At 43.8% G+C, this 57,671-nt stretch carries 58 protein-coding genes; 45 read left to right on the top strand and 13 right to left on the bottom strand.

The window, feature by feature from the left end; genetic code table 11:
* Positions 1-532 precede the first annotated feature (532 nt).
* The 11 genes from M3610_RS12700 (at position 533) to nuoN (ending at position 11,172) form a co-directional block, all read left to right on the top strand.
* Entirely contained in the window at positions 533-907 is a 375-nt protein-coding gene (locus tag M3610_RS12700) for an NADH-quinone oxidoreductase subunit A (protein WP_098571517.1), read from the top strand.
* On the top strand, positions 898-1,410 hold the full coding sequence (locus tag M3610_RS12695; protein WP_088090195.1) for a NuoB/complex I 20 kDa subunit family protein: 513 nt from the start codon (positions 898-900) through the stop codon (positions 1,408-1,410). The genes M3610_RS12700 and M3610_RS12695 overlap by 10 nt, the downstream gene beginning before the upstream one ends.
* A 3-nt stretch (positions 1,411-1,413) precedes the next feature.
* On the top strand, positions 1,414-2,736 hold the full coding sequence (locus M3610_RS12690) for an NADH-quinone oxidoreductase subunit C (protein ID WP_251459521.1): 1,323 nt from the start codon (positions 1,414-1,416) through the stop codon (positions 2,734-2,736).
* Between the two features lie 3 nt (positions 2,737-2,739).
* Positions 2,740-3,840, top strand: a complete 1,101-nt coding sequence (locus tag M3610_RS12685; protein WP_098571515.1) for an NADH-quinone oxidoreductase subunit D — start codon at positions 2,740-2,742, stop codon at positions 3,838-3,840.
* Complete coding sequence (nuoH, locus tag M3610_RS12680; RefSeq protein WP_251459519.1) at positions 3,840-4,844, top strand: NADH-quinone oxidoreductase subunit NuoH; 1,005 nt, start codon at positions 3,840-3,842, stop codon at positions 4,842-4,844. The genes M3610_RS12685 and nuoH overlap by 1 nt, the downstream gene beginning before the upstream one ends.
* A 115-nt stretch (positions 4,845-4,959) precedes the next feature.
* Positions 4,960-5,379: an NADH-quinone oxidoreductase subunit NuoI gene (gene nuoI, locus M3610_RS12675; protein WP_251459517.1), complete on the top strand. Its 420-nt coding sequence runs from the start codon at positions 4,960-4,962 to the stop codon at positions 5,377-5,379.
* A complete protein-coding gene (locus M3610_RS12670) occupies positions 5,376-5,894 on the top strand; it encodes an NADH-quinone oxidoreductase subunit J (RefSeq protein ID WP_098571512.1) in 519 nt (172 codons plus the stop codon). Before nuoI ends, M3610_RS12670 begins: the two co-directional genes overlap by 4 nt.
* The gene (gene nuoK / locus M3610_RS12665; RefSeq protein ID WP_026568243.1) at positions 5,891-6,205 is read left to right on the top strand and encodes an NADH-quinone oxidoreductase subunit NuoK; all 315 of its coding nucleotides are present in this window, start codon (positions 5,891-5,893) and stop codon (positions 6,203-6,205) included. The genes M3610_RS12670 and nuoK overlap by 4 nt, the downstream gene beginning before the upstream one ends.
* A 69-nt stretch (positions 6,206-6,274) precedes the next feature.
* Positions 6,275-8,146 carry an NADH-quinone oxidoreductase subunit L gene (nuoL, locus tag M3610_RS12660; protein WP_251459515.1) on the top strand — a complete coding sequence of 624 codons (1,872 nt, stop codon included), beginning with the start codon at positions 6,275-6,277 and terminating at the stop codon, positions 8,144-8,146.
* Entirely contained in the window at positions 8,143-9,651 is a 1,509-nt protein-coding gene (locus M3610_RS12655; RefSeq protein WP_098571510.1) for an NADH-quinone oxidoreductase subunit M, read from the top strand. The genes nuoL and M3610_RS12655 overlap by 4 nt, the downstream gene beginning before the upstream one ends.
* Before the next feature lie 6 nt (positions 9,652-9,657).
* The gene (nuoN, locus tag M3610_RS12650) at positions 9,658-11,172 is read left to right on the top strand and encodes an NADH-quinone oxidoreductase subunit NuoN (RefSeq protein ID WP_251459513.1); all 1,515 of its coding nucleotides are present in this window, start codon (positions 9,658-9,660) and stop codon (positions 11,170-11,172) included.
* Between the two features lie 330 nt (positions 11,173-11,502).
* On the opposite strand, the gene M3610_RS12645 is transcribed toward nuoN, so the two are convergent.
* The 3 genes from M3610_RS12645 to M3610_RS12635 are packed head-to-tail and all read right to left on the bottom strand — an operon-like array spanning position 11,503 to position 12,577.
* The gene (locus tag M3610_RS12645) at positions 11,503-12,063 is read right to left on the bottom strand and encodes a general stress protein (protein WP_098571508.1); all 561 of its coding nucleotides are present in this window, start codon (positions 12,061-12,063) and stop codon (positions 11,503-11,505) included.
* Positions 12,064-12,100: 37 nt separating this feature from the next.
* Complete coding sequence (locus tag M3610_RS12640; protein WP_251459511.1) at positions 12,101-12,271, bottom strand: CsbD family protein; 171 nt, start codon at positions 12,269-12,271, stop codon at positions 12,101-12,103.
* Positions 12,272-12,298: 27 nt separating this feature from the next.
* Entirely contained in the window at positions 12,299-12,577 is a 279-nt protein-coding gene (locus M3610_RS12635) for a hypothetical protein (RefSeq protein ID WP_251459509.1), read from the bottom strand.
* A 252-nt stretch (positions 12,578-12,829) separates the two neighbouring features.
* On the opposite strand from M3610_RS12635, the gene M3610_RS12630 reads away from it, so the two are divergent.
* Positions 12,830-14,335, top strand: a complete 1,506-nt coding sequence (locus M3610_RS12630; RefSeq protein WP_251459508.1) for a mechanosensitive ion channel — start codon at positions 12,830-12,832, stop codon at positions 14,333-14,335.
* Between the two features lie 68 nt (positions 14,336-14,403).
* The gene (locus tag M3610_RS12625; protein ID WP_251459506.1) at positions 14,404-15,699 is read left to right on the top strand and encodes a hemolysin family protein; all 1,296 of its coding nucleotides are present in this window, start codon (positions 14,404-14,406) and stop codon (positions 15,697-15,699) included.
* A 211-nt stretch (positions 15,700-15,910) separates the two neighbouring features.
* Here M3610_RS12625 and M3610_RS12620 read toward each other — a convergent pair whose 3' ends face one another.
* Together M3610_RS12620 and M3610_RS12615 are read right to left on the bottom strand one after the other, a co-directional pair.
* A complete protein-coding gene (locus M3610_RS12620; protein WP_251459504.1) occupies positions 15,911-16,636 on the bottom strand; it encodes a TrkA C-terminal domain-containing protein in 726 nt (241 codons plus the stop codon).
* A gap of 55 nt (positions 16,637-16,691) precedes the next feature.
* Positions 16,692-16,964 (bottom strand): hypothetical protein, encoded by a 273-nt coding sequence (locus M3610_RS12615; protein ID WP_098571503.1) that lies wholly within the window; start codon positions 16,962-16,964, stop codon positions 16,692-16,694.
* A gap of 159 nt (positions 16,965-17,123) precedes the next feature.
* Between M3610_RS12615 and M3610_RS12610 the strand changes: the two genes are divergently transcribed.
* Positions 17,124-18,053: a magnesium transporter CorA family protein gene (locus tag M3610_RS12610; protein ID WP_251459502.1), complete on the top strand. Its 930-nt coding sequence runs from the start codon at positions 17,124-17,126 to the stop codon at positions 18,051-18,053.
* A gap of 81 nt (positions 18,054-18,134) precedes the next feature.
* Here the strand turns inward: M3610_RS12610 and M3610_RS12605 are convergent, their stop codons facing one another.
* A complete protein-coding gene (locus M3610_RS12605; RefSeq protein WP_180229968.1) occupies positions 18,135-18,302 on the bottom strand; it encodes a hypothetical protein in 168 nt (55 codons plus the stop codon).
* 263 nt (positions 18,303-18,565) lie between these two features.
* On the opposite strand from M3610_RS12605, the gene M3610_RS12600 reads away from it, so the two are divergent.
* From M3610_RS12600 to M3610_RS12585, 4 genes are all read left to right on the top strand, one after another.
* The gene (locus tag M3610_RS12600; RefSeq protein ID WP_251459500.1) at positions 18,566-18,898 is read left to right on the top strand and encodes an anti-sigma factor antagonist; all 333 of its coding nucleotides are present in this window, start codon (positions 18,566-18,568) and stop codon (positions 18,896-18,898) included.
* Positions 18,895-19,377, top strand: coding sequence for an anti-sigma B factor RsbW (rsbW, locus tag M3610_RS12595; RefSeq protein ID WP_098571500.1), 483 nt, complete (start codon positions 18,895-18,897; stop codon positions 19,375-19,377). The genes M3610_RS12600 and rsbW overlap by 4 nt, the downstream gene beginning before the upstream one ends.
* Positions 19,343-20,137, top strand: a complete 795-nt coding sequence (gene sigB, locus M3610_RS12590) for an RNA polymerase sigma factor SigB (RefSeq protein ID WP_251459498.1) — start codon at positions 19,343-19,345, stop codon at positions 20,135-20,137. Before rsbW ends, sigB begins: the two co-directional genes overlap by 35 nt.
* A gap of 95 nt (positions 20,138-20,232) precedes the next feature.
* Entirely contained in the window at positions 20,233-21,375 is a 1,143-nt protein-coding gene (locus M3610_RS12585; protein WP_396953647.1) for a PP2C family protein-serine/threonine phosphatase, read from the top strand.
* A gap of 447 nt (positions 21,376-21,822) precedes the next feature.
* Here the strand turns inward: M3610_RS12585 and M3610_RS12580 are convergent, their stop codons facing one another.
* The gene (locus M3610_RS12580; protein WP_251459494.1) at positions 21,823-22,281 is read right to left on the bottom strand and encodes a Dps family protein; all 459 of its coding nucleotides are present in this window, start codon (positions 22,279-22,281) and stop codon (positions 21,823-21,825) included.
* Positions 22,282-22,570: 289 nt separating this feature from the next.
* Here M3610_RS12580 and M3610_RS12575 point away from each other — a divergent pair, with 289 nt between their 5' ends.
* The 4 genes from M3610_RS12575 (at position 22,571) to M3610_RS12560 (ending at position 29,406) form a co-directional block, all read left to right on the top strand.
* Entirely contained in the window at positions 22,571-25,279 is a 2,709-nt protein-coding gene (locus M3610_RS12575; RefSeq protein ID WP_251459735.1) for a CHASE3 domain-containing protein, read from the top strand.
* Positions 25,280-25,413: 134 nt separating this feature from the next.
* Positions 25,414-26,289: a CheR family methyltransferase gene (locus M3610_RS12570; RefSeq protein WP_285851150.1), complete on the top strand. Its 876-nt coding sequence runs from the start codon at positions 25,414-25,416 to the stop codon at positions 26,287-26,289.
* 123 nt (positions 26,290-26,412) lie between these two features.
* Positions 26,413-27,912, top strand: a complete 1,500-nt coding sequence (gene cls, locus M3610_RS12565; protein ID WP_251459493.1) for a cardiolipin synthase — start codon at positions 26,413-26,415, stop codon at positions 27,910-27,912.
* 27 nt (positions 27,913-27,939) lie between these two features.
* The gene (locus M3610_RS12560; RefSeq protein WP_251459492.1) at positions 27,940-29,406 is read left to right on the top strand and encodes an alpha-amylase; all 1,467 of its coding nucleotides are present in this window, start codon (positions 27,940-27,942) and stop codon (positions 29,404-29,406) included.
* A 347-nt stretch (positions 29,407-29,753) separates the two neighbouring features.
* Here the strand turns inward: M3610_RS12560 and M3610_RS12555 are convergent, their stop codons facing one another.
* A complete protein-coding gene (locus tag M3610_RS12555) occupies positions 29,754-30,008 on the bottom strand; it encodes a GlsB/YeaQ/YmgE family stress response membrane protein (protein ID WP_098571494.1) in 255 nt (84 codons plus the stop codon).
* Positions 30,009-30,204: 196 nt separating this feature from the next.
* Between M3610_RS12555 and M3610_RS12550 the strand changes: the two genes are divergently transcribed.
* From M3610_RS12550 to spoIID, 6 genes are all read left to right on the top strand, one after another.
* Positions 30,205-30,525: a YflT domain-containing protein gene (locus M3610_RS12550; RefSeq protein WP_251459491.1), complete on the top strand. Its 321-nt coding sequence runs from the start codon at positions 30,205-30,207 to the stop codon at positions 30,523-30,525.
* Between the two features lie 78 nt (positions 30,526-30,603).
* Positions 30,604-30,786: a hypothetical protein gene (locus M3610_RS12545; RefSeq protein ID WP_251459490.1), complete on the top strand. Its 183-nt coding sequence runs from the start codon at positions 30,604-30,606 to the stop codon at positions 30,784-30,786.
* Positions 30,787-30,947: 161 nt separating this feature from the next.
* Positions 30,948-31,190 (top strand): DUF1146 family protein, encoded by a 243-nt coding sequence (locus M3610_RS12540; protein ID WP_026568263.1) that lies wholly within the window; start codon positions 30,948-30,950, stop codon positions 31,188-31,190.
* 174 nt (positions 31,191-31,364) lie between these two features.
* Positions 31,365-32,144 carry a YwmB family TATA-box binding protein gene (locus tag M3610_RS12535; RefSeq protein ID WP_251459489.1) on the top strand — a complete coding sequence of 260 codons (780 nt, stop codon included), beginning with the start codon at positions 31,365-31,367 and terminating at the stop codon, positions 32,142-32,144.
* Positions 32,145-32,176: 32 nt separating this feature from the next.
* Positions 32,177-33,487: a UDP-N-acetylglucosamine 1-carboxyvinyltransferase gene (murA, locus tag M3610_RS12530; RefSeq protein ID WP_251459488.1), complete on the top strand. Its 1,311-nt coding sequence runs from the start codon at positions 32,177-32,179 to the stop codon at positions 33,485-33,487.
* A gap of 387 nt (positions 33,488-33,874) precedes the next feature.
* Positions 33,875-34,912: a stage II sporulation protein D gene (gene spoIID, locus M3610_RS12525; protein ID WP_251459487.1), complete on the top strand. Its 1,038-nt coding sequence runs from the start codon at positions 33,875-33,877 to the stop codon at positions 34,910-34,912.
* A gap of 339 nt (positions 34,913-35,251) precedes the next feature.
* Here spoIID and M3610_RS12520 read toward each other — a convergent pair whose 3' ends face one another.
* Positions 35,252-35,668 (bottom strand): VanZ family protein, encoded by a 417-nt coding sequence (locus tag M3610_RS12520; RefSeq protein WP_098571488.1) that lies wholly within the window; start codon positions 35,666-35,668, stop codon positions 35,252-35,254.
* A 149-nt stretch (positions 35,669-35,817) separates the two neighbouring features.
* On the opposite strand from M3610_RS12520, the gene spoIIQ reads away from it, so the two are divergent.
* The 3 genes from spoIIQ (at position 35,818) to M3610_RS12505 (ending at position 42,029) form a co-directional block, all read left to right on the top strand.
* Positions 35,818-36,675 (top strand): stage II sporulation protein SpoIIQ, encoded by an 858-nt coding sequence (spoIIQ, locus tag M3610_RS12515; protein ID WP_251459486.1) that lies wholly within the window; start codon positions 35,818-35,820, stop codon positions 36,673-36,675.
* A 303-nt stretch (positions 36,676-36,978) separates the two neighbouring features.
* The gene (locus M3610_RS12510) at positions 36,979-38,976 is read left to right on the top strand and encodes a penicillin-binding transpeptidase domain-containing protein (protein ID WP_251459485.1); all 1,998 of its coding nucleotides are present in this window, start codon (positions 36,979-36,981) and stop codon (positions 38,974-38,976) included.
* Positions 38,977-39,188: 212 nt separating this feature from the next.
* Entirely contained in the window at positions 39,189-42,029 is a 2,841-nt protein-coding gene (locus M3610_RS12505; protein WP_251459484.1) for an Ig-like domain-containing protein, read from the top strand.
* Between the two features lie 53 nt (positions 42,030-42,082).
* Here the strand turns inward: M3610_RS12505 and M3610_RS12500 are convergent, their stop codons facing one another.
* Positions 42,083-42,403 (bottom strand): MGMT family protein, encoded by a 321-nt coding sequence (locus M3610_RS12500; protein ID WP_251459483.1) that lies wholly within the window; start codon positions 42,401-42,403, stop codon positions 42,083-42,085.
* A gap of 647 nt (positions 42,404-43,050) precedes the next feature.
* On the opposite strand from M3610_RS12500, the gene spoIIID reads away from it, so the two are divergent.
* The 5 genes from spoIIID (at position 43,051) to M3610_RS12475 (ending at position 46,620) form a co-directional block, all read left to right on the top strand.
* Positions 43,051-43,323 (top strand): sporulation transcriptional regulator SpoIIID, encoded by a 273-nt coding sequence (gene spoIIID, locus M3610_RS12495; protein WP_088090148.1) that lies wholly within the window; start codon positions 43,051-43,053, stop codon positions 43,321-43,323.
* A 186-nt stretch (positions 43,324-43,509) separates the two neighbouring features.
* Complete coding sequence (gene mreB, locus M3610_RS12490; protein ID WP_098571483.1) at positions 43,510-44,511, top strand: rod shape-determining protein; 1,002 nt, start codon at positions 43,510-43,512, stop codon at positions 44,509-44,511.
* A gap of 418 nt (positions 44,512-44,929) precedes the next feature.
* Complete coding sequence (locus tag M3610_RS12485; RefSeq protein ID WP_251459482.1) at positions 44,930-45,628, top strand: DNA-directed RNA polymerase subunit beta; 699 nt, start codon at positions 44,930-44,932, stop codon at positions 45,626-45,628.
* 74 nt (positions 45,629-45,702) lie between these two features.
* Positions 45,703-46,137, top strand: a complete 435-nt coding sequence (fabZ, locus tag M3610_RS12480) for a 3-hydroxyacyl-ACP dehydratase FabZ (protein ID WP_098571481.1) — start codon at positions 45,703-45,705, stop codon at positions 46,135-46,137.
* Positions 46,138-46,281: 144 nt separating this feature from the next.
* Positions 46,282-46,620 (top strand): hypothetical protein, encoded by a 339-nt coding sequence (locus tag M3610_RS12475; RefSeq protein WP_251459481.1) that lies wholly within the window; start codon positions 46,282-46,284, stop codon positions 46,618-46,620.
* A gap of 53 nt (positions 46,621-46,673) precedes the next feature.
* Here the strand turns inward: M3610_RS12475 and M3610_RS12470 are convergent, their stop codons facing one another.
* On the bottom strand, positions 46,674-47,111 hold the full coding sequence (locus tag M3610_RS12470; protein WP_306460575.1) for a YwpF family protein: 438 nt from the start codon (positions 47,109-47,111) through the stop codon (positions 46,674-46,676).
* A 243-nt stretch (positions 47,112-47,354) separates the two neighbouring features.
* Between M3610_RS12470 and ssb the strand changes: the two genes are divergently transcribed.
* The 5 genes from ssb (at position 47,355) to M3610_RS12445 (ending at position 52,060) form a co-directional block, all read left to right on the top strand.
* The gene (gene ssb / locus M3610_RS12465) at positions 47,355-47,732 is read left to right on the top strand and encodes a single-stranded DNA-binding protein (RefSeq protein WP_098571478.1); all 378 of its coding nucleotides are present in this window, start codon (positions 47,355-47,357) and stop codon (positions 47,730-47,732) included.
* Positions 47,725-47,949: a hypothetical protein gene (locus M3610_RS12460; protein WP_142332953.1), complete on the top strand. Its 225-nt coding sequence runs from the start codon at positions 47,725-47,727 to the stop codon at positions 47,947-47,949. The genes ssb and M3610_RS12460 overlap by 8 nt, the downstream gene beginning before the upstream one ends.
* Positions 47,950-48,303: 354 nt before the next feature.
* A complete protein-coding gene (locus tag M3610_RS12455) occupies positions 48,304-48,702 on the top strand; it encodes a hypothetical protein (protein ID WP_098571476.1) in 399 nt (132 codons plus the stop codon).
* Between the two features lie 159 nt (positions 48,703-48,861).
* Positions 48,862-50,001 (top strand): 3D domain-containing protein, encoded by a 1,140-nt coding sequence (locus M3610_RS12450; RefSeq protein WP_098571475.1) that lies wholly within the window; start codon positions 48,862-48,864, stop codon positions 49,999-50,001.
* Between the two features lie 373 nt (positions 50,002-50,374).
* Positions 50,375-52,060: a hypothetical protein gene (locus M3610_RS12445; protein ID WP_251459480.1), complete on the top strand. Its 1,686-nt coding sequence runs from the start codon at positions 50,375-50,377 to the stop codon at positions 52,058-52,060.
* A 158-nt stretch (positions 52,061-52,218) separates the two neighbouring features.
* Here the strand turns inward: M3610_RS12445 and M3610_RS12440 are convergent, their stop codons facing one another.
* Positions 52,219-52,590: a winged helix-turn-helix transcriptional regulator gene (locus M3610_RS12440; protein ID WP_098571473.1), complete on the bottom strand. Its 372-nt coding sequence runs from the start codon at positions 52,588-52,590 to the stop codon at positions 52,219-52,221.
* A 196-nt stretch (positions 52,591-52,786) separates the two neighbouring features.
* Between M3610_RS12440 and M3610_RS12435 the strand changes: the two genes are divergently transcribed.
* The 4 genes from M3610_RS12435 (at position 52,787) to M3610_RS12420 (ending at position 57,153) form a co-directional block, all read left to right on the top strand.
* On the top strand, positions 52,787-54,055 hold the full coding sequence (locus tag M3610_RS12435; protein WP_251459479.1) for an MFS transporter: 1,269 nt from the start codon (positions 52,787-52,789) through the stop codon (positions 54,053-54,055).
* Positions 54,056-54,102: 47 nt separating this feature from the next.
* Positions 54,103-54,933, top strand: coding sequence for an aldo/keto reductase (locus M3610_RS12430; protein WP_251459478.1), 831 nt, complete (start codon positions 54,103-54,105; stop codon positions 54,931-54,933).
* Positions 54,934-55,205: 272 nt separating this feature from the next.
* Positions 55,206-55,970 carry a class I SAM-dependent methyltransferase gene (locus M3610_RS12425; RefSeq protein WP_251459477.1) on the top strand — a complete coding sequence of 255 codons (765 nt, stop codon included), beginning with the start codon at positions 55,206-55,208 and terminating at the stop codon, positions 55,968-55,970.
* A gap of 130 nt (positions 55,971-56,100) precedes the next feature.
* Positions 56,101-57,153, top strand: coding sequence for a hypothetical protein (locus M3610_RS12420; protein WP_251459476.1), 1,053 nt, complete (start codon positions 56,101-56,103; stop codon positions 57,151-57,153).
* A 333-nt stretch (positions 57,154-57,486) separates the two neighbouring features.
* On the opposite strand, the gene M3610_RS12415 is transcribed toward M3610_RS12420, so the two are convergent.
* The gene (locus M3610_RS12415; protein WP_180229965.1) at positions 57,487-57,633 is read right to left on the bottom strand and encodes a hypothetical protein; all 147 of its coding nucleotides are present in this window, start codon (positions 57,631-57,633) and stop codon (positions 57,487-57,489) included.
* Positions 57,634-57,671: the final 38 nt, after the last annotated feature.

Below are 57,671 nucleotides of genomic sequence, written 5' to 3'. Positions count from 1 at the left end.
GGGAGTCTTTCTAAAAATAGGGATTTTAAAAGGTATTTCCCGGAAATTTGAATAGTCCATTGACCGTCTTTTTCAGCCGGACTGATGCTCGATATTGGAATATTTGCATGAAATGGAAGCTTGTGAATATGATGGTAAAGGGACATGTTACTTGTTTTAGAAAAATTGCTTTTTTAGAAGAATAAAAGGGAATTTTGAAAAAGAGAGATGAGATATACGCTTTATGACAAATCTCACTGACATTGTTCACATTTTGTTGTTAAATAGATGTTGTTGTCGAATTTATTAGGTGTTTGACTGGGGACATCTAGTTGGCACGTCATCTTCTGCTCAAACTGCACTTGCAAAATTCCCGCTTGAAGGTCTCTTTTGGCAGCGGCCACTCAAGAGCCTTTCAACCGGGAATTTCGCGGCGGATAGAATCCCAATTTTTATGAAGGCGGCTTGTCGACATGGGTTTGTAACAATGCTATAATGAATTCGGTTACAATATTTACTAGTATGAAAATTTACAACATTGGAGGGGATAGACATGGAACTTCTAAATGTATATCAGAATAATTATCTGATTGTTTTTGCATTTCTGTGTCTTGGGGTGCTGCTGCCTGTGGTGGCGTTATATTTAGGTAAGCTTCTGCGTCCTCATAAACCGAGTGAGGCGAAGTATACCACATATGAGAGCGGTATTGATCCATTTCACGATTCCCGTGTACAGTTCAATGTCCGCTATTATATTTTTGCCCTAATGTTTGTTATTTTTGATGTAGAAACTGTGTTTTTATATCCTTGGGCGGTGGCCTATGATAGATTAGGGATTTTTGCGCTAATCGAGATGTTAATTTTTGTTATTATGTTATTAATTGGCCTTGTGTATGCCTGGAAAAAGAAGGTGCTACGATGGAATTAAAACTAGATGGCATTTCACAACAAGAAATGGCAGAGTTACAGCGAAATGTATTTATGACTACGCTAGAGCAAATTAAAGCTTGGGCCCGGAGCAGTTCGATCTACCCAGTGACATTTGGTCTGGCTTGTTGTGCGATTGAAATGATGGGTGTGGGTGGAGCAAACTATGATTTGGACCGTTCAGGTTCATTTTTCCGGACGTCGCCGCGTCAGTCGGATTGTATGATTGTGTCGGGCACCGTGACAAAGAAGATGGCGCCAATTTTACGGCGATTATATGACCAAATGCCCGAGCCGAAATGGGTCATTGCGATGGGTTCTTGTGCAACAGCAGGTGGGCCGTATGTAAAATCTTATTCAGTCGTTAAGGGAGTCGATCAAATCGTTCCTGTCGATGTATACATACCTGGATGCCCTCCAAACCCAGCCGCTTTAATTTATGGAATCAATAAATTAAAGGAAAAGATTCGCTATGAAGCGAAGACTGGGAAGAAGGTGATCTAACCAATGAGTGGGGAAAAAGATCTTGAACAGTTAAAGAAGGAAGCGGTTGCGAAGGCAAAGGCAGCGGCGGCAGCGAAACGAGCAGCGAAGGCTGCTGGGGAAGCGGCACCAGCTCCAAAGCAAGAAGAAAAGCCGGCCGAACCAGTTAAAGCTGAAGCTCCAGCTCCAGCAAATGACGCAGATGATCTTGCGAAGAAAAAGGCAGAGGCTGTTGCGAAGGCGAAGGCGGCGGCTGCAGCGAAACGGAAGGCGATGGAGCAAGGCGGCACTTCAGCTCTAGCGGAAGATACCACGCCAGCAGAACCATCAGAACCAGCAGCGGACGATAGCGATGATCTCGCGAAGAAAAAGGCGGCAGCGGTGGCAAAAGCGAAGGCTGCGGCCGCAGCGAAGCGTAAAGCGCTGGAGCTTGCCGGTGGAGAAGCTCCAGCCGAAGAAACGGCTCCAGCGGAACCAGCAGCAGAAGATGGCGACGATCTTGCGAAGAAAAAAGCAGCAGCCGTAGCGAAAGCGAAGGCCGCGGCGGCAGCAAAGAAAAAAGCGATGGAACTTGCCGGTGGAGCCCCAGCCGAAGAAACCGATGCTCCAGCTGGTGACGATGCCAAGGCGAAAGCGGCAGCAGCGGCCAAGGCGAAAGCAGCGGCAGCAGCCAAAGCAAAGGCAGCGGCGGCTGCAAAAGCCAAAGCAAGCGGTGCAGGTGCAGACGCAGCGGGTGGCGATGACGAGAAAGCAAAAGCGATCGCGGCCGCAAAAGCGAAGGCGAAAGCAGCGGCAGCAGCCAAGGCAAAAGCCGCAGGTGCAGGAAAAACGGATGACACGGCAGCACCAGCAGCTGCAGAGCAGCCATCACCAAACCAGCCATACCTAGACAAGTATGTGAGGGTCATAACTGAGCACCTAGGTGCAAATGTTTTAGAAGATTCTTATATTAATAAACTTTCTAAGGATGTTCCCACCCTTGTGGTGAAGCCTGATACCTATTTCAAAGTAGCTCAATTTTTAAAGTACAATGAGCAGTTAGGGTTTGATTATTTATCAGAACTTCATGGGACAGACTTTGTGACACATATGGAAGTATATGTTCACTTATACTCATACAAAAATCGTCAATCGGTTGCTTTTAAAGTGAAGATTGACCGCAGCGAACCAACAATCGAGTCCTTGCAGCCGCTTTGGGCCGGGGCAGAATGGCCTGAGTGCGAAGCCTATGATTTACTTGGAATTAAGTTTCCAGGACATCCGGACTTACGTCGTATCCTGCTTGGCGAAGATTGGGTTGGCCATCCACTGCGCAAAGATTACGAGCCGTACGACGTGGAGGTGTAACCAATGATCAGAACAGAAGAAATGATATTAAACGTCGGTCCTCAGCATCCAAGTACGCACGGAGTGTTCCGTCTCGTCGTTAAAATTGATGGGGAAATTATTACCGAAGCAACGCCTGTCATCGGTTACTTACACCGTGGGACAGAAAAATTAGCTGAAGATCTGCAATATACGCAGATTATTCCATATACAGACCGGATGGACTATTTGTCCTCCATGACCAATAACTATGTCATCTGTCATGCCGTCGAAACGATGATGGGGATTGAAGTGCCTGAGCGAGCTGATTTCTTGCGCGTGATTGCGATGGAATTGAACCGGATTGCCAGCCACCTTGTTGCCTGGGGAACTTATATCCTCGACCTTGGTGCAACCAGCCCGTTCATTTATGCCTTCCGTGACCGTGAAATGATTATCAATATGCTGAATGAATTATCAGGGGCACGTTTGACCTTCAACTATATGCGCGTTGGCGGTGTGAAGTGGGATGCACCTGAAGGCTGGATTGAAAAAGTAGGCAGCTTTGTTCCTTACCTGCGCGGACAGCTGAAAGGCTATCACGAACTGGTGTCCGGCAATGAAATCTTCCTTGACCGGGTAAAGGGAATTGGGAAGTACACGAAGGAAGAGGCGCTCCAGTATTCCTTGAGCGGACCGAATCTTCGCAGTACCGGCGTGAAATGGGATCTCCGTAAAGATGAACCCTATTCTGTCTATAATCGTTTTGAATTTGATGTGCCAACTTCAGAAGAAGGCGATTGCTTGGCCCGCTACCATTTGCGCCTGGCTGAGATTGAACAATCCTTGAATATCCTTGAACAGGCCGTGGAACAATTCCCAGCCGAAGGACCAATTTTAGCGAAAGTGCCGAAAATCATAAAGGCACCTAAGGGAGAGGCATTTGTCCGAATTGAATCACCGCGCGGAGAGATTGGCTGCTATATTTATAGCGACGGTAAAAAAGAGCCGTACCGCTTAAAGTTTAGAAGACCGTCCTTCTATAACCTGCAAATTCTCCCGAAACTATTAAAGGGTGAAAATATTGCAAACATGATCGCTATTTTAGGGGCAGTGGATATTGTCCTTGGGGAGGTTGACGGCTAATGATAGAAGAATTGCTCCAGTCAAGTCCGGGTTGGGCTAACTTTGGAATTTTCTTTTTACTCGGCGCTGTCTTGCTTTTAATTGTATTAGGATTCGTTACCTACGGAATTTTAGCAGAGCGGAAAGTCTTGGGTTACATGCAGCTGCGTCATGGTCCAAACCAGGTCGGCGGTAAATGGGGACTCTTGCAAACCGTTGCTGACGTTCTTAAGCTGTTACTAAAAGAGGACATCATTCCGAAAGCAGCTGATAAACCATTATTTATCATTGCGCCGGTCATTGCCTTCGCACCTTCGTTTATGGTGCTGGCCACGATGCCGTTCACGGATGCCTTTCAGTTCGCTGATATCGGTGTTGGATTACTTTACTATATCGCAGTGAGCGGATTAACCACCTTCGGCATGCTGCTTGGCGGCTGGGCCTCGAATAACAAGTACGCTCTCTTAGGAGGCATGCGTGCATCAGCTCAGATGATTTCCTACGAAATCCCGTTAGTTATGTCGGTACTAGGTGTCATCCTTTTAACAGGAAGCTTAAATCTAAATGATATGGTCGAAGCACAAAAGCATGGCTGGTTTATACTCTTACAGCCAATCGGCTTTATTATCTTTTTCATCGCCTCGATTGCCGAGTTAAACCGGACACCATTTGACTTGCCGGAATCGGAAAACGAGCTTGTTGCTGGATACCACGTCGAGTATACTGGATTCCGCTGGGCCTTCTTTATGCTCGCAGAATATGTGTATTTATTCGCAATGTCTGCCTTGATTACCGTCGTCTTCCTTGGCGGCTGGCTGGCGCCATTCAGTTTCTTGGACTTTATCCCAGGTGCAGTCTGGTTCGCGGTTAAATTCAGCGTCGTTGTCTTTGTTTATATTTGGCTGCGGGCCACCTTACCGCGTTTCCGCGCCGACAAACTCATGGAATTCGGCTGGAAAGTCCTCCTGCCAATCGCACTAGCGAATATATTCTTAACTGCATTAATTAAGTCACTATTCTTTTAATGGGCTTTACTGGTGCCTGACACCAAGCAAGGTGTAGACAGTAGAAATGATGGCAACACCATAAATGGTGCCTGACACCAATAACAATCTTTAAAATGTAAAAGGGGTGAAAAACGTGCTTGGATTAGCAAAAGGCTTGAAATATACCCTTAAGAACTTGACGCGCGAAAAGGTTACTTATGATTATCCAAATAAGCCGATTCCACTGCCAGACCGGTTCCGCGGGATTCAAAAGTTTTATCCGGAGAAGTGTATTGTGTGTAATCAGTGCATGAATATCTGCCCGACGGATTGTATTAATTTAACGGGTAAAAAGCATCCGGACCCTGCGAAAAAAGGGAAAATCATTGATACCTATGATATCAACTTTGAAATTTGCATCCTTTGTGACCTTTGTACGGAGGTATGCCCGACAGAAGCAATCATCATGACCAATAACTTCGAGCTCGCTGAATACAGCCGTGACATGTTATTTAAAAACCTAGAATGGTTAGATGAAAACGATGAAAACATACGGCAGGTGAATAAACCATGACCATTTCGGGGGAATTCCTCGCATTTATGGGGCTCGCACTTGTTGCCATTATCGGCGGTGTGCTGCTTTTAAACCTTACCAAGGTTGTGCATATGGTCGTTTCACTGATCTTCACCTTTGTAGCAATCGCTGGTATTTACGTAGTCCTGTCCGCTGAATTTGTGGCCGCAGTGCAAATCTTAATCTATTCCGGTGCCATTACAATTATTATGCTATTTGGAATCATGTTAACGAAGCATAATGATGAACATGAACCGAAAACAGGGAAATGGAGAAAAATCCTTGTTTTCTTAGGGATTGTCGGCTTTGCGTTTGCCGTTTATCTTGGGATTTACGATTTCAATATCGAACAGGTTCCGACCACATTGCATGAAAATAACACGATGCAAATTGGTAAAGCACTTTACTCAAAATACATCATTCCATTTGAGTTAACGTCTGTTTTACTATTAGTCGCCCTAGTTGGTTCGATTATCTTAGCGAAAAACGAGAAGAAGGAGGCGGATGATAAATGAGTTCCGTTCCCGCTTCAGCCTTCCTGGCACTAGCACTCATTTTGTTTTGCATCGGTTTATACGGTGCACTGACAAAAAGAAATACCGTAATCGTCCTGATCTCGATTGAATTAATGCTGAATGCCGTGAATATTAATCTCGTTACCTTCAGCAAATATGGAATGGCGCCGTCGATCACGGGCCAAATCTTCGCTCTGTTCGCCATCAGCGTGGCAGCGGCCGAAGCAGCCGTTGGTCTAGCGATCTTAATCTCGCTCTACCGCGCTAGAAAAACTGTTAACATCGATGAAATGGACACAATGAAAAACTAGACACAAGAAATTGTCTTTCAACAAAATTCGAATGGTGATGTTTGTATCATTCGAAAGGGGATAGTGATAATGATGGAGAATGCATGGCTCATACCGCTTTTCCCGCTATTATCGTTTTTGATCCTTCTTCTTTTCGGGAAGCGACTGAAGGAAGCAAGTGCCTATGTGGGGATTCTTCTCACGCTGGCATCACTTGTCTACTCGATTTTGGTTTTATTCGAGCGCTTCAAAGAGCCGACCTATGTCACGAAATTCGACTGGCTCACGATAGGAGATATGCATCTAACAGCGGGCTTTGAAGTGAATCAATTAAATGCATTAATGCTGTTTATCGTATCGCTCGTAAGTTTCTTGGTACATACCTACTCCAAAGGTTATATGCAAGGAGACGAGCGGTTTCCGGTATTCTATGCCTATTTAGGATTATTTACGTTTGCGATGCTTGGCCTAGTTATATCGCCTAACCTGCTGCAAACCTACATTTTCTGGGAACTTGTCGGTGTCGGTTCCTTCCTATTAATCGGTTTTTATTTTTACAAAGACGAAGCCAAAGCTGCGGCTAAAAAGGCATTCATCATGACCCGGATCGGGGATGTGGGCTTATTTATCGGCATGATTCTGCTATTCTGGGAAACCAAAAGCTTTGAATATAGCGAAATTTTCGCGGCGGTTGATGCCGGTGCGGTGTCAGGCACCATGATTACCTTAACCGCGATCCTAATTTTCATTGGAGCGGTTGGTAAGTCAGGTCAGTTCCCGCTCCACACGTGGCTTCCGGATGCGATGGAAGGTCCGACGCCAGTGTCGGCGTTAATCCACGCGGCGACGATGGTTGCGGCTGGGGTTTACTTGGTTGCGGCACTATTTCCATTGTTTGAGGCGAGCCATACGGCGCTCCTTACGATCGCTGTGATCGGTGCATTTACGGCAATTTTCGCCGCAAGCATTGGTCTTGTACAAACCGATATCAAACGGGTACTCGCGTATTCAACGGTTTCACAGCTTGGCTACATGATGCTGGCCTTAGGGTCTGCGGGCTATGTGGCGGGGGTATTCCACTTGATGACACATGCCTTCTTCAAGGCTCTTCTGTTCTTGGCAGCTGGTTCTGTCATTCACGCGGTACATACTCAGAACATCGAAGAAATGGGCGGACTTTGGAAAAAGCTCAAGCTTACTGGACCGCTATTCTTAATTGGAACACTGGCAATCAGTGGTGTCCCAGGGCTTTCCGGATTCTTCTCAAAAGATGAAATTTTAGTAGCGGCCTGGGAAGGCGGACATCCTGTTCTCTTTTTCTTAGCCCTTGCGGCGGCCTTCATGACAGCATTCTATATGTTCCGCTTGTTCTTCCTAGTCTTTACGGGTAAAGCACGCGGCAACCAACAGCATGTCCATGAATCGCCATCCAATATGACCTTACCAATGGTCGTTCTTGGCGTTCTAGCCATAATCGCTGGTTATGTCAATACACCGTGGTTCGGAACATTCCTTGGCGATTGGCTCGTTGATGGCAACGAAGCGTTGGCACACCAAGGCCACGTGGAAGGACCGGCTTGGATTATGATTGCTGCAACGGTCGTTTCCCTAGCAGGAATTTTCCTTGCCTACTTGATGTACAACAAACGTTCCATCGCCCGCGACTGGTTAAGCGGATCGGGCGATACGCTGCATACGATTTTATTAAACAAGTATTACGTTGATGAGTTTTATCAACTGACAGTGGTAGCCTTCACAAAAGGTGTCAGCTACTTCTTACGTTTCATTGATGTGTTCCTTGTTGAAGGGCTCGTCAAAGGCGTGGTCGGAATTGTTCAAGGACTTGGCGCCGCAGGGTCGAAACTGCAATCCGGACAGGTTCAAACGTACGGTGCGGTGGCCTTTGTCGGACTCGCGGTTCTCGTCGTCATCTTTGCATTAACAGGGGGGTACTTACGATGAATTTAACATCTGTTCTTTCACTCCTAGTATTCTCCCCTTTACTAGGTATCGTGCTTTTAGCGTTTATGCCGAAAACGGCAGAAAAACCAATCAAAGCGGTCGGCTTTCTAGGGACCTTGCCGGCCTTGCTGCTTGCCCTGGCTGCTTACCTTCATTTTCAATTTGGTAAGGATCTAGCCGACTTTGCGGTTACAGCCAAATGGATCCAATTCCATGGGATCAATGCACCTGAACCATATTTTTCCGTTTACTATGAACTTGGCTTAAGCGGTTTTCAGCTTCTGCTCGTTGTCCTGACAGCGGTAGTTGCGACGCTATCGGCGATTGCCGCAGCAAAGTTTGTGAAGAAAGAATGGAAGGGCTATTTTATGCTGTTCCTGCTCCTAGAGATAGGAATGCTTGGCGTGTTTACGGCCGAAAACTTAATTCTGTTCTTCATCTTCTTTGAAATCACGCTCATTCCGACCTTCTTCTTAATCGGAAAATGGGGTTATTTTGAAAAAGAAAAAGCAGCCTACAGTTTCTTAATTTATAATGGACTAGGTTCTGCGATTCTATTAATTGTGATTATGATTCTTTTTGCAAAAACAGGATCAACCAATATTAACTATTTAACCGAATTAATGGCGAATCCAAAAGCACCGCTTTCTAGCGATCTGAAAATGGGCTTATTCATTGGCTTCTTGCTAGCGTTTGGCGTCAAATTGCCGATATTCCCATTACACAGCTGGATGTTAAAAGTCCACGTTCAAGCACCGCCATCCGTGGTTATGATTCACTCAGGGATTCTTTTGAAAATAGGTGCGTACGGATTAATTCGTTTTGGAATGGGCATTTTTCCCGGGCAATTCGGGACTCTTGCGACGCTGATTGCCATCCTAGGAGTGATTAATCTTCTCTACGGGGCGTATCTAGCGTTCATTCAAACAGATTTTAAAATGGTTTTAGCTTATTCATCGATTTCCCATATGGGAATTGTGCTAATCGGACTGGCTGCCATGAATGAGGCCGGGATTCAAGGGGCGATTTTCCAAGTGATTTCGCACGGATTGATTTCCGCGCTGTTATTCTTCTTGGTCGGCGTCCTGTACGAACGCACCGATACGTCACTTATCGAAAATCTCGGCGGAATGGCGAAGGGCATGCCGATTGCAGCTGGCTTCTTGTTGGCTGGCGGGATGGCGTCGCTTGGCTTGCCAGGGATGTCTGGATTTATCAGTGAGTTTATGGCCTTCCTCGGTCTATTCAAAGAAATGCCGGTGATTGCAGCGGTAGGTACGCTCGGCATTATTATGACGGCGGCTTACTTGCTTCGCGCGGTTTTAGGAATCACATACGGCAAGGCGCACCGTGAATTTACAGGCATCCTTGATTTGAAAGGCGTCGAATTCGTGCCTGTGCTGGTACTTATGCTGTTAATCGTAGTAATTGGTGTTTACCCAAGTGTCCTAAGCGCGCCATTAAAAACTACACTTGAAACCATCATGCTAGGGATAGGAGGGTGATGAAGGATGAGTCTTGATACCTTGCAGCAATTTCATTGGAGTGCCATGACACCAGAGTTCATCATCCTTGGTGTATCCGCACTTCTTACACTTTTAGATTTATTTATGCCGAAAAATCAAGACCGAAGAGTTCTCGGCTGGATCGGAATTGTTGCGATTATCGCTGCAACCGTGTCCGTGCTTAGTTTAGTGGGCGGACCTGTGAGGTCGATTTTGGACGATTCGTTCCGCTTAGATAGTTTTGCGATGGGCTTTAAATTATTACTGCTAGTAGGGGCAGGTCTGGTAATGCTTTTGGCCGTCAGCTACCCAGCGAAGGATGGTTTAGAGGAATATCGCGGCGAGTTTTATTATTTGTTCTTATCTGCCTTGCTCGGCGGCATGATTATGACATCGAGCGGCGATTTAATTACGCTGTTCATCGGCTTGGAATTGTTAACTGTTTCTTCTTATATTTTAGCGGGGATACGCAAGTATCATTTAGAGTCGAACGAATCTGCGATGAAATACGTCATCAATGGCGGAATTTCCACAGCGATCACGTTGTTTGGGATGAGCTATATCTATGGATTAACCGGCTCAACCAACTTAGTGAAGATTGCCACTAGCTTGACACAGGTGGCAGACGGTCAACAGGCTTACCTATTAACATTGGCATTTTTAATGGTATTTGTGGGGTTAGCGTTTAAATTGGGGGCAGCTCCATTCCATATGTGGGCACCTGACGTCTACCAGGGTGCGCCAACACCGGTGACGGCTTTTCTAAGTGTTGTTTCAAAAACAGCCGGTTTTGTGATTGTACTTCGGATTTTATTAACCGTCTTTCTCGCCGCCGCATCGGTCGAAGGTCCAGAAAAGCCAATCCTGATTCAAATGCAGGATTACTTGGCCTTGATCGCGGGAGTAACGATGATTATCGGGAACGTCGTGGCATTGAAGCAGTCGAACATTAAACGGATGTTTGCGTATTCTAGTATCGCACATGCGGGGTATATCCTCGTGGCGTTGACGACGTTGAACTCAAACATCTTTTACTCGATTTGGTTCTATCTGCTCGCTTACTTACTCATGAACATGGGTGCGTTTGCCATCATCCAGGTCGTTACCGAAAAATCAGGTTCAGCGAAGATTGCTGATTTTGCTGGCTTGTACCGCCGTTCACCTGTGCTTGCGGTCGTTATGGGGATCTTGCTTGTATCGCTGGCAGGTTTCCCGGGCACTGCCGGTTTCATTGGAAAATTAAACATTTTTATCGGTGCATTTGCTGGTCAGACACCACATTATGTGCTCGCTTCAGTGATGATTGCGACGACGGTGGTTTCGTACTTCTATTACTTTGGTGTGATGACACAAATGTTTTTCCGTCCGGCGAGTGACGACAGCAAGTTTAAGATTCCAGCGGGGATTTTAATCGTGTTGTGGGTTGCAGTTGTCGGTTCCATACTGTTTGGTGTAATGCCGAATTTTGCGCTAGACTTTATGCAAAATAACCTGAATAACCTTTCGGACTTTTTCAGTTAGGTTAGGCGCGGTCGGAAAAGCAGGATGCTTTGGGGGAAGCATCCTGTTAAATTAAAGGGGTATTCATACATGAAAAAGGAGAGGCTGGGGGAGCCTCTTCTTTTTTTATTGGCTTTTAAAAGGTGCATATTACATCATTTTGAGAACTAATAACATATTTTGGGAGACTTATTACATCATTTTGAGAACTAATAACCTATTTCTGGACACTTATGACACATTTTGCGAAACTTACGACATTTGCTGGATATAAATTGGAAAACCCTAGATTGCAGTACCCACTAATGCCAAAAAGCTGCAAACAACATAATCGTTGCTGCAGCTTGTGTATTAGAACTTGGTATTCAAGGCTGGATTTCGATCTCGAATGGTGTCATATCGTGATTCTTCTTTATCAGGTGTCGGTTCCACATCTATTGGAGCCTCTTGCACCATATCCTTATCAGAGTGGTCTCGTTTATTAACTAGGACGAGAATTTTTCCTTCTTCAACCGACTCTTGATAATATTTGGCGTCATCGTCTGGAATTCCAAGGCCGATGAGTGCGCCTGCTAGTCCGCCTACACCAGCTCCTGTTATAGCACCCAAGATGCTTGACGCGATAGGACCTGCGGCGACAATCGGGCCAATACCTGGGATGGCCAGAGCGCCAAGTCCTGCTAATAATCCGGTTGCACCACCGATTGCACCACCTGTTAGCGCGCCAGTCGCAGCCGTATCTTCAACAGCAGTGCCTGTTTCTTCGGTGATCGTATCCAAATGATTATGATCCTTACCGATTACGCTGATTTCCGACTTATCGTATCCCCATTTTATCAGGTCCTCTATGGCGGCAATCGCCTCTTGTTCTGATTGATACACACCTACAATATTCTTCCCGTGCTTGTCCATTTTTTCTCCTCCTCTAATTTAATAGGTTGGATAAATGCTATTTTGATAGTTTATCTTTCACTTCGCCTACGCCTTCTTTTACTTTACCTTTGGCTTTATCGACTTTGCCTTCTACCACCTTTGAATCATCATCTGTTAAGCGGCCCCATTGCTCTTTCGCTTCACCTTTCACTTGGTCAACACTTCCTGAAAATTTATCTTTATTCATATTATTTAGCCTCCTAATATTAGTTATCTAATTCTTTTCGCCATCGCTAACGCCATTATCTTGATCTACTCCATCACCAACACCGTCCTCTTTTAATTTTTCCTCCACATTATTCACTGCTTCTTCAATATTCTGCTTTGCATCGTCCATTGTTGCGTTGGCTTCCTTTTTCGTATCAGTGTCTACTGCATCTTTTTGTTGTCCATCACTGATCCCGTTATCCTGGTCAACCCCATCACCACATCCAGCTAACCCGCCGAATGTCAGCGATAAGCCAATCCGCCAACTAGTAATCGTTTCTTCCAATTCATTTGCATTGGTAGCTCCTCCTTCTAATTGAACTGTTTAGAAGTGCAAGTCTGCCTTGCATATTGGTTATATTCCCGCTGCAAAGAACTTGAAACCTCATTTTTTCCTAAGAGGGCCTTCTGTTGTGTTCCTACTATTAAATGCTTTTTTTGAAAAAATATTATTTTTAAAAACTAGGTTTCGATTCAAAAATACAGGTTATATATCCTATAGAAAAACTGAAAAATCACGAAAAAGGAGTTTGATAGGATGGAGATGGATCACATGATGACTGGCTGGTACTCATATTTTCAACAGCTGCCTACCTTGCTGTTTGCTCTATTGGTATTATTGGTTGGCTGGCTCATCGCTAAGTTTATTGGAAAAGGTGTAGAGTCCCTTTTAAAGAAAACGAGCTTTGATGACCGGCTGTTTTCCAACCTAGGAAAGAGGAAATACTCATCTGAAGTGATAATCGGAAAAATCGTGTATTATATTTTACTCGTGTTTGTCTGGATTATCTTTTTCAATATGCTGAACTTAAGCTTCATTGCCACACCGCTTGTGGAAATGTTATCGGCGATTACAGCCGCGGTTCCTAATGTTCTAAAAGCGGCTCTGATTTTATTGCTTGCATGGGGAGTTGCCTCGCTGCTGCGCCTCTTGTTTAAAAAAGGGACAGCCATGATTCATGGAGAACGTCTCTTAGTAAAATGGAAGATGGCAACTAATGAAGCGGAGGCCGTACGTAAGGTTAACAGTATCGGCAAAGTGCTTTTCTACTTTGTGTTCTTACTATTTTTACCGGGGGTATTGGATGCACTGCAAATAGAAGGCGTATCAGAACCTTTCGCTAACACCCTATCAACCTTGCTAACCTTTATCCCTAAGTTATTTGCTGCGGCCCTGATTGTGTTTGTCGGCTGGCTGATTGCAAAAATGGTCCGCGATATTCTAACAAACTTTTTAAGCAGCGTCGGTACGGAGCGGCTTGGTCAACGTTTCGGTCTAAACACGGCAGGAGAGGGAACCAGTCTTTCGAGTATGATTGGGAACATTGCGTTTATCTTAATCTTAATTCCTACGATTATTACAGCGCTAGAAAAGCTTGATCTAAAAGGAATTTCTGACCCAGCCATTTCGATGCTTCATCATGTGCTCGCGCTCATTCCAAACATCGCCGTCGCGGTCATCTTAATCTTAGCGGGCTTATGGCTTGGTAGATGGGTTGAAAAATTGGTGTCGCAAATGCTGTGGCGATTACGATTTAACAACATCTTTCACCATATGGGGATTGGGTCGTTAAATCCCGAGCAATCCAAGTATAATCTTTCACAAATCGTTGGTATGATTGCAAAAATTGTAATTGTCCTATTATTTACAGTGGAAGCATTACAAATTGTTCACCTAGAGTTCTTAGTCACTCTAGCAACAGGCGTGATTGCCTATTTACCGATGTTACTGGCTGCACTTGTGATTTTAGGAATTGGTTTGTATGTAGGTCACTTAGTCGAGCGTATTTTACAAAATGTGTTAAAGAACAGCTACTCCCGGACACTAGCCGCTGTAGGGAAATATGCGGTCTTCGCGATCACCGTCTTTATGGCATTAGACCAGCTTGGAGTTGCCCATTCGATTGTTAATGCTGCCTTTATTCTCGTCTTAGGGGGAGCAGCCTTAGCATTTGGACTGGCATTTGGTCTCGGTGGAAAGGAATTCGCCAGCAAATATCTTGATAAGTTAGATAATAAGTTAGACAAGAAAATAATCGAATAAAAGATGATAACAATCCGAAATTTTTCGGATTGTTATTTTTTAAAAAAAGAGAGGGAGTGAAGCTTCTCTTGACGATCATCCATTTACTCTTAATTGCGGTATTAATCGCACTAACCGGATTTTTCGTTGCGGTCGAATTTGCGATGGTTAAAGTCCGTCCATCGAGAATAGATCAGTTAATTGCGGAAGGGAAGAAGGGGGCTGTTTCGGCGAAAAGGGTGGTCACCCATCTGGATGAATATTTATCTGCCTGTCAACTAGGGATAACCGTGACCGCACTGGGCCTGGGTTGGTTGGGTGAACCGACCGTAGAAAAACTATTGCACCCATTCCTAGCGGCACTAGACCTCAATCAATCCGTGACACATATTTTATCGGTTAGTTTGGCCTTTGTGTTGGTTACCTTTTTCCATGTAGTGGCAGGGGAATTGGCACCGAAAACGGTAGCGATTCAAAAAGCTGAGGCGATTACGCTTTTCTTCGCTGTACCAATTATCTGGTTTAACAAAATCATGTTTCCCTTTATTTGGCTCTTAAATGGTTCAGCCCGGCTGCTAACGGGGATGTTTGGCGTAAAGCATTCATCGGAACACGAAGGAGCTCATTCTGAAGAAGAGCTGCGAATTCTCTTGTCAGAAAGCTATAAAAGTGGTGAGATCAATCAGAATGAATTACGCTATGTGAACAATATTTTTGAATTTGATGAGAGAGTGGCAAAGGAAATTATGGTGCCGCGGCCCGAGATAAGCAGCCTGCCGATGGACGCGACGGTGGATGAGTTCTTAAAAAGGGTGAGGGATGAAAATTTTACCCGCTATCCGGTTATGGACGGGGATAAGGATCACATAATCGGCATTATTAACGTGAAATCGCTGTTAACGTCGTTTATGTTGCATACAGATAATCTGGATGAGTTGCAGGTAAGTTCCTTTATCAGTCCCGTGATTCATGTGATGGAAACCACTCCCATACATGACTTACTGGTGAAAATGCAAATTGAACGGACACATATGGCCATTCTTATGGATGAATACGGCGGGACCTCGGGTTTGGTTACGGTGGAGGACATTATTGAGGAAATCGTTGGAGAAGTGCGTGATGAGTTCGATGCCGATGAAGTGGCCGAGATTCAAAAGATCAAGGAGAACCATTATATTGTCGATGGGAAATTATTAATTGAGGACGTAAACGATTTACTAGGGGTCAACCTAGTCGACCCGGGTATTGATACCATCGGCGGCTGGTACCTGACGCAAAACTCTGATGCGCCAATCGGCAGTAAAGTGGAATCAGAAGGGTACGTGTTCCAGGCCATTGCCAGTAAGGGGTATCACATTTTGAATGTGGAAGTGAAGAAGATTTAGACGTGAAGAAGCCTCGAGACTCGAGGCTTTTTTAGTGGTTTTGGCTACTTCGCCAGTAAAAAGTGGTTATGTGCCAGTAAATTTGTGCTATCCGCCAGTAAGTGGCGGTTATGCGCCAGAAAACGGTGGTTATGCGCCAGAAACTGGCCGCTCCGCCAGTAAACGGCGGCCATGAGCCAGTAATCGACCGCCATCCGCCAGTAACTGACCATCATCCGCCAGTAAATGCAGTCGGTGGTTGCTGATTCTTCAGCTTTTTCTTCATGATTCGAATATCATGTTGAAAGAGCTTGTTTATGGCCTCTTTATCTCCATATAAAAGCAGCTGATCCCCTTCCTGTAATTTTTCGTTGTAGATATTGCACCGTATTTTCGATTGACCTCTTTTAATAAAAAGCACGATAAACTCTGGCCGCTCTTGGTCATTAAACAGCTGGTTAATTGTTTTATAGACAAGCAAAGAGTCGGTATAGATATGCAGATTGAGCAGAAAATCGTTCTTTTCCGTTAAAAACACGTCCCGAATCGGCAAATCGCCGAGTTCCATCTGCTGCTTCATCTCTCTATGAAATAATTTTGATAACAGGTTTTGAATGCAGGCGAGTTTTAATACGCCAAAAACAAGCATGACGCCGCCTGCAATGTAAAAAATATGAATCATCCGTAGGTCGCCCGAAAGGAAATTACTGATTGTTGAAATAATGACGGCAAGGGAGAAGGCCCCAAACAAGATCAGGAATGTAGCGAGTTTCCGGCGAATCGGGTGGCCTAAAATAAGCTCCGATTCCTCCGTTGTAAAGCCCGTGCCGGTCATTAACGAAATTACCTGAAACCTTGACACCTTTAAATTGAGCCCCGTTAATCGAAATAAAACAACGTAAATTTCGATAACCGCTGTAATGATGATGAAATAGACGAGTAAAAAAAGTAAATTCATCCAACCAGCCACCTCAAAAAATTAGTTGGGGTAGTCACCTGCCCCAACTGTTTTATCACTGCATCTTCTCATTATAAAATTGAACGGAATACATGGCCCCTTCACTGACCATGTTATTATCCTCTAAATCACGCGGGTGTGGATGTCCTCCTTTTTCTATCGGGAGTTCTTCACTTTTATCAAACGGGGTAGGTTTAATCTTTCGTTTCCAGTCTCTCAGTACACTTTCCGCTTTTAATCGGTTCGGTTTAGATGATAGCCACATTGCGGCCGAAGCTCCCATTCCAGCGGCGACAATAATCGATGTAACAGGTACCATACGTTTCATATTAAAACCTCCTATTAGATTCTCTTAAAATAGCACTTTTAAAAAAGTTCTATTTCTAGTTGTAATACCCGCTTCCGTTTCTCTCAAACCATATTTCCGAAGTTTCATTAGTTCCGGATTGGGGGATATAGGTAGAAAACCTTTGTGAAAGGAGATCCGATGGCTATCGATTGGAAATGGTATCAAGTTAAGAAAGATGAGGATGAGCGCATCCAACCAATTTTCAAACAAAATCGTTCTAGATGTAACGAATGGCTGAATCAAGTGCGCAAGAATAAAACTAATTCCCTAAGGATTAAGCTTCTTGATTCAGGGGAAAAGGTAGTGACGGGTTCGCTTATTTATAAGCAAAATTTTGAAGAGGAAGGGGACTACAAAATTTTCCATTATTATGTAACAGAGGAGCAGCTGATTACGGTTGATCTTAATTTTTCCAACTTAAAGCATATCCGTCCTGAACCGCTTTTTAAGCAAATAAAGAAAGCTGAAAACGCGGTTGATGGATTTTTTATGCTCCTAGGCGAACTGATGCATGAAATGTTAGTTGAAATCGATCAATTCGAAGAAGCGCTGAAAACACTGATCTGGAGTATCCGAAAGCGGAATGGAACGAGCATTCTTGAAGAAATTTATATGCGAAGGCATGAGCTGCTGGTCTGGAAGAGTCTATTGATTCCGATTAACGAGTTAAAAATAGGAATTGAGGAAGTGAAACTGAATGAAGTAAGCAGAGAGGAGATTTTTACGCTTCTTGTTAAACGGATTGAACGAATGACCGCCCTGCTCAACGAGTACGAGCATGAGCTGGATTCGATTATCAATTTAGAAGAGGTCATTTCTTCCCATCGCGGCAATGAAATTATGAAAACCTTAACAGTGATCACGATCCTGTTTACCCCGATTATGGCATTTGGGGCTTTATGGGGAATGAATTTCAAGCAGATGCCTGAACTCGAATGGCGGTACGGCTATCCTCTTTCGGCCATTATTATCGTGATCTCGACGCTCCTGCTCTATGGCTATTTAAAGTTTAAAGGCTGGACAGGCGATCTGTTAAAAGGAAAAAAGAAAGATTCCTATTTTAAGTAATGATTCGGCTTGCCCAAGGGCAGCCGGTTCTTTTCATAAAAATAACGACCCTGTGAAAGGGCCGTTGCGTCTTATGGGCCGCTATTGCTGCGGATCGGGTGTTTGCTTTTCTTCCTTCTTCAGCTCCGTACCGGTTTTCTCCTCCTCCATTTCCTTGCCGAGCTTCTTTATTTCCTCTAGATTCTGTGCCATCGAACTATTGTTGGACTTCTCGACTTTCTCCTTTAATTCTCTTTTTTTAGTCTCCATGTGAACACCTCTCCTTTGTAATCCTGTCATACCCCATTATTTAAAAAATGAAACCTAACAGGTAGATAGGTCGATTCGTCTAATTTGAATATTTTGGTATAATATTGGGACTAGAACTGGTGTCAGGCACCATGTGAATTCTTCACATGGTGCCTGACACCACCACAAACAGCCTAGTTTAATAGAATTTTTTTATAAAGAAAGGTTTAGACTTTGAAAATAGGGGTATATACACTATAAATCTTTCAGGGGTGATGATGAGAATGAATATAACCATAGATAAACAACAACGTGATGAGGAAATCGTAGTGCTTGTGGCGGGAGAAATTGATGCGTACACGGCACCAAAACTTAGAGAGGAATTATTGGCGCTGGCAGAAGAGGGAAATAAGTCGATTACCGTTAATCTACAGGATGTGTCCTATTTAGATAGTACCGGTCTGGGGGTGTTTGTAGGTTTATTCAAACAGCTAAAGGAAAAGGGCGGCGAATTAAAGCTGATTCAATTATCGGATCGACTAAAGCGGCTGTTTGAAATTACTGGCCTAAGTAAGGTCATGAACATTTCTGCTACGACTGAGGAGGGGAGACGATGAGCCAAGTGATGGATTATATCGAGATGAAAATTCCTGCCAAGCCGGAGTATGTGGGCGTGATTCGTTTGACATTATCGGGAATTGCCAGCCGGATGGGTTTTACATATGAGGAAATTGAAGATCTTAAGATCGCGGTAAGTGAAGCTTGTACGAATGCTGTCCATCACGCCTATCCCAAAGACGAAGGCGGAGAGGTAATTATCGGGTTTGGGATTTATGAGGACAAGTTAGAAACGATGGTATCTGATAGTGGAAAGAGCTTTAATTTTACCCAGAAGAAAAATGAATTAGGCCCCTACACGGAAGCAAGTACAGTGGAGCAGCTGGCAGAGGGAGGGTTAGGACTATATTTAATTGAAACGCTGATGGATGAAGTGAGTGTGGCGAATCATTCCGGGGTAACGGTCTTCATGGTGAAGTATCTAAGTGGGGAGCGTGAAAATCATGACACAACCATCTCAACCCAAGAAACGAACTAGAGATGAAATTGATGCCCTGATCGTCGAGTTTCAGCAGAACGAATGCCCGCTTTCGCAAACCATTTTAGTCGAACATTACTCGGCCCTGATCGGGAGTCTTGCACGAAAATATTCAAAGGGGAAATCGTTCCATGAGGACCTTATGCAAGTAGGGATGATTGGGTTATTGGCGGCAATCAGAAGATTTGACCCAGACATGGGCAAACCTTTCGAGTCGTATTTAATTCCAACCGTTATTGGCGAAATTAAGCGATTTCTCAGGGATAAAACCTGGAGTGTCCATGTGCCGAGACGGATCAAAGATTTATGGCCAAAGATTAAAACGGTAGCGGACGAGCTGACCAATCAATATCAGCGTTCACCGAAGGTCGAGGAAATCGCGGATTATTTAGAGATCTCCGAAGAGGAAGTATTGGAAGCGATGGAGATGGGGAAAAGTTATCAAACAGCGTCTGTCGATCAAACGATTGAAACGGGTTCAGATGGAAGCACGTCGACGACCCTGGACATTATCGGATCCGACGATGAGGGCTTCGAAAAGGTTGACCAAAAGCTCCTGCTCGAGAGTGCGATGCATGTTCTTTCGGAGCGAGAAAAGGAAATCATCCAATTCACGTTTGTCGCGAATAAAAGTCAGAGGGAAACCGGAGAGCTTTTGGGGATTTCGCAGATGCACGTGTCCCGTCTACAAAAAAAGGCGATCGAGAAGTTACGAAAGGCACTCTTGTGTGACGCCTATCAAGGAGTCAACGATGCTTGATAGGATACCTGGTGCCTGACACCGCAAAGTAGGTAACTGGTGTCAGGCACCAGGTAAACGAACTGAGCTTGGGAAAGGGGGGAATCGCTATGGCCATGAAAATTGCGGTGGTTGACGATAATCAAACTAATCTGATGATTATCGAGAAAATTCTGCGGAAGGCTGGTTATAATCGGTTGGTTCTGCTGACATCTGCCAAGGAGTTATATCAATGTTTGCAGCTGGATGAGGTAAATGCCGAGGAGGTTCCGTTCGATTTAATTCTAATGGACTTGATGATGCCGGAAATAGACGGAATGGAAGCATGCAGAAAGGTTCTTGCGGATGAGAGGTATGCTGACCTGCCAATCATCTTCGTTACAGCCATGGGAGATTCCAACAAAATGGCTGAGGCGATGGATGCAGGTGCCCTTGATTATGTCCTGAAACCCATTAATAAAGTGGAGCTGCTGGCGCGGATGCGTTCCGTCCTTCGATTAAAGCAAGAGAAGGACTTACGGAAGGAACGGGATAAACGGCTCCAATATGAGTTGGACCTGGCGAAGCAGGTGCAAGGAAGCATCCTAAGTGATCCGATCGAAGAAGAGGATGTAACGATTTCGGCTATCTATAAGCCTTCCTTTGAGCTGGCAGGGGACTTGTATGCCTGGTACCCAATCAGCGAACATCGGTATGGCGTGATTTTGCTTGATATGATGGGGCATGGAATTTCATCCTCACTCGTATGTATGTACATATATTCAGCATTGAAGGATACGATTACGGGGATGTGTGATCCAGAGCGGGTCATGAGAGAACTGAATCGGCGCATGTATCAGCTGAAGATGCCTGATCATTTGATTAACTATTATTTCACCGCGATTTACCTAGTACTCGACACTGAAACGCAAACGATCGAGTACGTCAATGCCGGTCATCCAGCGGGAATCGCCATCGTGGATGATGAGGTGAAACTATTAACGGACGGGTGCTGTGCTCTTGGTTTTTTTGAAGAAATCGATGTAACCAAAGGCGTCATTCCTTACAAGCGTGGTGCGCGGACGCTGCTCTTTACCGATGGCCTGTCCGAATGGCTGGAGGAGGATTATGAGGATGCGATCGCGAAGCTCATCAGCACCCTACAAGCGAAAGACATCGACACTCCAGATGCGTTCCTTCACCAGCTGCAGCCAAGTCTGGAACCGCACAATGCCCCGAAGGACGACCTTTGCTTGGTGATGATTTCGACGAATGGTTAAAAAATACAAGGGTGTCAGCGGAAGAGCTGGCACCCTGTTTACTAATTGGTGGGTCGGGTTTTGCTGGAAAAATGGTTGCTGAGGAAAAGGCAGCGTGCTGGTTGTGAAGGGGGCGTTCTAATCGTGCCTGTGAGCCTGTTTTTTAGGAGGTGACGGGGACAAATAGGTACTAATGGTGCCCGCGAGCCCTTTTTTTAGGAGGAGATGGGAACAAATAAGTACCAATCGTGCCCGCGAGCCCTTCTTTTTGAAGGTGATGGGAACAAATAGGTACTAATGGTGACTGCTCGCCTATTTTTTTGAAGGAGACGGGAACAAATAGGTACTAATCGTGCCCATCCGCCTGTTTTTAGAAGGAGAAGGGAACAATTAGCTATTAATTGTGCTGCCCATCCAATTCGCTTTTTAAAAGAGGACGGGAACACTTCCCCGTCCCCCCGTCAAATTCTACTCTGCCAAATACGCTTCGAGCATCCATCTATGCTTTTCCAAGGATGTGCGAACGGCGATGAACAGATCTGCTGTCGGTTGGTCCTCGTTGTCCTCGGCTAGGCTGATTCCTTCCGTCAGTTCGGTGCAGACGGTGTTAAAATCCTCAGCGAGTGTCTTGATCATTCCCTCCGCATTTTCGTCGCCCTCGCCTTCCTTGATGGAAGAGATTTGTAATTGCTCCTTCAGTGTCGCCGTTGGCAATGCTCCAAGCGACAACATTCGTTCCGCGATGGTATCAAGATGCAGCGCCGCTTCCTTATACAATTCTTCAAATTTTGGGTGCAGCGTGAAGAAATTCTCTCCTTTAACATACCAGTGGTAGTGGTGCAGTTTCATATAAAGCACGGAAAAATTAGCGACCTGTGTATTAAGAGTCTCTGTTACTAAGTTGTTCTTCTCTTTTACTTTTGCCATGTTTATTACCTCCGTTTGTTGGAATAGTGTTGATATTTATTCCTTACCCTGGACTTTATCGGTTGAAACCTTGGAAAAAATTTTTTTCCAAAGAGGTTTCAAGAATAATAGATTCGGGTAATAAAAAGTATTTAGGTAGAAATTTTCATCTCAAACAAATATAGTGCTATGGTAGAATAAGGATATTTTAATAGACCACTTTTGCCAGGAGGGGATTACAATAAAAGGCTTCAACTACAACATTCGTGCGAAAATTATTACCGGATACTTCTCCATCTTGATTTGCTTGGTGATATCCTTGCTCATCGTGATTAATCGAATGGCCGATTTACAGAACGAGGTGGACTTCATATCGGGACATGATATTGAGGTACACGATCTGACGAACCAAATTCAAAAAAATGTTCTCGACATGGAAACCGGAATGAGAGGGTATGCGCTCACTGGAGATGAGGAATACCTGGAGCCTTATAATCTAGGGAGTAGGAACTGGCTGGATAACTACAATAAACTTCATTCCTTGTTAGAGGATAACAACAGGCAGCAGCGCAGTTTAGAAGAAATAAAACCGCTGATTAGGAGTTGGATGACTAATTCCGGGGAATATGTCATCAATGCTAAAAAGTCCAATAATCAATCGGCCTTAGACCAGCATTTTAAGAAAAGTACAGGAAAAAGAATAACCGACCAGCTCCGCACCCAGTTTGATTCATTTCTGGCCAGTGAAAAGAAACTGATGGCAGGTCGGATTAGTCAACTCAAGCAAAATAACCAAAATTTAAAAGTGACGTTGTACACGCTGATTGGTTTGGTAACACTCATTACCATCGCGGCGGCGCTGTTACAGTCTAATTCCATCGTTCGAACCATCAATCAAGTGGTAAAAACGATTAAAGGAATTACCGATTCTAATTCGGATGTCGACCTGACGACACGGATGAAAGTGAATACGCGTGACGAAACCCGGGAGCTTGCGGAGGCCATGAACAGTCTCCTCAGCAGTCTGGAGAAACAGAGTTGGATTCAGAAAAGTATGGCGGATATCTCAACATTGTATCAAGGGATTACGGATATTAGCGAATTGACGCAATCGTTTATTTCCAGACTGGCTCCATTACTTCAAGCTTCTTTTGGTGTGGTATATCTTCGCAAAAATGAAGGGGGCGAAGTCTATTACGTCAAAGCGGCAGGATATGCCACGGTTGCCGATGAAGGCGCTGCCCGGGCGAGTTTCCGATTGGGGGAAGGGCTGATCGGCCAAGCTGCAGTCGATAAACGGATCTTTCTGATTGACCAACTGCCCGAGGAACATATCAAAGTCACCTCTGGCTTAGGTGCTTCCTCACCACGAAATCTATTAATTGCTCCAATTTTAGTAGATGGCAGGGTAGAGGCCGTGATTGAGCTTGCTGCGCTTCAGCCGTTTCTCTCACAGCACCTTACCTTAGTCGACCTGCTCCAAGACAAGTTCGGTTCGGCGATTACCAATGTGACAGGAAGAATGGAAGTCGAAAGGCTGCTAGGAGAATCGCAAGTTTTAACAGAAGAACTTCAGGCGCAATCGGAAGAACTCCAAGCGCAATCGGAAGAATTGCAAATGCAGCAAGATCAGCTTCAAATGGCCAATGGGTATTTGGAACAGGAGAAGCAATATGCCGAGCAACGAGCGCTGGAACTCAAAAAGGCGAAGGATGAATTGGAAGACTATTCTCGAAAACTCCAGATGAGTTCACAATACAAGACGGACTTTCTTGCCAATATGTCGCATGAGCTGCGCACGCCATTGAATAGCATTCTGATTCTGTCGCAAATGCTGATGGAGAATAATGATGAGTTAACCATGTCAGAAGTAGAAGAATACGCAGGTGTTGTCCATACGGCTGGCGGAGATTTGCTGCGGCTGATTGATGATATTCTCGATTTATCGAAAATTGAAGCAGGAAAAATTGAAATTTTGACAGACGAAGTCAACGTAACGGAGATTCCACAGACGCTCAGGAATCTGTTTGAGCCAGTGGCGCGAAAAAAGAATTTAACCTTTGATGTGATCACACATCCAGATGTGCCTCCGGTCATTTCGACGGATGGACAAAGATTGCAGCAAATTTTGAAAAATTTATTATCCAATGCCTTTAAATTTACGGAACAGGGCGGCGTTACGGTACGAATTGAATTTGCTCCGCTTGAAAAAGTCGCGGAATTGCCTGACCTGCAAGAGGATGCTGTCGTGCTGGCCATCGCTATCACTGATACAGGAATTGGCATTCCATTAGATAAACAGCAAATTATATTCGATGCCTTCCAACAGGTCGATGGGACCACGAACAGGCAATATGGCGGGACGGGGCTGGGGTTATCGATTTGCCGGGAATTTACCCGTTTGCTTGGCGGGCTGCTTGAAGTCGAAAGCGAGCAAGATAAGGGAAGTACGTTCACCTTATATATACCGAGCCGTCTTGCGCCTGTCAGCCATGATTTGTTCGAAGTCTTGGCGCTGGAGGAAGTGGCGGCAAGTGCCAGTGAGCTGACCGAGGAACAAGAATTTATAGAAGAATCAGAACCGCCGCGCGTTGATCGAACGGAGGCTGAAACTTCGGATGAACGCTTGTTTAAAGGGAAAAAAGTGCTTCTTGTTGAGGATGATGGCCGGAATGTATATGCGCTTGTGACAACGCTTGAGAAAAAAGGAGTGGTGGTCCAAGTGGCTGAGAACGGAAAGCGCGCCATTGAAATTTTACAAGAACAAGCCGACTTTGACTTGGTGTTCATGGATATCATGATGCCGGTGATGGGAGGCTATGAGGCCATGAAGGCGATCCGTCATGACCTGCAGATGGAGCGTCTGCCCATTATTGCGCTGACTGCTAAAGCCATGAAAGGAGAACGTGATAAGTGTATGGAGGCAGGTGCGTCTGATTATATTATGAAGCCATTAAAAATCGACCAGCTATTCTCATTGATGCGGGTGTGGTTGACAGAGCAGGTGGATCAGGATTGACGAGCATGAAAAAATCGGTGAACCCGGTGAACCTGACCAGCCCGATACAACCAGTGCCCCCGGTAAACCAAGTGAACCCAGTGAATCCAGTAAACCCAGTAAACCCGATGAACCCGGTGAACCCAGTAAACCCGATGAACCCAGTAAACCCGGTAGCCCCGCAAGATTCCAATGTACTCACAGAAACAATAGTGCCAACGGAGTTGCAGAATATCGAAATCAATTTGCTGCTTGAGGGTTTATATCAGATGTACGGATATGACTTCAGGGGGTATGTCCGTGCCTCTTTAACGAGAAGGGTCTTGAATCGGATGAAAGCGGAGCGGCTTCCGTCGATCACGGCTTTATTGGAAAAAGTCCTTCACGATCAAGCGTATTTGGAGCGATTATTGAATGATCTCTCGATTCGGATGACGGAAATGTACCGAGATCCTACTTTTTTCGCTGCCTTTCGTAACCAGGTCGTTCCATTATTGCGCGAGCTTCCAGAGATTCGGATTTGGCATGCTGGCTGCGCGACGGGGGAAGAGGTCTATTCGATGGCCATTTTGATGCTGGAAGAAGGGCTCGCGAAAAAAACAACCATCTACGCAACTGATATTAATGAAAAAGCCCTTTCTGCTGCTCAAAAAGGAGCGTTTCCTCTCAAGAAGATGCAGCAATATACGAAGAACTATTTAAAGTCAGGTGGAAAAAAGGCCTTTTCCGAGTACTATACGACGGATCACCAGTTTGCTTATTTTTCTCCTAAATTAGAAGAAAACCTTATCTTTGCTCAGCATAATCTGGTGGCCGACCGTTCGTTTAATGAATTTCATGTGATTTTATGCCGTAATGTCATGATCTATTTTGACAATGATTTGCAGCAGAAAGTCCATGGCCTATTTTACGACAGTCTTGCTGAAGGTGGATTCATCGGCCTTGGCAGTAAAGAATCCATCCTGTTTATGCCAAAGGGCAAGCAATACATGGAATTTAATCCACATGAACGAATATACAGAAAAGCATAGGTGCCGATACCCACATTGGGTGTCAGGCACCTTTTTTTTTTAATATCAGTATGATTAATATCCGGATAAATTGGGTATTAACCCATAAGGGGATCTAGATAAATTTGGGGGGAGAACGATGTGATGAAAAAACGGAGAATGGAATGGGTCTTTATCATTTTTATGGTTGCGCTAGCCTATATAGTGTTTTTTACCGACGTTCCGTTCCTGTCGAAAGTGATTTCCATCGCGCTCTATGGGGGAATGATCTTGATTACTGTATTATCATTAATGCTTGAAAATCGGACCGCACAAAACACGCTTTTATGGATTTATATTTTAGTGTTTCTGCCTATCCTTGGCTATATCATTTATGTCTATTCAGGACAATTATTATTAAAAGGCTATCTTTTTAAAAGTAAGCGAATCAAGGATCGTGAAGTGTTTGAAAGAATGAGTCATAAACACAAGAAGATCGATTTTTCCCAGTTAAATTATCACCAGCACCATTTTACACACTATTTGGATCGGGCAACTTCCACACCTACGAATTCCCATACTCACACCACAATTTTAAAAAATGGCGAGGAAACGTTCCGTGAAATCAAAAACGCACTGGGCAATGCTAAGGACTTTATCCACCTAGAATATTACATCTTCCGAGATGACCGGCTAGGGAATGAGATCATCGACATCTTAACGGATAAAGCACAAGAAGGGGTAGAAGTGCGTTTGATGTACGATGCGGTGGGAAGTATCACACTTTCAAGCGGCGCAATAAATAGAATGAAGGATGCAGGAATCAAGGTCCAGCCTTTTTTGCCGTTGAAAAGCGGTCTGATTAATCAAAAGTTTAACTTTCGGAATCATCGTAAAATCATTGTCATTGACGGGAAAGTCGGATTTGTGGGCGGACTGAACGTTGGAGTCGAATATCTAGGTGAAGACGAGAATATTGGATTCTGGTGTGATACCCATGTCCTTCTTGAAGGGGAAGCAGTCCAAACCTTGCATGCCGTGTTTTTATTAGATTGGCGCTATGTGATCGGGGAAATGCTGGTGACGGATGAACGCTATATGAAACCAAACCCTGCCCCCAGCGATGGTCTCGTCCATGTCGTCGCGACCGGCCCGGAAACAAAACGGATGAGTGACCACTATTATGCGATGATCTCCTGCGCCACAAAATCCATTTGGATAGCGTCACCGTACTTCGTCCCCAATCCAGCCATTCGAACCGCACTGCGGATTGCCGCCCATAAAGGGATTCAAATACGAATCATGGTGCCTGACACCAATGATGGTTTTCTCACCCAATATGCGACGCGTTCTTATTTACCGGAATTGTTGCGTGCGGGTGTTGAGGTTTATGCGTACCAAAAGGGGTTTCTTCATAAGAAGGTGATGATTGTGGATGGCGATCTCGCCACGATTGGCACAGCCAATATGGATATGCGCAGCTTTCGTCTCAACTTTGAGGTGAATTTATTTTTAATCGGGGCGAAATCCATCCAAGACCTAGTGGCGCATTATGAAGAAGACTTGAAGGAGTGTCTGAGAATCCGCCCAGTGGAATTTTACAAAAGAGGACTGACTGAAAGGGTAAAGGAATCCTTTGCCCGCCTATTTTCCGGTGTTTTATAAAATGGCCAAGATAAAGGGGGAAAAAACATGAAACGAAACCCGACGATGATGCAATTTTTTGAGTGGCATATTGAAGCCGATGGGACCCATTGGAAACGCCTGAAAAAGATCGCTCCTGAGCTAAAGAGGATAGGAATCGATTCGGTGTGGATTCCACCCGTAACGAAAGGTCAATCGCCAGAAGATACGGGCTATGGGGTATACGATCTTTATGATTTGGGTGAATTCGATCAAAAAGGGACAGTCCGGACGAAATATGGAACGAAGAAAGAATTACTAGACGCGATTGCCGCATTGTCTGCGCATGGGATTCATGTCTATGCAGATGTGGTCATGAATCATAAAGGCGGGGCGGATAAGACCGAGAGATTTCAAGTCGTTGAGGTGAGCAAGGAGGACCGAACCGAAGAGATTTCAGAGCCGTTTGAAATAGAGGGGTATACCAAATTCACGTTCCCGAATCGGAAGGATAAGTATTCAGCGTTCAAATGGGGAGTTGAACATTTTAACGGTATCGACTATGATGCAAAATCGAAGAAAACCGGAATTTTTCGGATGGTCGGCGAGGATAAAAAGTGGAATGACCATGTCGATAAGGAATTTGGTAATTACGACTATTTAATGTATGCCAATATTGATTACCATCAACCAGATGTACAGGCAGAAATGATCCAGTGGGGAATCTGGCTTGCCGATACTTTACAATGCAGCGGTTACCGCTTAGACGCAATTAAACATATGGATTCTCGTTTTATTAAAAAATTTATCGATGCTGTTCGGAAGCAGCAAGGAGAAGACTTTTATTTTCTAGGAGAATTTTGGGTCGCGGAGCTTTCTGCCTGCCAAACGTTTTTGAAAAATGTTGAGCACAAGCTCCAGTTATTTGACGTTCCCCTTCATTATAAATTTCATGAAGCAGCAATGGCCGGGGCTGATTTTGATTTGACGACCATTTTCGATGATACGTTGGTTCAAACGAATCCGGAACATGCAGTCACTTTTGTGGATAATCATGACACCCAGCCAAACGAGGCCCTGGAATCCTGGGTGGAGGATTGGTTTAAGCAGTCTGCATATGCGCTGATTCTGCTCCGCAAAGATGGCCATCCATGTATTTTTTACGGAGATTATTTTGGCATTGGGGGAGAAGAGCCTATTGAAGGAAAGAGGGTGGCGATCGATCCGCTGCTATATGCTCGTTTTCATAAAGCTTATGGTGAACAAGAAGATTATTTCGACGACGCCAATTTGATTGGCTGGGTCCGTCGCGGCCAGGCGGAACTGGAGCGTTCAGGCTGCGCGGTCCTCATTTCAAATCAGGATGATGGTGAAAAGAGAATGTTCGTCGGTGAAGACCGGGCAGGGGAAGTGTGGGTGGACCTCACAGGATCACGCGACGAGCCTATTCAAATAGAAGAAGATGGATTTGCGACGTTCCTTGTTAACGGCGGCAGTGTGTCAGTGTGGGCACTACCAGAAGAGGAGTTATTTTAAAATAGAGTCAAACCAGAAGCACCTTGTTTGTTGAGGTGTTTTTCTCATTTGAAAAAATAAGTTGTTTTCGTAAATAACGGGTGTAGCAAATCACAAAAAATGGAATTTTGTGTAAAATTACACTTCGACCATTGAACACTCAAGATTAATTAAATGATTTTCTTTTCAATGAGCGAATTTTAGAGCTTTATGAGCGAATATCGGGTTTCAATGAGCGAATACCGGTCTTTTATGAGCGAATTCAATGATTCAATGAGCGAATCAAAAAAGCAACTATTTTTTCCGAAAAGAGTGAAAGCCATAAAAAGAGACTGCGTGGCGGCAGTCTCTCTGAGTGAACCAATTATTTAAGCTTCCCGCCTCATGCCTTTCATAAGGAAGCCGACGATTAATGTGAGTAGAATCGCGCCCAAGATGGCTGGAATCAGATAAAATCCTCCGACTTCCGGACCCCAATCTCCTAATATCAAGGATCCTAGAAAAGCCCCAATGAATCCGGCGATGATATTTCCAATGACACCTCCTGGAATATCACGTCCAATGACGAGACCTCCTAACCACCCGATAATTCCTCCGATAATTAAAGACCAAATAAATCCCATGAAAACTCATCCCTTTCTAATAAGTAATGTGGAACTTAATCATGTAATACCCGCTCCTGCAATGGCCAAACATTTTTTGATAAAAAAATCATTTTTTCAGCATAAAGGTTTCAATTTTTAAAAAAGGGTTATACACCCAGTTAACATCAAGCAGCATTTCAACTTACTAACGAAATTTATTTAGGAGGTAGTTAGAATGAGACAGGTCAAACTAGTGGAAAATGGTCTTCAAGCCAAACAGGAAATTGAACAATTATTAAATCAAGGGTTCAGTAAAGATGAAGTTTACTTGTTGGCTCACAGCAAAGAACGTTCCGAGGATTTGGCGGAGGAGCTGGATACTAATGAGATTGGGGTAAACGAACAAGGATTCTTGGATTCCATCGCAAATGTGTTTCGTTCCCGCGGGGACGAGCTTCGTTCAAAAATGGAATCATTAGGATTATCCGATACTGAAGCGCAGCAATTTGAAAAGGAATTAGACAAAGGTCGAGTCGTAGTTGTAGCAGCCAAATAAAATTCAAGCTTCAGGCGGGGAACAAAAGGATCTCCTTTTGTTCCTCTTACATACAACAAATGGAAAGGAGTTAAGGTGATGAAAATTTCAAAAGTGAACTTGGCTGATTTTTTTGGAGGGAACGTTCGAGCACGCCGCAAAGTGCGAAAGGAACACTGTCCTGATACGAACTTTGCAAATCCAATCGTGCACAAGCAAATACACGGCGACAAGGTATATGTCCCATTAAATATCGGCAGGGTTTGGAATCAGGTTAATTAGGTAAATATGTGGGTCGTGTCAGCCTAAAATTCGCCTTCTAATAGTGCAGTGGAAGGCGAATTTTTTATTAAAAAGTATTTTTAAAAAAATGGATAGAAAAGGAAACTATTAAGGTGAAGTTTGTGATAGAATAAACATTGTGTGAAAAAGGAGGGTGTAGGGTGATAAATGATTTTGGACAAATGGCATTGTTAAGTATTGTTTCACATTTAATTTTCATAGCGATTTCCTGGTGGGCCCTGCAAGCGATTCGGTTGGATCAATTGCTGAAAGCGGGTCATGTTTTTCAGGCGCGGTTACTTTACATATTATTAGCCATCATCATTGGTTCATCTGTTAGTAACTTTTTCCTTGATTATCTCCAATGGTCTAGACAACTGCCTTTGATCATGCAAAATAGTTAATTGGAAAAATTTTAGTTCTTCGTACATGTTCCTATTTGTCTAGAAATTGAGTACAATCGTCATTGTGTGGAAAAAATAACATCAATAAAGCATGGAACTTTGTCTAAAAGTGACGACATTTCCCAAGTATGCTACTCCTCTACCTGGTAACAATGGTAGTAAGGGGGAGTAGAGATGAAGAGAAAGAGTCAAATCCTTTTGAGCGTAGTTATCATACTTAGTGTAATTTTGGTTGTTATGGGGAACCAAACAAGTGAAGCAAATAGCGGCGGAACTAGTTCTTTTTTTGAAAAAGAAATGGACTTAATTAAAATCGGCTCGATGTTACAAGCCGAAAATATTTTGCTCGATGAATGGACTTTTTATGCAAGAGAGCATTTGGATGGCATGGAAAGTTTGCAGGAAGTAAAGGACTACGCTAAAGAGCTTCAAGCTAAGTTTCCTGATTGGGAATGGTCTGTTAAAAATACCAGCCAAAAATGGGAATTAACAGCAGTATCTCCAACATCTAAACACCACAACGAAATGCTTCAAATTATGGCAACCCACACAAAACAACCTGTTAATGCGTATATAGTATATAGTATCTCGGGTAAGGAGTGGAATTCGGCGACAAAGGCCTTTTTCACTACTAGTCAATTTAAAACTAGGCTAACTGACATATTTCGAGGAAATCCAACAGTTTTCTCTTGTATGAAAGGTACAGTCGGTGATAAGATTGATAAGTCTTTACCTAAGACAATGAATCAAATGATGTCAAGATTTAAAGCAAAAGAAATCGAAGCGTTAAAAGAGGAGACTTTCATGTCTGTTTCGGCAAATTCGCCGATGTTTACAGGCTCCATAGAGAATCAGCGAGAGAACATGAATTTACAAATTGGTATACGCTCCGAAGGATTGGGCGCTAAAACTACCATCGTAGTTGGCACACCAATCATTACGATTGAATATTAATATAGAGAAAATGGACGCGGAGGGGAATACTCTTGGAAAAGATCATCGTCCGCGGCGGAAAAAGGCTTGATGGAACGGTTAAAGTTGAAGGCGCAAAAAATGCCGTTCTGCCTGTACTCGCTGCAACATTATTAGCAAGTGACGGAAAAAGTGTATTACGTGATGTACCTACACTCTCCGATGTATACACAATTAATGAAGTTTTACGCAACCTAAATGCTGAAGTGTCGTTTGAAAACAATACTGTCGAAGTAGATGCATCCAAAGCGTTAAAAGATGAGGCGCCATTCGAATACGTTCGAAAAATGCGCGCGTCTGTGCTTGTCATGGGATCATTACTCGCTCGTAATGGCCGTGCTCGTGTGGCCTTACCGGGTGGCTGTGCCATTGGATCCCGTCCTATCGATCAGCATCTCAAGGGCTTTGAAGCCATGGGAGCAACGGTTAAGGTAGGAAACGGTTTTATTGAAGCGGAAGTAAACGGCCGCTTACAAGGTGCAAAGATTTATTTAGACTTCCCAAGTGTTGGGGCCACTGAGAATATCATGATGGCTGCCACTCTTGCGGAAGGTACGACAATTATTGAGAATGTGGCAAAAGAACCGGAAATCGTTGACCTTGCCAATTTCTTGAACAAAATGGGCGCTAAAGTTCGCGGCGCCGGCACTGGAACTCTTCGTATTGAAGGGGTAGACGTGTTATTTGGTGCAGACCACAATATTATTCCTGACCGAATCGAAGCTGGTACCTTTATGGTAGCTGCAGCGATTACGGGTGGTAATGTATTGGTAAAAGGCGCTGTTCCTGAACATTTATCATCTTTGATTGCAAAAATGGTAGAAATGGGTATCACGATTCGTGAGGAAGAAGATGGCGTCCGTGTCATCGGAACCGATCGTATGAAGGCTGTTGACATCAAGACGATGCCGCACCCTGGTTTCCCTACAGATATGCAATCACAAATGATGGCATTGCTGCTTCGTGCGAATGGTACTTCGATGATAACTGAAACGGTCTTCGAAAACCGTTTTATGCATGTCGAGGAATTCCGCCGTATGAACGCAGACATCAAGATTGAAGGCCGTTCTGTTATTTTAAATGGTTCTTCAAACTTACAAGGTGCAGAAGTATCAGCAACAGATCTTCGTGCCGCCGCTGCATTAATTTTAACTGGTTTAGTTTCTGAAGGCATGACTCGCGTGACTGAGTTGAAACACTTAGACCGCGGCTATGTAGACTTCCACGGCAAACTAGCAAGACTAGGCGCTGACATCGAACGAATCAACGAAGCTGACGAAACGTTCACGGAAGTTCAGAACCTTGTATCGGATATGAATGCGTAAATGATTTCAGATCTGATTGGTTTCCCAATCAGGAAAGTCTTGAAATCCACGTAACAACGTGCAATCGCAAAACAACGGGCCCTGATGTAGAATTGGGCCTTTTTTGCGTTTAGTGGCTTTTTTTGTGGTGACTGGTGTGTAGTTTTGATGGTGTCAGGCACTAGTAAAAGACATTTGTCTATGGATTGGTGGTGTCAGGCACCACAAAAAGACATTTAACCATGATTTGTCCACGGGCGGTGCCTGACACCACGTTTACTACCCTGTTCAGTTTTCTGCAAAAATCCGTAATAAATGCTTGTCCGCCTCCATATGTATTAATTGAGACGCAACCCGCCTTTGTTATGATTTGGTGTGGCTGTGAATTTGCAAACTGGAGGCACTATCATGATAAAAATCAAACCATTCGTCGTAGCAGCAGCAGTCCTTATTGCCTTGACACTGATTATTCCCGCAGTCCTTGTTTTACCGTTTTCTGATGAACATCAAGCGAGCGGAAAGTTAGGGGAGGATTTAACGAAGACCCCCGCAAAAGAAGCAAAAGTGGTTCCTGCTTCCTCTGACCCTGATGTGGATGTCGCCGTCTTCCGGACTGCAAGATCAACCATTGAAAGTGTCCAATTAGAAGATTACCTCGTTGGCGTGGTAGCAGCTGAAATGCCCGTTGATTTCAAAGAGGAAGCACTCAAGGCCCAGGCATTAACAGCGAGAACGTATATCGTTAACCGATTAATTAATAAAGATACGTTGGGCGTTCCCAAAGGTGCTCAGGTGACGGACACCGTTATCCACCAAGTTTATATGAATGACGCAGAGCAGAGGCGGGACTGGGGCGCAAATTATGAATGGAAAAAGAAGAAGATCGTAGATGCTGTTCGGGCTACTGCGGGTCAAATATTGACCTATGACGGCAAGCCAATCGATGCCTTGTTCTTCTCGACAGGCAATGGCTATACGGAAAATTCGGAAGATGTCTGGGAAGGGAAATTTCCTTATTTAAGAAGTGTATCCAGTCCGTGGGATAAAAAATCTCCGAAATATAACAGTCAAAAGGTGATGTCCGTCCATGAGTTTGAAAGACGGCTTGGTGTGAACCTTGGCTCTGGATCAACAATTGGCAAGATTGTGGACCGGACGGCTGGCAAGCGTGTGGGTAAGGTCGATTTCAACGGGAAAGTCCTATCAGGGATACAAATTCGTGAAAAACTGGAACTGCGCTCGTCTGATTTCTCGTGGAAGCGCAAGGGCGACAATATTGTGATTACGACGAAGGGATTTGGCCATGGCGTCGGAATGAGCCAATATGGGGCGAATGGGATGGCTAAAGAAGGAAAGAACTATCAGGAGATTGTGAAGCATTACTACAAGGGCGTGAAGATTACAGCGGCGGATCATATGCTTGATACGGTTACGGCGAAGAAATAGTAGTTGTTGAATGGACCAGGCTGAGATGCCTGGTTTTTTTGTATTTTGGGAGGATACAATAATGATCTCCTCCCAGGTGTGCCTTGTCCAGCATGTAACTGTTTAGCGGCATGAAATATGTATACGGAACATGGGTGTGCCCGAATTGCGAGTGCAAATCAAAAACAGCCCATATCCAAGCCATCAACTATTATTTTCTTGTAATCAAGCTCTCGATTACAAACTCAGAATTGAGACGTTATCTGGGGATTGAATCCCCTAAAAGTGCCAATCAAATTCTTAAATCTATGAACTTAACCTTTACGGGGACCTTAAAGGGAAGAATTTATTTTCCTAAAACTATACACGGCCTAGTACCTTCCCAAGTCCCTTAAATTTCCCCTTAAACAATGCCCCTCGGATAAAGTAAAAACAAACCAAGATCCCGGTGAAGTCTTTGACTAAGTCGAACCAGGACGCCGAGCGGTAGGCGTAGAAGGACTGATGGATTTCGTCGCTGATTCCATAGAGGCCAGCGATAACAGCGCAGGTTATGTTTAAGGCAGGCGTGAACGCCCCTCGGCGGGTTAACATCGCTAGCACGAGCAATACATACAAAATGGCAAACTCTATTAAATGTAACGATTCCTTAATGGTGTGGTCGATTTTGGAATCAGGCAGTTTCACAAAATGGTCCGCAGGCAAGCTCGACATAATAAAAATGGCCGCCATATAGGCAAACGGGAGCACCCGCAATACCCACTTAAAAATTTTCATATAAATTCCTCCCAATATGCTCGAAAAAATTTTTTCCAACTTCATGCATAAAAATTAAATCATTGTTGAAAAATAAGTTCAAAAAAATTTTTTTCACTAGTGTATATAATTCTACTTATCTGTTCAGAATGATTGCTGAGGTGATGAAAATGAGAGAGGAAGAAAACAAACGATCTTCTCAAAGTTCCAGCGTAAAACGCTTTTTCAAAAAGCGTTGGGTATTTCCAGCCATCTATATTGCAAGTGCAGCAATCATTTTGACCGCGGTACTATGGTATCAAACAAGCAACAACGCAACAGACAAGTACGATTACAAATCCACGGATATTGCTGGTAAAAAGGGTCAAGAACCAGCTGTTGAAGTTAGCAAAACATTTGAAGACTTCAAGATGCCAGTGGAAAATGCGGATGCAGCTGTTGTAAAAACGAAATTCTATGATTTCAATGGAAAAACGGAAGACCAGGAAGCGGCTTTGGTATTCTATAACAATACCTACCAACCAAATACTGGTATCGATGTGACCGTGAAAGACGGCGAATCGTTTGATGTTGTTGCATCACTAAGCGGTACTGTCACACGTGTTGAAGAAGATGCAGTCCTTGGGAATGTCATTGAAGTGGAACACGACAAAGGTATTGTAACACAATATCAATCCGTTAAAGACATAAAGATCAAGGTTGGCGACGAGGTAAAACAGGGACAAGTGATTGCCAAGGCTGGACAAAGCTTGTTCAATGAAAAAGCTGGAACACATGTACATTTTGAAATTCGTAAAGATGGTATTGCTGTAAACCCTAGTGACTATTTTAACAAATCGTTAAGCACTTTACAGGAAGCAAAACTATCGAATGAAAATGCAAGCGAATCAGTAGAAACTCCGCAAATGAAGGAAAAAGAGCAAATGATTGAGGATCCAGACAATTCCCTTGATCAAGAAAAATCTTCTGACGAAGATAAAAATGCGGATGACAATTCTACTAACTCAACAGAAAAAGCAAACTCATAATTATAACGTTACAAAGGGGAAGGGGAATTCTTTCCTCTTTTTTTTGTACTCATTTCACATTAATTCGCACAAGCTCGAACTAATTCACACTTTATTTTACTCATAATAAATGGGCACAACACCATTTTTTGTATATTCACGGTATAATAATAAATATTGGTTATTGGTGCCTGACACCAGAAGTAATTAACAGTGGTGTCCGCCACTGGTGTACAAAATGGAGAAAGTGTCTTTGGGTGGTGCCTGACACCGTAAACCAAACACCAAACACCGTAAACCAAACTTTTTAAGGGAGGGATTTTGTTGAGGAAGTTAGTAGGGGCCATGCTGGTGATGCTGCTGATGATGGCGGTTTTGGCTGGCTGCAGTAAGGAGCCGACGCCGCAGGATCGTTTGGCGAAGTACATAGCGTTATGGAATGGGCAGAAGTTTGACCAGATGTATGATTATCTTTCTACTAATGCGAAGAAGAAAATCACCAAAGAGGAATTTACAAGCCGCTATCAAAAAATCTACAAAGATCTTCAGATAACAGACCTCAAGATTGACTTTAAAAAACCAAAAGAAGATAAACAGGGGGAAAAAGAACAAGCCCAATATTCATTTAAGGCAAGCATGAATAGCTTGGCGGGTCCGATTCAATTCACCCACAAAGCTAACTTAAAGAAAGAGGAGCGAGCCGACAAGAAGAATTGGTATATAGACTGGAATACAGGGTACATTTTTCCGAAATTGCAAGAAGGCGATAAAATTGGCATTAATACGACTGCCCCAAAAAGAGGAGAGATCCTCGATCGCAATGAGATCGGGCTGGCTGTGAATGGCCAAGTGTACGAGGTCGGTGTGGTGGCAGGGAAGGTGACGGACCAGATGCTTGAGCCGTTATCCTCGCTTTTAAAAATGAGCCCTGATCAGATTAAGAAGGCAATAAGTGCAAGTTGGGTAAAGCCGGAGCTGTTCGTGCCGTTGAAGCGGGTGTCGATGGAGGATGAGGCCCGGATTGCCCAGTTGATTGCCCTCGAGCCGGTGCAAACGCGAAAGGTGGAAGCACGTATCTATCCGTATGGCAAAGCCGCAGCACAGCTTATTGGATATGTTGGGGCGATCACGGCAGATGAGTTGGAGAAACTCAAAGATAAGGGCTACACAAGCAGTGATATGATTGGCAAAAGAGGCCTTGAACAAGTGTATGACGAGCAGTTAAGGGGCAAGCCTGGGGTGACGATTACCATTAACAAAAAGAATGGCGGCAAGGAGGTGCTCGCTGAAAAGCCAGTGGAGGATGGAAAAGCGGTGAAGCTGACGATTGATGTGGATGTTCAGACTGCAATCTATGACCAACTTGGCAAGGAAGCGGGCACGGGAGCCGCTATGAACCCGGTGACGGGGGAAACGCTGGCGCTTGTCAGCACGCCTTCATTTGACCCGAATCAAGCGATGCTCGGCTTCTCGGCGGCTGAATGGAAGGCACTGCAGGAAAGCAAGAAACAGCCCCTCTCAACGCGGTTTAAACAAACCTTTGCACCGGGATCTGTCATGAAGGCAATCACGGCAGGGATAGCATTGGAAAACGGAGCGATCACGCCGGAGCAGGCGGTACCGATAGTAGGGAAGAAGTGGCAAAAGGATAAGTCGTGGGGCGGTTATTTTGTAACGCGAGTCCATGCTGGGTCTGCTCCGGTTAATCTGGAAAAGGCGTTTGTGTTTAGTGATAATATTTATTTTGCCCAAGCGGCGTTAAAAACGGGGAAAGCTGCGTTCGCGGATGGGCTGAAGAAATTTGGCTTTGAAGAAGAGCTGGCGTTTCCATTCCCGCTCGAGAAATCAACGATTGGCGCGCTGGACCGAGATATATCGCTTGCCGATACGGGGTATGGTCAAGGGCAGATTCAAATGAGCATCGTGCATTTGCTGTCGGCATATACACCATTTATCAATAATGGCAATATGATTAAGCCAATCCTCTTAACGGATGAACAGCAAGGACAGGTGTGGAAGGAGGCCGTGGTCTCCGCGGAACATGCCGGAGTGATTGCGGCGGATTTACGGAAGGTGGTTAGCGATGCCGCTGGAACAGCACATGCAGCCGATATGAAGGAGTACCCGCTGGCGGGCAAGACGGGGACAGCGGAGATTAAACAGAAGCAAGGTGAAACCGGTACAGAAAATGGCTGGTTCATTGGATATAACACAAATTCGCCAAATTTGATGGTCGCGATGATGGTCGAGAATGTCCAGAAGCGGGGCGGGTCGCAGATCCCGGTTAAGAAAGTGAAAAAGGTTTTTGAGTTGGTACGGTAGATGAGTACTGTGTGGTGGTGTCAGGCACCAGTGCTGGTGTCAGGCACCACAATAAATAGTTGGGAGTTAACACCAAGGGGCTTGGTGTGTTTTTTTGTTTTGTGGTCTTTTTTTGTTGATTTTACGATAAAGAAAGTAGAAAAAGTATATTGTAATTTCGGATACTGCCCATGATAATGATTAGTATAAAACTATTAATGGAGAACAATCGGATGATATTTTACAAGAAATTTCTGCAAATCTTTTTTTCTACCCTTTTATTACTTACCTTATTCCCGATGAAGGACCATGCGGAATCTACTAGCAGCGGCAGCACGATATCAGGCGTAATTAGTGAAGATAGAGTGTTAACTAAAGAAAATTCCCCCTATTATCAAACGGGTATGATCGAAATCAATTCAGGAGTCACCCTTACGATTGAGCCGGGGGTAGAGTTGATTGGGCAAAATGGATTATGGATTACGGTGCGCGGCCAATTGAAGGCGGTTGGGACCGAGCAAGAACGCATCCGTTTGCAGGATGTGTACGTACAAGGAACGACATTTAATGGAAGTTTGATTCAAATTGAATATGCGGACCATTATCGTCAATCAAAGTACAATGGCGGGTTTCTTGTGACGACGATTGGCAAAAATGCCATCCTCCGCCATAACCAATACAAAAATGGCTCAATTTCTATCTCCTCATCGCCATTGGAGACAACTATTGAACATAACTTTTTTAGTGAAAAAGCGGACTTAAGTGTTGCGAATGGACCAGGGAAAATTTTTATCAAAAAGAATACCTTTATGAATCCAATCGACTCTTATTATGATCTGACCGTAAGAGGTGACTATGGGGACGGCGGGATTCCCAATATCCACATTAATCAGAATAACTTCTTTGGATGGCCGCACACGAAAGTGATTGTGCAGGTCTCAGGGTATAATCGCTTGCTCTTCGATGCGAATGATAATTATTGGGGTGTAACCGACCCCCTTCGAATCGAGCGTGGAATTACGGACGGGAACGATTACAGTAACTCCCTGGGGAAGTTAGACATTAGTACAGTGGCCTATAAACCGTTTGAAAACAGTTATCCACTTGGAACGCTAGAAAAGCCGTTGGTTGAAAAAATAAGTGACCGGGATACAACGGTGAGTGGGATTACCGACCGGGATAGTCAGGTGGAGGTATACCGGGGAGCCGAGAAAATTGGTGAAGGCGCATCGAGCGAAACAGGAAGATTCCAGATTCCAATTCCTCCGCAAAAAAGTGGAGTGGAGCTGACAATCAAGGCGACGGATAGCTATAGCCGGATCAGTCCAGAGACCGTTGTCACGGTTGTGGATGAAACCTCGCCTGAAGCGCCTGTTGTCGATGCAGTGACCGAGCATTCGGAAGTCATCACCGGTATTGCCGAACCATTTTCCACGGTTGAGGCCAAAACAGCCGTTTCCCTTGGAAAAATCACGGCAGATGAACAGGGCCATTTTTCAATCGGAATTGAAAAACAGACTGCAGGAACGATGATTCAAATCACCGCTACGGATGTAGCAGGAAACATTAGTCCAGCTGCGACAGTCATAGTGGCGGACACAACAGCGCCCGCCGCACCGCAGTTAAATCAAGATTCGATCACGGACCAGACGGATTCCATTAGTGGATACGCAGAAAAAGGGGCACTCATTCGAGTGATGTCAGGACAAACCATCCTCGGTTCATGCTATGTGTCTTCCGATTATTTTTGGATTATTTTTGAGAAGCAGTCTGCAGGAACGAAAATCGAAGTGAGGATAGAAGATGCCTCCAAGAATCAAGGGGAATTGATTTTCTTTACGGTACAAGATGTAACCCCTCCATCGCTGAAACTCTTACTGGACACGCCAAATCAGGTGACAAAGGAAGAAATAACCGGCGTGGCAGAAGCAGGTGCTCATATTTCGATTTTTAATGGGAGCGTCTTGATTGCCGAGGGCGATGCCAGCTCAGTGGATGGTCAATTTACGATTCCGATAGGCAAGCTGGTGTCAGGCACTTATCTGCATGTGATCGCTGCGGATGCTGCGAATAATGTCAGCACACCTGTAGAGGTTCAATTCATTGACATAACCCCGCCACCAATTAAGATAAATACGGTGACAAATCGAACAACCCAAATTACTGGTGTAACCGAAGCCGGCGCCTCTGTGACGATTGCTATGGTTGGCCATACTTATTTCGGTTATGCGAATCCTGACGGGAAATTTTCCTTTCAGATTACACCGCCAACACCAGGGTCTACTTTTTACGTGACGATCGTGGATGGCGCGTCAAATCGAAGTTTACAAAAGTTCGTGGTCGGAAAAGTACCGCCCAATAGCCCGACGGTGAATCCTGTTACTAATAAAGCTACTATCGTGACAGGTGTAACGGTAAAATCCGCTGTGATTTCGGTAAAAGCAGGAACATCCACCTATAAAAGCAATGCCGATGCGAATGGAAAGTTTACGGTGACAATTCCTGCCCAAAACAGCGGCGCAGTCTTAAGCGTGACTGCGACGGATGCAGGGGGAACGAGCGTACCAAAGACAATACAGGTGACGAGAGTGGCTCCTAACATCCCAGTGGTCAATGCCGTTAATAACAAATCAGCGGTGGTAACTGGCAAGTCGGAAAAGTATGCGAGTATTGCTGTTCAAATTGGTAGTAAGAATTATAGTGGAAAGGCCGATAGCGTCGGTAATTTCAAGGTGACGGTACCGATTCAAAACAGCGGGACATCACTCAAAATTACAGCAAAAGATGCAGCTGGGAAGGTAAGCAATGCAAAATCACTCACTGTCGCACGTGTGGCCCCTAATCTTCCAGTTGTGAATGCAGTCAAGTATACCGCAACCTCTGTGACTGGAAAAACAGAAAAGCTGGCCGTCGTGAAGGTGAAGATTGGAACGAAAACTTATTCGGCGAAGGCAAATAGTTATGGGAGTTTTAAAGTAAGCATCCCAAGGCAAAAACGAGGAACGAAGTTATCGGTAACGGCAAAGGATGCTAAAGGATTCATTAGTGCTATTCGAACGATAAAAGTGTATTAAACTTTATGAAAGTGGGAAAGGGGCGGATCGCCCCTTTTTTCTTTTGTTTTACTTCAGGTGGAGGTTGGGGCAGGCTTCCACTGATACCTCTCCAAATCAATTACTCCATTCAAGCCGATCTCCACGCCTTCCGCTTCCAACGACAACCGTTGCTCCTGATACGATTCGTCATCCTGGAGGGCGATTTGCCCCTTAGCATTGATGACGCGGTGCCAAGGGAGGTGGTACTTCTTGCTCATAGAGTGTAGGGCGCGGACGACTTGGCGGGCCGCACGTGGGCTTCCAGCGAGCCGAGCGATTTGACCATACGTCGCCACCTTACCTTCGGGGATGCTTCGAATAATTTCCACCACATTTTCTGTAAAAGGTGTCATAGGTACCTTCCTTTCAAAAAACACATATCAAAAAGGTATCAAAGATATAATAATTTTAACAATACTTTTAGAAAAAACTGCTCCGAATTATGCAAAGTACTGGCTTCCAAACCACTTTTTAACCTCCATTCCAATCATAATCGCCATTTTTGAATAATTTTTTTCTCGACAAATTTCTCGGGAAATAAAATAAAGCTCCGGATATTTCCAATTAAAAACCGCATAACGGAGGGATTCTGGACCGATACTCGCGTCTGTCGAAAAAAAGTAAGAAGTCCAATTATCAAAAAACTTTGAATAACACCTTGTCCCGATTGAGTATTTCTGGCATATTCCCGTATCCAAGCTAATAAAATGGTTACAAACCTTTACAAAGAGAGTGTTTGAGGTGAAGAGTCGTTTGAAGTTAGCGGACATTCAGTCGGGGACATGATTATTCATCGTATAGACAGAAGGTAACTTACTTTCTGCCGTTTGGTGCCTAACACCATCAAGGAAAGTGTCCTCCACTAATGGACAAATGTCTTTTAGTGGTGCCTGACACCAAAGCAGCCCAAAACAGACACCAAAACGGAAGCAGAATTCGTCGAAGTGATAAGCGGGTCTCATTTCACACTTCTCACATCCAATTTAGGGAGGGCGAGAGTGTGCACGATTACATCAAAGAGAGAACTATCAAGATTGGAAAGTATATCGTGGAGACGAGGAAAACGGTTCGCGTAATTGCGAAGGAGTTTGGCGTATCCAAAAGTACAGTCCATAAGGATCTTACAGAGAGACTTCCTGAGATTAATCCAGAGCTGGCAAACGAGGTTAAAGGTATTTTAGACTATCATAAATCAATCCGTCATCTCCGAGGGGGAGAGGCAACAAAAATGAAATATCAGAAAGAAGAGAAGGAAGGTGAAACTGTAAAATAAACATCCATGAATCGACTGAAAAAAGAATAGGCATCAAGGCATTCTCTGGAAATCCTCCTATCCGACATCCATCTGCAAGATTTTACAACTTTTCTATGCTAAAAGTATGGAAATCTTAATGAGTGTGGTACAATATACAATTAGGAAAAGTATGTGGATTCCGTTTTAAGGAGGAAAGAAAAGAGAATGTTTGCAAGAGATATTGGGATAGACCTAGGAACGGCTAACGTGCTAATTCACGTAAAAGGCCGTGGAATCGTATTAAATGAGCCGTCCGTAGTGGCAATTGACAAAAATACAAATCGCGTACTTGCTGTTGGTGAAGAAGCTCGCCGTATGGTTGGTCGGACACCGGGGAACATCGTAGCGATCCGCCCGCTAAAAGATGGCGTGATCGCTGACTTTGATGTAACCGAAGCAATGTTAAAGCATTTTATTAATAAGTTAAACGTTAAAGGGTTTTTATCGAAGCCGCGCATTCTGATTTGCTGTCCAACGAATATTACAAGTGTGGAGCAGAAGGCAATCAAAGAAGCAGCTGAAAAGAGCGGCGGGAAAAAGATTTACTTAGAAGAAGAACCAAAGGTGGCAGCGATTGGTGCGGGAATGGACATATTCCAACCGAGCGGAAACATGGTAGTGGACATCGGAGGGGGAACGACGGATGTAGCAGTTCTTTCAATGGGCGATATCGTGACTTCTTCCTCCATCAAAATGGCCGGTGACAAGTTCGACATGGAAATTCTCAACTACATTAAGCGCGAATACAAGCTCTTAATCGGTGAGCGCACAGCAGAAAATATTAAAATCAACATCGGGACTGTATTCCCAGGTTCACGCTCGGAAGAAATGGAAATCCGCGGACGTGACATGGTAAGCGGTCTGCCGCGCACCATTACAGTTCGTTCGGAAGAAATCGAAGGTTCATTACGTGAATCAGTTGCGGTGATCGTTCAGGCTGCAAAAAGCGTGCTGGAACGTACTCCTCCAGAACTATCAGCTGACATTATCGACCGCGGCGTTATTTTAACAGGCGGTGGTGCATTACTGCACGGCATCGACATGCTGCTCGCAGACGAATTAAAAGTTCCCGTCCTAGTGGCCGAAAATCCAATGGATTGTGTCGCAATTGGAACAGGAATCATGCTTGACAATATCGACAAGATTCCAAGTCGGAAGTTTGGATGATCCTTTCTGAAAAATTGTCCAAGCTAGTGGAATGAAGTTGACAAAGAATCTGAGCTGCCCTTTTAGGTCTAGTGTTGTAAGACATCATACCTTAAAAGAGCAGGATACAAAAAGTCTAATGAAGCAGGCGGGACAAGCCTCAGTCATTGGGCTTTTTTCTTTGGACTACAATTCCTAAAAAGCTTTAGGATATAGTAAATTCTACCTTTTAGTACTATTTCCTGTTAAAATTGATGAGTATTTTGAATTTATTTTTTATAATAGAATAATGAATGACGTATTGTAAAAATAAATCCAAATATCCAGTTATAAGAATTGAACAGAAAAATTGGATATAATATGTATAATTCACTGAGTCCGGGGTCTCCCATGCAGATAAACATAAATGGGCGGACGTCAGTAAAAGGGGAATTAACAAATGTCTGTAAATAATCCAAACCAAGAATATAGAACAAGAGAAGAATACAAACGGGCCAAGGCGGCCGAGGTGCAGAAACAATCCCAGGACGCTCCGACACAATCCCATAACGCATCTCACAGAGCACAGGACGCAGCGAACCATTCCAGGGACGAAGCACACAGAACACAGGGCACGGCCAACAGAGAGGGACGGCAAATAAAGGATGCTCCTGCGATCCAAGCTAAGGAAGTTGTTCAAGGGACAAAAAACACGGCAAAACCTGCGGTAGCCATCGCAAAGGGTGCGGTAAAAGCAGTGTCAGCAGTCACGAAGGCCGCAGCGAAACCGGCAAAAGCAGCCGTAAATGGTACAAGGGATGCTGCCAAACAGGCGAAAGCCGATAAACGTGAAAAACAGGAGAAATCCAAGGTGAAGAACCAAAGCCGTGAGGCAAAAAAAACGAAAAATGCCACCAAGAGAGACAAAGAAAAGAATGTCTCTGAAAAACATCAACGAGTCAGAATTCGCCTCATTCCCATTTGGCTGCGCCTGATTCTTTTAGTGATCTTTGCTTTTATAAGCATATCGCTAGGCGCTATGGTTGGATATGGGGTCCTTGGCGGCGGGAACGTTAAAGATGTTTTCAAGGAATCCACATGGACACATATTGTTGATTTAGTTGAAAAAGGAAAAAGAAAAGTGGTGGAAGGGAGGTAAATCCCTTCCTTTTTGTATACCTTAAGTAGTAGAATAAGAAATAAATACTTGTTACTAGTAGGAGGTACTAATCCATGTTAGATATCGAACAAATTAAAGAAATCATCCCACATCGGTACCCATTCCTTTTGGTGGATCGAATTTTAGAAGTAGAAGAAGGAAAGAGCGCAGTCGGGATTAAAAATGTTAGTGCCAATGAAGAGTTCTTTAATGGTCATTTTCCTGATTACCCAGTTATGCCTGGTGTATTAATCGTCGAAGCTCTCGCACAGGTTGGGGCTGTCGCCATGTTGAAAAAAGAAGAAAATCGCGGCCGCTTAGCCTTTTTTGCTGGAATTGATGGCTGCCGTTTTAAAAAGCAGGTCAAACCAGGTGATCAGCTTCGTCTGGAAGTAGAAATCATCCGTCTGCGCGGACCAGTTGGCAAAGGAAAAGCCGTTGCAACCGTTGACGGTGAAGTGGCCTGTGAAGCTGAAATCACCTTTGCCTTAGGCGAGAAAAAAGAATAAACAAAACGAAATGAATCGGCCGGAAGGAATTTCTGGTCGTTTTTTTTATGTAAAAAAATGCTAGCCATCATTCGATCCACATTGGACATCCTAAAATTAGACCCATAGGTAGGTCAAAATTTGTTTTGGAAGGGGTTTATCATTTTGAAGAAAAAGTTATTTCTTATGCTCGCAGGATCGATTTTATCCGCGGGAATGTTAACAGCATGTAATAATGATAACGATGACCAAAATCCGCCGCCGCCAGCCGTCGATAACAATGTAAATGATAATGATTTAAATGACAACGATTTAAACCGTAACGATTTAAACAAGTATGATAATGACAACCTTGATTTAGACAACAGAAACAATCATTATCCAAACACAGAGGACAAAAATACGGATACCGACAAAGACCCAATGAAGGATAGCAATACCAAAAAAGAAGAGATAATTGAAGATGATATTGACAGAAAAGACGCGGACAATAAAGACGAGTAATTCACAAGCAATAAAGAAGGGACGGGCCGTTAGCCTGTCCCTTTACGCATGATTTATTTGTTCGACTTCACTTTTAACTTCGGTTTGCTTTGGATCTTTTCTCTAAATTCGGTGAGCAGCGCGGAGCCCTCTAATCCTTTTTGAAGCAGACTTTCGAGCAAAAGCTCAGAGTAGTCGCTTTTATTACGGCGGATTTTTCCCTCGAACAAAACGCTAATATGCTTTTCAAATTTAGTTAGCGAGACGATTTTTGTTTGAAAATAAGCAGGCGCGTTTTCCTTCTTGGTAATCACGGCCTCAACAATAATGTCGCGATTTTGCTCGGAAATTTTTTGGAAATAATCATAGAGGGACAAATCAGTATACGCCTCAAGCAGCCATGTGGAGCGCTCGTCTTCCTTATTGAGAATTAAGCCATCTACTAACGGAACTTCAATCGAAGCATCATCTTCCACTACATCTAATGAGTACAACTTAAAAGATTTCATCATAACCTCCTGATTGCCTTTTTCAAAATTATAACATATGTGCACGTAAAGCAAATGTCGAAAAGTTTTTGTCGAAATTTAGAAGATAAGTTTTTTCCGAAAATCCACACGTCTTTTTTGACAAAAATGCCTTTGAAAAACCGTTTATCTCCTAAAAAACAGACGAATAATGGTTGTTTCCCTGTTTTACAACAAGGACACCATAACGCTATGCTAATACCGTCAAACAAAGAAGGAGATGAAGGTATGATCAATCAAGTCACACTGGTTGGCAGGTTGACAAGGGATCCGGAATTAAAACAGACGACAGAAGGGACCTTTGTAACCCAAGTTACCCTGGCTGTGTCGCGTCACTTTCGGAACCAAAACGGCGAAATAGAGGCTGACTTTATCCAATGTACCCTTTGGCGGAAAGCAGCCGAAAATACTTGTCAGTATTGCCGGAAAGGCGCAGTAATCGGAATCACGGGGCGTTTGCAGACGCGGAACTATGAGAACAAAGAAGGAAAAAGGGTATATGTCACAGAGGTAGTCGCGGAAACGGTCCAGTTCCTAAGCTCCAAACCGCAGCCGCATGAAGTGGAAGCTCCTCTAAAAAAGGAGGAAGTGACGATTGGTGTCTAACAATGAAATGACTAGAAACCTCGAGCAATTACTGGAAAGTTTAATCAAAATGGTTGGAAATTCAAATAAAAATCTTGACGGCCTCCAAAAACGTGTCAGCCAGTTGGAATGGATCATTAAGGAACAGCAGCATGAAATCAAGGAAAGAGACGACCTCATCAGAATTTACTCCTCCCATTCACAAGAACCTTCATCAATTACTCCATTTCGTTTATAGGTTTTCAAAAATTTATCCCCGCAACTGCCTTTATGATAAAAAATCAATGCCATCTCCGAATTGATCTCCGTTTATCCGGCAGTTACTTGCCGGAATTTTTTTTGGATTGGCACGTATAAAAATATTCCACCGGGGTAAACTAATAGAAAAACCCCCCTGTTTTTTTAAAAAGAAGCCGCTGAACTCATCAGCGGCTTCTTTGATTTATAAGTGAAATAATCATTTATGAAAAAATAGTGAACGTCCCCAAAAAAAGTTAGGGTGGCATAAAATAACATTAAAGGAAATTGTAGATTATCGTCGAATAATGTTAGAGTATGTAAATTATTGTATTTTATGGAGGTTTGTATCTTTGTGGAGGAAAACTCAATAATATTCATTGTCAATCCATCAAGCAGGAGGAAAAAGAGGTTCAACTACAAACCAAGTTTTTTTGATGCAGTACAGCTCTCAACTCGATCACTCCAAACATATGAAGTTACGCCCTATCAATTTATTCCATTTCATAAAAAAGCAATTATTCCTATCCTTAGCTTTAATTCCGACATTCATATTATGTACGAGAAGCATTCTTTACAAATCTATAAAGAAAACAATGATCTAACCGAGAAAGAAGTCTTTGAGATTCTCACCCACTTTGCCATTAAAGAAGGGAACAGGGTGTCTTTTTTAGCGGACTTTCCGAATGGCAAAAAAAGACAAGCAAAGTCCAAACCAAACGGTACATTGGCAGAAAGTAAAAAAATGAAGTAGAAATGTGATGTTCCACCCCAAAAATATTGACGCTGTTATGCCACAGAATTGACACTAATATGTGTAATATGACAAAAAGTGATGTACTTTTAATCTTTTTGTAACATTACTGGCACATTCTTCTGGTATAAATAGAGTACTAAGGAAAGGAGAAAGTGTATGCAAACGACAAGAAAGCGTATCATTCTCATGTTACTTACAATCGTATTATCGGTATCAGGTTCTATGGTTACATATGCACAAACAAGCACGGAAGCCCTACATAATGCTAAAGAAGAACTAGCTGAAAAACAAAGTTTAGTAGAGCAAAAGGCACAAGAAAAGCAAAATGTTAATCAAGAAATTGCAAAAATTCAACAAGAATTGAATGCCCTGAACAGTAATATTTCAAAAAACAAAGAAGAAATGGCCAAAACGCAACAAAAAATAGATGCTACGAACCAACTCATTGAAAAAAAGAAGCAAGAAATAGTCGTCCTAGAAGACAAAATCCTTGCCCGCAAAGGAATTATGAAGCAAAGAGCTGTCTCACTTCAACAAAATGACAACATCAATGTAATCGTCAATCTTTTCTTCGAGTCTGATAGTATCTCAGAGTTTATTCAACGCGCAAGTGCGGTTTCAACCATTATGGATGCAGATAAAGATATCTTGACGTCCCAAAAGGCAGATCTGCTGCAGATTGAAGAAGATAAAAAAGAGATTGATAGACAAGAACAAATTTTATTAGGAGATCAAAGTGAACTTGCGAAACAACAGCAAACACTTGATCAAAACAGACAAAAAAGTCAACAAACCTTAACCGTAATGCAACAAAAATATAGTCAAATTCTTAAACAAATGGAGCTTGCTGAACAGGAAAAGGCAGGTATTCAATCACAATTGAATGCTATTCAAGCTAAAATGAAAAGTGAACAGGAAGAGGCGAAGTCCGCGAAGCCACGTCCTACAGCTTCAAAAGCAAAACCGGCGCCGGCGCCATCTTCAAATAACGAAACAACTGGTGCCGTCAAAGGGAAGGAAATGTATGTGACCGCGACAGCATACAGCCCGGAAGAGTCAGGGAATATCACGGCTGCAGGCTACAATATTGGGAAGCATCCGAATATGAAATTGATTGCCGTCGACCCAAGAGTCATTCCACTTGGAAAAAAAGTCTGGGTTGAAGGATACGGCGTAGCCATCGCCGGCGATACAGGCGGCGCAATCAAAGGCCATATAATCGACGTATTAATGCCTACCACATCCAAGTGCATCCAGTGGGGCAGAAAAACCGTAAAAATCATCGTATTAGACTAAACATCAAGACCTAACAGGAAACTGTTAGGTCTTTTTTTGTAGGGTTCGGTGCGTTGTGTTGTGGTTCGGTGCAGTGCAAGTGCGCCCATAGCAATATTGTCAGTGGGCTTATCAAATGGTGCCTGACACCGAAAGGACTATAGCTACTGGATTTATATAGCAAATGGTGCCTGACACCGAAAGGACTATAGCCACTGGATTTATGCAGCAAATGGTGCCTGACACCGAAAGCACTATAGCTACAGGATTTATACAACCACCAATGGTGCCAACACCCAAATTTCTTCCTTTGACACGTTGCTGATTTTGTTTTTATGAAATAAAATAAATTCATATTGTTACAAATTGGTAGTATGAGAGAGGGATCGGTTTAGTGATTGAATTAAAACTGCGTTCGATTTTAAAGCAGGTAAAAAGTGAAAATCCGCAAAAGAGATTTGAAGCGCTTGACCAGCTTTTTCAATATAAGCAGGACGAGGGACTCGAGATTCAAATTGATGTGTTAAAGGATATAATCAAAACGGCAGCATCCGGATTCCCAGAGCCTGTCGACCGCTGGGACAACCCCTCCTTTTATCTGATTGACTTTGTTTGTGACTTTCCGATGCCGGAGGTGGTGGAAGGGCTCATCAAGCATTTTGACGGCCTTGACTTGCAGGCCAAAGAGCGGGCAATTGAAATGCTGCTCACAACAGAAGATGAGGATATTTTTTATGTACTCGAGGAAAAAATCGTCGAGTTAATCGAGACCGAAGAATTCCATATTCCAGTCAATGACCTGGACCCCTATCCAATGCTGATTAAGGGAATCCTTGATAAAACCCTCGACAAGCTCCATACAGAGCATTATAAATGGTTGTTTTATCATTTAGTATTATCGCTGAACGACTCCGGTTTAGAAAAAGGTTATAGGAAAGACGTCATCCTCCCGTCATTGCTCAACGATTATCACGTAGAGAAACTGGAGTATCTGAAATTTGACGCAGACTTTTCAAGCAAATATGTTTATACGGCTTGGAAGGACAGCTATTTTGCCGTTCGAACAAAAATGAAATTATTTATTAGCTTGATGGAATATTATTTTTCAGCCGACATCGGTGCTGAGCTGGAGCAGGCCATGAACTTCCGCGATCCGTTGATAAAAACGCAGGCGCTGTTGGTATGTGCGGCCAAAAACCTCCCGTATCAACAGAACACACTCGTAGAAGCAGCGGAGCATATTGAGAGTGCAGAAATGGTTTATTGGGAGTTAAGGGCGAGAAATTTAGAGCATCTGTATCCCATCACGGAAGGAAAGCAGCCGCATTTGGCGAAGACGAGACTCTTTTCAACGATTATCAACCTGCCAGAGGAAGAGGAGGGAGTCATCCGCTATCCGGAGGACATCCAGATCATCGATACAGTCGAAACCGAAAACACATATCGCCAGCCGATACGCTATTATTTACTGAGTTTCGTGCATATCGGGACCCGATACGCGGGCTGGGCAGGCGGCTATGCGCTTGAGGATGGAGACGATACGGCCGAACTATGGGATGGCAGCTATACTGATTTTGTTGAATGGGACTCACTCAGCATTAAAGAACATAAAGCGGCTTTTTTCAAAAAGAGAGCAGAGGAAAAGGAAGAACATGAGTCCAGTATCTACTTTGAAAGCTCGCCGTCGCTAAGTCGAGGTGCCTGGTTCTTCCTGAGCCTCGCGGTGGTTCACTGGATTAAAGAGGCGGTAACAGGATTTCCGAAAGACGGGATTCTTTTCTTAGTAGCATTAACCATTATCGGCGGTGGGATGTGTCTTTATGAACTTACCGCAAATAAGAAAAGAAAAATCAGAGTCGTTGGCCAGCAGCTTGTGATGGAAAACGGATCGAAGCAGCACACCATCGGCTTGCATGAAATCAAAAAAGTAGAACATAACAAAAAACACGTTCTCATCTACAACAAGAAAAACGAAGTCGCGTTTTCATTCCCACTCCGCTGGGTCCGCTACGAACTCTTTCACATGCACATGCTGGAGCACACCGACCATCTAAAAGACCGACCGCATATTCAAGCATAAAAAAAACACGCCAAAGGCCGCAGAATTGCGGCCTTTGACGTGTTTATGAGTGCTGTGGTCAATAGTAAATGCTCCATGGTGCCTGACACCGAAAACACTGTTGCCACTGGGGTTAGTGGGTAAATGGTGCCTGACACCATAAACACTATTGCCACTATCTATTTCAGATGATCATTCAAAACATTCTCCTCAAGAACAGAGAACTTATCCCCGTATACCTTCTCGATATGATGCTCTCCCCATGTACAAAGCGAATTCAGAATTCCCTCCAGACTCCGGCCGTACTCACTTAACTCATACTCAACCTTCGGGGGAATCTGATTATAAATAATCCGATTAATCACACCATCGTCCTCCAGCTCCCGCAATTGCTGCGTCAACATCTTCTGCGTAATATTCGGCATCAGCCGCTTCAATTCACTCGTCCGCTTTTTCCCATGCGTCAAATGGCAGAGAATCACACACTTCCACTTCCCGCCGATTACCTCAAGCGTCGCCTCAACCGATATATTATATTTTTTCTTCTCCATCTATATCTTCCTCCTCATTTCACAAACTGACAGACAGGTAGATAGGTACTAAAAAGTACCTATAGCACTACTAGGTACCTATATCACTTTAAAGTGCGTACTTCCGATAATTCTGTATATCCTCCATAATAACATTTGCCGGATGAAAATAATCATACCTTTTTAAATAAACCTACACAAATGAGGAGGAAAATTTATGTCTTTAAATAAACAGCAAAGCACATTCGCACTACTGGCCTTAGCCATCAGCGCCTTCGCAATCGGAACCACTGAATTTATCAGCGTCGGCCTGCTTCCGCTCATCGCCCAAGACTTGCATATACCCGTCACTACTGCTGGACTGACCGTCTCCCTATACGCCCTCGGGGTAATGGTTGGAGCGCCAGTGCTGACATCAATGACATCGCGCATGTCAGGGAAAACCCTATTACTATGGATCATGATTGTCTTCATCATCGGTAACGGAATCGCCGCAAGCGCAACAACAATCAGCGTCCTGCTCGCAGCGCGTGTGATTTCCGCATTAGCACATGGTGTTTTCATGTCAATCGGCTCCACCATCGCTGCCGATCTCGTCCCGGCCAACCGCCGCGCGAGCGCTATCTCAATCATGTTCTCCGGCCTTACCGTGGCCACCGTCACCGGCGTACCATTTGGAACATTCATCGGTCAACAATATGGCTGGAGGCTTGCCTTCATCCTCATCGTCATCGTTGGAATCATCGGCTTCATCGCCAACTGGATTCTCATACCTTCTTTATTGAAAAAAGGGAACCAGACCAGCGTTCGAGATCAATTCAAGCTTCTGACCAATGGCCGGCTCGTACTTTTATTCATCATCACGGCCCTAGGGTATGGCGGCACATTTGTTGTCTTTACTTATTTGTCACCATTACTACAGGAGATAACCGGATTTAACGAGAGTTCGATTGCAATTATCTTACTTGTGTACGGATTGGCGATCGCCGTTGGAAATATGGTCGGCGGCAAGCTGTCGAACCGCAACCCGATAAAATCCCTATTCTATATGTTTATCGTTCAAGCTGTTGTTCTGCTTGTCCTAATGTTCACCGCGCCGTTCAAAATCGCGGGCTTAATCACTATTATTTTTATGGGACTGCTTGCCTTTATGAACGTTCCAGGTCTGCAAGTATACGTGGTTATCCTTGCTGAACGATACGTCCCAAGTGCCGTCGATGTTGCATCCGCCATCAACATCGCCGCCTTCAACGCAGGAATCGCCATCGGCTCCTACCTAGGAGGCGCCATCACTGATTCAATCGGACTCATTCACACCACCTGGATCGGTGCATTAATGGTCCTAGTCGCGGCCATCCTAACAGGGGTGAGCCGAGCGCTCGAAAAGAAAGACCAGGAATCAATGAAATCAATGAAATCAATGAAATCAATGGAGTCAATGGAATCAATGGTGTCAGGCACCACAAAAACACAACTGTCCCCTTGAGGAGGACAGTTGCGCAACTAAACTAAAAACAATTGGAGGATAAAAAAATGTTAAACAATTTACAAAGTACTACAACTTTAAATAACGGAGTAAAAATGCCATGGTTTGGTCTGGGTGTCTTTAAGGTAGAGGAAGGACCGGAGTTGGTGAACGCGGTGAAAATGGCAATCAAACATGGTTACCGGAGCATTGACACGGCGGCCATTTATGAAAACGAAGAGGGAGTAGGACAAGGGATTAAGGAATCAGGCATCGCTAGAGAAGATTTATTCGTCACATCAAAGGTTTGGAATGCCGACCTTGGCTACGAATCAACCTTGGCAGCGTACCAAACAAGTTTAGATAAGCTAGGTTTAGAATACTTAGACCTCTACCTTATCCACTGGCCGGTAGCTGGGAAATACAAGGAGGCGTGGAGAGCGTTAGAGACTCTTTACAAAGAAGGACGGGTGAGAGCCATCGGAGTCAGCAATTTCCAAGTCCACCACCTGGAAGACCTTTTGAAGGATGCAGAGATCAAGCCTATGGTGAACCAAGTCGAATATCACCCGCGCTTAACTCAAAATGAAGTCCAAGCATTCTGCCGCGAGAACGGAATCCAGATGGAAGCTTGGTCACCATTAATGCAAGGTCAATTATTGGACAATGAAGTATTAGTGGATATTGCTGCTAAATACAATAAATCAGTTGCCCAAATCATCTTGCGTTGGGACTTGCAGAACGGCGTCGTCACCATTCCGAAATCAACAAAAGAACACCGGATCATCGAAAACTCACAAGTATTCGACTTTGAACTAACACAAGAGGACATGCAGCAGATTAACGAGCTAAACCAAAACCACCGCGTCGGCCCAGACCCCGATAACTTTGATTTCTAATCATAGAGAACTATTGCCATTCGGCCAATTTTCATTCGAAAATTGGTCGTTTTTTTCTCTCATTTACCGTTCAAGGGGAAAATCGTCTCTTGCGATAAAAGGAGCCCTGCTACATTTCCCGTTCAAGAGAAAAATCGTCTCTTAAGGTAAAAGGAGCCCTGCTACATTAACCGAAACCTGGTGTCAGGCACCGCGCATGGACACATTTTCGGTTATTTTTCCCAATGATTTGTTATAATTATTAAAAAATTGAAAGTAAGGGGTGGAGAAGGTTGTCCAGTAGAGTAAAGAAAGATAATTGGAATGCTGGTTTATATGATCAGGAGCATGGATTTGTTTCGCATTTTGGCGGGGCGCTGCTCCAATGGCTTGAACCAAAGCCTGGTGAAAAAATTCTTGATCTTGGTTGTGGAACAGGGGATCTGGCCAACCAAATGAATCAACAGGGAGCAGCCATAATTGGGATTGATAAATCCGAAAACATGGTCCAGCAGGCACAACATAAGTATCCTGGACTTACCTTTAGGGTGCAGGACGTTGTAGCCCTGAATTACAGGAACGAATTCGATGCCGTTTTTTCTAATGCCACATTGCATTGGGTGAAAACTCCGAAACAAGCCCTGCAATCCATTTATCAAGCCTTAAAACCGGGTGGCAGATTTATCGCAGAATTCGGTGGGAAAGGCAACGTCCAAAAAATCACCGACGAACTAATTCAACAATTAGGAACGAGCTATCAATCTGAGCAATTTCCATGGTATTACCCCAGTATCGGTGAATACACATCTCTGATGGAGCAAGTTGGATTTCGAGTCACTCATGCCCAACACTTTGATCGTCCAACACCACTAAACGGAGAAAACGGGTTGCGGAACTGGATTGAGATGTTTGCCACGAGTATGTTGGAAGGCCTCACATCCGAAGCCAAAGAGCGTATCATCACAGAATCCACCCAAAATTTAAGAGAAGTTTTATACCATAACGGTGCATGGATCGCGGATTATAAGCGGATTCGGGTAGTAGGGATAAAAGAGTAATCGTGAGGGGGCCAGCAAAAGGTCCTTTTTACTTTGAGCTCCATAGATATTCATGATATTTATGGTGCAAAATAACCTTCGGAAATGGATATTTATGTTAAAATGAAATTAGCAAAGGAGGTTAGAAAAGATGACTCTACTAAAAAATAAATGGCTCTGGTTCAGCTTCATTCTCACCTTAGTCGTATGTTCCAACTTCCTGATTTACCGTCTTGAAAGTTTAGGACCACCCCCAACAGGAATGGCCTTAGGTTCCTTATTTGACTTCATCATCACCATACCATTACTCGTGTACTTCTTCATCATCAGAAAACGATACTCCCTAAAATATATACTCCCCGTGATGATTGCCGGATACGGCGTCGCGGTCCTAGTAATTCCGCACCAACTCCTGTCGGCGTATTCCTTTGTAAAATATATTTTATTGGCCGGTGAGGCTGCTTTTTTCCTGCTCGAGCTATACGTCGTCATTCAATTGCTGGCAAGAATCCCTGCGATCGTCCAAAGTTACCGTAAGTCTGAGAGCGAAATTCCTACTTTCTCTTATCGAATGAAACAAGCATGGGATCAGCACCTCAAGCCGTCCAGGGCACAAGAAATTTTTTTCTCTGACGTGAAGATGTATTATTACAGTCTAGTTTCTTGGCATAGAAAACCAGCCACACTTGATGAACGTATGTACACCTGCCATAAAAAATCCGGCACAATTACGTTATGCGTCATGCTGATCCATGCACTAGTCTTGGAATCTGTCGGTTTTCATTTTCTCCTTCATTCGTGGAGTCCTTTGGTTGCCATCATCGCGCTCGTATTAAATGTGTATACCTTGTTATTCTTTCTAGCAGAAATCCAAGCAATTCGGCATTGCACAATCATGATCACGGACCGGCATCTGTATCTGCAGGTTGGTATCATGAAACAGTTAATCGTGCCGCTAGAGGAAATTAAAGAAATTCACCCGTATGATGGACCTGAAACAATAACAAAAGAGGAGTCAAAACATATTTTCGACGCGGTCCTAATAGATTTTTTCAAGGAAAAACCCCAGTTTGAAGTGGAGTTTTATCATCCAATCGAAGCAAGCTTCATTTATGGCTTTAAGAAAAAAGTAACCAAGGCACATCTCCGTCTCGATGAACCACAGAAATTCTATCAAGCACTCACGAATAAAATCCAAATGTGATTGGGTTTACTAGTCTCTTAATTTTTATAGGATAGGTGATAACTGGTGAATCAAAGGAAGAGTATCGTTAAAAGAGCTTTAATAAAGTCAATTATTTCAACAATTTTTCTCCTATTATGCACAATAGTGGTTTATTCTTTTGTAAAATCTCCTGCACCGAACCTCTTATTTTTTGGTCTTGGAGCTTTTTCTTGCTTCTTTTTAGTAGATTTATTATTTTTTAAGATTCAGCGAAATAGTTAAATGTGGAATTTCAACTTTCGCACCTGAAATTCGGAAAAATAAAACGAAGCCCTCTATTTGGAAGAGGGCTTCGCTGCCGTTTAAGCTGGATTAATGAACACGAATGATTTCATAAATATTCTCATCATGGTGAACCCTGGTATGCTTCGACTCAAGTCGTTCAAATTCCTCAACTTCATCAAATGACTCGCCAAACCACCAGTTTTTGAGCTCAAATAAAAAGTCCGTAAGCATCATTTTTTCCTCCCTAGATTGGGTTATTGGATTCTTATGTC

Source organism: Neobacillus sp. MER 74 (genome assembly GCF_023714155.1).
Note: the sequence above shows the minus strand (reverse complement) of the source record. Positions and strands in the feature narration are given on the sequence as shown.

Excerpts from the sequence above, each read along its gene's own strand:
- M3610_RS12630 (WP_251459508.1), top strand. The coding sequence starts at position 12,830 with ATGGAGATGGATCACATGATGACTGGCTGGTACTCATATTTTCAACAG.
- M3610_RS12420 (WP_251459476.1), top strand. The coding sequence starts at position 56,101 with ATGACTCTACTAAAAAATAAATGGCTCTGGTTCAGCTTCATTCTCACC.
- M3610_RS12450 (WP_098571475.1), top strand. The coding sequence starts at position 48,862 with ATGCAAACGACAAGAAAGCGTATCATTCTCATGTTACTTACAATCGTA.
- nuoK (WP_026568243.1), top strand. The coding sequence starts at position 5,891 with ATGAGTTCCGTTCCCGCTTCAGCCTTCCTGGCACTAGCACTCATTTTG.
- M3610_RS12535 (WP_251459489.1), top strand. The coding sequence starts at position 31,365 with ATGAAGAGAAAGAGTCAAATCCTTTTGAGCGTAGTTATCATACTTAGT.
- M3610_RS12570 (WP_285851150.1), top strand. The coding sequence starts at position 25,414 with ATGAACCCAGTAAACCCGGTAGCCCCGCAAGATTCCAATGTACTCACA.
- M3610_RS12505 (WP_251459484.1), top strand. The coding sequence starts at position 39,189 with ATGATATTTTACAAGAAATTTCTGCAAATCTTTTTTTCTACCCTTTTA.
- M3610_RS12585 (WP_396953647.1), top strand. The coding sequence starts at position 20,233 with ATGAAAATTGCGGTGGTTGACGATAATCAAACTAATCTGATGATTATC.
- M3610_RS12640 (WP_251459511.1), bottom strand. The coding sequence starts at position 12,271 with ATGAATAAAGATAAATTTTCAGGAAGTGTTGACCAAGTGAAAGGTGAA.
- M3610_RS12550 (WP_251459491.1), top strand. The coding sequence starts at position 30,205 with ATGAGACAGGTCAAACTAGTGGAAAATGGTCTTCAAGCCAAACAGGAA.
- M3610_RS12655 (WP_098571510.1), top strand. The coding sequence starts at position 8,143 with ATGAATTTAACATCTGTTCTTTCACTCCTAGTATTCTCCCCTTTACTA.
- M3610_RS12670 (WP_098571512.1), top strand. The coding sequence starts at position 5,376 with ATGACCATTTCGGGGGAATTCCTCGCATTTATGGGGCTCGCACTTGTT.
- fabZ (WP_098571481.1), top strand. The coding sequence starts at position 45,703 with ATGTTAGATATCGAACAAATTAAAGAAATCATCCCACATCGGTACCCA.
- M3610_RS12610 (WP_251459502.1), top strand. The coding sequence starts at position 17,124 with ATGGCTATCGATTGGAAATGGTATCAAGTTAAGAAAGATGAGGATGAG.
- M3610_RS12470 (WP_306460575.1), bottom strand. The coding sequence starts at position 47,111 with ATGATGAAATCTTTTAAGTTGTACTCATTAGATGTAGTGGAAGATGAT.
- M3610_RS12430 (WP_251459478.1), top strand. The coding sequence starts at position 54,103 with ATGTTAAACAATTTACAAAGTACTACAACTTTAAATAACGGAGTAAAA.
- M3610_RS12615 (WP_098571503.1), bottom strand. The coding sequence starts at position 16,964 with ATGAAACGTATGGTACCTGTTACATCGATTATTGTCGCCGCTGGAATG.
- M3610_RS12685 (WP_098571515.1), top strand. The coding sequence starts at position 2,740 with ATGATCAGAACAGAAGAAATGATATTAAACGTCGGTCCTCAGCATCCA.
- M3610_RS12600 (WP_251459500.1), top strand. The coding sequence starts at position 18,566 with ATGAATATAACCATAGATAAACAACAACGTGATGAGGAAATCGTAGTG.
- sigB (WP_251459498.1), top strand. The coding sequence starts at position 19,343 with ATGACACAACCATCTCAACCCAAGAAACGAACTAGAGATGAAATTGAT.
- M3610_RS12485 (WP_251459482.1), top strand. The coding sequence starts at position 44,930 with ATGTCTGTAAATAATCCAAACCAAGAATATAGAACAAGAGAAGAATAC.
- M3610_RS12700 (WP_098571517.1), top strand. The coding sequence starts at position 533 with ATGGAACTTCTAAATGTATATCAGAATAATTATCTGATTGTTTTTGCA.
- rsbW (WP_098571500.1), top strand. The coding sequence starts at position 18,895 with ATGAGCCAAGTGATGGATTATATCGAGATGAAAATTCCTGCCAAGCCG.
- M3610_RS12545 (WP_251459490.1), top strand. The coding sequence starts at position 30,604 with ATGAAAATTTCAAAAGTGAACTTGGCTGATTTTTTTGGAGGGAACGTT.
- M3610_RS12645 (WP_098571508.1), bottom strand. The coding sequence starts at position 12,063 with ATGGACAAGCACGGGAAGAATATTGTAGGTGTGTATCAATCAGAACAA.
- spoIIQ (WP_251459486.1), top strand. The coding sequence starts at position 35,818 with ATGAGAGAGGAAGAAAACAAACGATCTTCTCAAAGTTCCAGCGTAAAA.
- ssb (WP_098571478.1), top strand. The coding sequence starts at position 47,355 with ATGATCAATCAAGTCACACTGGTTGGCAGGTTGACAAGGGATCCGGAA.
- M3610_RS12520 (WP_098571488.1), bottom strand. The coding sequence starts at position 35,668 with ATGAAAATTTTTAAGTGGGTATTGCGGGTGCTCCCGTTTGCCTATATG.
- M3610_RS12620 (WP_251459504.1), bottom strand. The coding sequence starts at position 16,636 with ATGAATTTACTTTTTTTACTCGTCTATTTCATCATCATTACAGCGGTT.
- M3610_RS12605 (WP_180229968.1), bottom strand. The coding sequence starts at position 18,302 with ATGGAGACTAAAAAAAGAGAATTAAAGGAGAAAGTCGAGAAGTCCAAC.
- spoIID (WP_251459487.1), top strand. The coding sequence starts at position 33,875 with ATGATAAAAATCAAACCATTCGTCGTAGCAGCAGCAGTCCTTATTGCC.
- M3610_RS12690 (WP_251459521.1), top strand. The coding sequence starts at position 1,414 with ATGAGTGGGGAAAAAGATCTTGAACAGTTAAAGAAGGAAGCGGTTGCG.
- cls (WP_251459493.1), top strand. The coding sequence starts at position 26,413 with ATGAAAAAACGGAGAATGGAATGGGTCTTTATCATTTTTATGGTTGCG.
- M3610_RS12580 (WP_251459494.1), bottom strand. The coding sequence starts at position 22,281 with ATGGCAAAAGTAAAAGAGAAGAACAACTTAGTAACAGAGACTCTTAAT.
- M3610_RS12560 (WP_251459492.1), top strand. The coding sequence starts at position 27,940 with ATGAAACGAAACCCGACGATGATGCAATTTTTTGAGTGGCATATTGAA.
- M3610_RS12555 (WP_098571494.1), bottom strand. The coding sequence starts at position 30,008 with ATGGGATTTATTTGGTCTTTAATTATCGGAGGAATTATCGGGTGGTTA.
- M3610_RS12415 (WP_180229965.1), bottom strand. The coding sequence starts at position 57,633 with ATGATGCTTACGGACTTTTTATTTGAGCTCAAAAACTGGTGGTTTGGC.
- M3610_RS12435 (WP_251459479.1), top strand. The coding sequence starts at position 52,787 with ATGTCTTTAAATAAACAGCAAAGCACATTCGCACTACTGGCCTTAGCC.
- mreB (WP_098571483.1), top strand. The coding sequence starts at position 43,510 with ATGTTTGCAAGAGATATTGGGATAGACCTAGGAACGGCTAACGTGCTA.
- M3610_RS12440 (WP_098571473.1), bottom strand. The coding sequence starts at position 52,590 with ATGGAGAAGAAAAAATATAATATATCGGTTGAGGCGACGCTTGAGGTA.
- M3610_RS12500 (WP_251459483.1), bottom strand. The coding sequence starts at position 42,403 with ATGACACCTTTTACAGAAAATGTGGTGGAAATTATTCGAAGCATCCCC.
- M3610_RS12695 (WP_088090195.1), top strand. The coding sequence starts at position 898 with ATGGAATTAAAACTAGATGGCATTTCACAACAAGAAATGGCAGAGTTA.
- nuoN (WP_251459513.1), top strand. The coding sequence starts at position 9,658 with ATGAGTCTTGATACCTTGCAGCAATTTCATTGGAGTGCCATGACACCA.
- nuoL (WP_251459515.1), top strand. The coding sequence starts at position 6,275 with ATGATGGAGAATGCATGGCTCATACCGCTTTTCCCGCTATTATCGTTT.
- nuoH (WP_251459519.1), top strand. The coding sequence starts at position 3,840 with ATGATAGAAGAATTGCTCCAGTCAAGTCCGGGTTGGGCTAACTTTGGA.